The 57,279-nt window shown below is 73.8% G+C and carries 49 protein-coding genes (1 of these 49 only partly in view); 33 read left to right on the forward strand and 16 right to left on the reverse strand.

Features of this window, described 5'->3' with window-relative positions; genetic code table 11:
• Nucleotides 1-91 precede the first annotated feature (91 nt).
• The gene (locus tag ACZ6RT_RS31455; RefSeq protein ID WP_470157499.1) at nt 92-268 is read right to left on the reverse strand and encodes a hypothetical protein; all 177 of its coding nucleotides are present in this window, start codon (nt 266-268) and stop codon (nt 92-94) included.
• A gap of 12 nt (nt 269-280) precedes the next feature.
• Between ACZ6RT_RS31455 and ACZ6RT_RS31460 the strand changes: the two genes are divergently transcribed.
• Nucleotides 281-511 (forward strand): hypothetical protein, encoded by a 231-nt coding sequence (locus ACZ6RT_RS31460; RefSeq protein WP_470157500.1) that lies wholly within the window; start codon nt 281-283, stop codon nt 509-511.
• A 165-nt stretch (nt 512-676) separates the two neighbouring features.
• Here ACZ6RT_RS31460 and ACZ6RT_RS31465 read toward each other — a convergent pair whose 3' ends face one another.
• Together ACZ6RT_RS31465 and ACZ6RT_RS31470 are read right to left on the reverse strand one after the other, a co-directional pair.
• Nucleotides 677-2,284 (reverse strand): MFS transporter, encoded by a 1,608-nt coding sequence (locus ACZ6RT_RS31465; protein ID WP_470157501.1) that lies wholly within the window; start codon nt 2,282-2,284, stop codon nt 677-679.
• 132 nt (nt 2,285-2,416) lie between these two features.
• The gene (locus tag ACZ6RT_RS31470) at nt 2,417-3,454 is read right to left on the reverse strand and encodes an NAD(P)/FAD-dependent oxidoreductase (protein WP_470157502.1); all 1,038 of its coding nucleotides are present in this window, start codon (nt 3,452-3,454) and stop codon (nt 2,417-2,419) included.
• A 252-nt stretch (nt 3,455-3,706) separates the two neighbouring features.
• On the opposite strand from ACZ6RT_RS31470, the gene ACZ6RT_RS31475 reads away from it, so the two are divergent.
• Together ACZ6RT_RS31475 and ACZ6RT_RS31480 are read left to right on the forward strand one after the other, a co-directional pair.
• A complete protein-coding gene (locus ACZ6RT_RS31475) occupies nt 3,707-4,063 on the forward strand; it encodes a VOC family protein (RefSeq protein ID WP_399186739.1) in 357 nt (118 codons plus the stop codon).
• 46 nt (nt 4,064-4,109) lie between these two features.
• Nucleotides 4,110-4,469 carry an aldo/keto reductase gene (locus tag ACZ6RT_RS31480; protein ID WP_470157540.1) on the forward strand — a complete coding sequence of 120 codons (360 nt, stop codon included), beginning with the start codon at nt 4,110-4,112 and terminating at the stop codon, nt 4,467-4,469.
• Between the two features lie 34 nt (nt 4,470-4,503).
• Here the strand turns inward: ACZ6RT_RS31480 and ACZ6RT_RS31485 are convergent, their stop codons facing one another.
• Nucleotides 4,504-4,629 (reverse strand): hypothetical protein, encoded by a 126-nt coding sequence (locus ACZ6RT_RS31485; RefSeq protein WP_399186738.1) that lies wholly within the window; start codon nt 4,627-4,629, stop codon nt 4,504-4,506.
• A 246-nt stretch (nt 4,630-4,875) separates the two neighbouring features.
• Here ACZ6RT_RS31485 and ACZ6RT_RS31490 point away from each other — a divergent pair, with 246 nt between their 5' ends.
• On the forward strand, nt 4,876-7,650 hold the full coding sequence (locus tag ACZ6RT_RS31490; RefSeq protein WP_470157503.1) for a tetratricopeptide repeat protein: 2,775 nt from the start codon (nt 4,876-4,878) through the stop codon (nt 7,648-7,650).
• 72 nt (nt 7,651-7,722) lie between these two features.
• Here ACZ6RT_RS31490 and ACZ6RT_RS31495 read toward each other — a convergent pair whose 3' ends face one another.
• Nucleotides 7,723-8,382 (reverse strand): response regulator transcription factor, encoded by a 660-nt coding sequence (locus tag ACZ6RT_RS31495; protein WP_470157504.1) that lies wholly within the window; start codon nt 8,380-8,382, stop codon nt 7,723-7,725.
• A 13-nt stretch (nt 8,383-8,395) separates the two neighbouring features.
• Nucleotides 8,396-9,637, reverse strand: coding sequence for a sensor histidine kinase (locus tag ACZ6RT_RS31500; RefSeq protein ID WP_470157505.1), 1,242 nt, complete (start codon nt 9,635-9,637; stop codon nt 8,396-8,398).
• Between the two features lie 157 nt (nt 9,638-9,794).
• On the opposite strand from ACZ6RT_RS31500, the gene ACZ6RT_RS31505 reads away from it, so the two are divergent.
• A complete protein-coding gene (locus ACZ6RT_RS31505) occupies nt 9,795-10,034 on the forward strand; it encodes a hypothetical protein (protein WP_399186733.1) in 240 nt (79 codons plus the stop codon).
• Between the two features lie 43 nt (nt 10,035-10,077).
• Here the strand turns inward: ACZ6RT_RS31505 and ACZ6RT_RS31510 are convergent, their stop codons facing one another.
• Entirely contained in the window at nt 10,078-11,115 is a 1,038-nt protein-coding gene (locus ACZ6RT_RS31510; protein WP_470157506.1) for a helix-turn-helix transcriptional regulator, read from the reverse strand.
• Between the two features lie 63 nt (nt 11,116-11,178).
• Here ACZ6RT_RS31510 and ACZ6RT_RS31515 point away from each other — a divergent pair, with 63 nt between their 5' ends.
• Nucleotides 11,179-12,294 (forward strand): epoxide hydrolase family protein, encoded by a 1,116-nt coding sequence (locus tag ACZ6RT_RS31515; RefSeq protein WP_470157507.1) that lies wholly within the window; start codon nt 11,179-11,181, stop codon nt 12,292-12,294.
• Between the two features lie 154 nt (nt 12,295-12,448).
• On the opposite strand, the gene ACZ6RT_RS31520 is transcribed toward ACZ6RT_RS31515, so the two are convergent.
• The 3 genes from ACZ6RT_RS31520 to ACZ6RT_RS31530 form a co-directional block, all read right to left on the reverse strand.
• Complete coding sequence (locus ACZ6RT_RS31520; RefSeq protein ID WP_470157508.1) at nt 12,449-12,883, reverse strand: DNA-binding protein; 435 nt, start codon at nt 12,881-12,883, stop codon at nt 12,449-12,451.
• A 1,003-nt stretch (nt 12,884-13,886) separates the two neighbouring features.
• Entirely contained in the window at nt 13,887-14,711 is an 825-nt protein-coding gene (locus ACZ6RT_RS31525) for a Clp protease N-terminal domain-containing protein (RefSeq protein WP_470157509.1), read from the reverse strand.
• Between the two features lie 103 nt (nt 14,712-14,814).
• Nucleotides 14,815-15,885 carry a glycoside hydrolase family 18 protein gene (locus tag ACZ6RT_RS31530; RefSeq protein ID WP_470157510.1) on the reverse strand — a complete coding sequence of 357 codons (1,071 nt, stop codon included), beginning with the start codon at nt 15,883-15,885 and terminating at the stop codon, nt 14,815-14,817.
• Nucleotides 15,886-16,031: 146 nt separating this feature from the next.
• Here ACZ6RT_RS31530 and ACZ6RT_RS31535 point away from each other — a divergent pair, with 146 nt between their 5' ends.
• From ACZ6RT_RS31535 to ACZ6RT_RS31555, 5 genes are all read left to right on the forward strand, one after another.
• On the forward strand, nt 16,032-16,955 hold the full coding sequence (locus tag ACZ6RT_RS31535; RefSeq protein WP_470157511.1) for an LLM class F420-dependent oxidoreductase: 924 nt from the start codon (nt 16,032-16,034) through the stop codon (nt 16,953-16,955).
• 95 nt (nt 16,956-17,050) lie between these two features.
• Nucleotides 17,051-18,556, forward strand: coding sequence for a 3' terminal RNA ribose 2'-O-methyltransferase Hen1 (locus tag ACZ6RT_RS31540; RefSeq protein ID WP_399186724.1), 1,506 nt, complete (start codon nt 17,051-17,053; stop codon nt 18,554-18,556).
• Nucleotides 18,549-21,062 (forward strand): polynucleotide kinase-phosphatase, encoded by a 2,514-nt coding sequence (locus ACZ6RT_RS31545; protein ID WP_470157512.1) that lies wholly within the window; start codon nt 18,549-18,551, stop codon nt 21,060-21,062. Before ACZ6RT_RS31540 ends, ACZ6RT_RS31545 begins: the two co-directional genes overlap by 8 nt.
• Before the next feature lie 192 nt (nt 21,063-21,254).
• The gene (locus tag ACZ6RT_RS31550) at nt 21,255-22,664 is read left to right on the forward strand and encodes a sugar porter family MFS transporter (RefSeq protein WP_399186722.1); all 1,410 of its coding nucleotides are present in this window, start codon (nt 21,255-21,257) and stop codon (nt 22,662-22,664) included.
• 63 nt (nt 22,665-22,727) lie between these two features.
• Nucleotides 22,728-23,639, forward strand: coding sequence for an SMP-30/gluconolactonase/LRE family protein (locus tag ACZ6RT_RS31555; protein WP_470157513.1), 912 nt, complete (start codon nt 22,728-22,730; stop codon nt 23,637-23,639).
• Nucleotides 23,640-23,751: 112 nt separating this feature from the next.
• Here the strand turns inward: ACZ6RT_RS31555 and ACZ6RT_RS31560 are convergent, their stop codons facing one another.
• From ACZ6RT_RS31560 to ACZ6RT_RS31570, 3 genes are all read right to left on the reverse strand, one after another.
• Nucleotides 23,752-26,967, reverse strand: a complete 3,216-nt coding sequence (locus tag ACZ6RT_RS31560; RefSeq protein WP_470157514.1) for a GH92 family glycosyl hydrolase — start codon at nt 26,965-26,967, stop codon at nt 23,752-23,754.
• A gap of 135 nt (nt 26,968-27,102) precedes the next feature.
• Nucleotides 27,103-29,802 carry an AAA family ATPase gene (locus ACZ6RT_RS31565; RefSeq protein WP_470157515.1) on the reverse strand — a complete coding sequence of 900 codons (2,700 nt, stop codon included), beginning with the start codon at nt 29,800-29,802 and terminating at the stop codon, nt 27,103-27,105.
• A gap of 145 nt (nt 29,803-29,947) precedes the next feature.
• Nucleotides 29,948-31,702, reverse strand: coding sequence for a 2-isopropylmalate synthase (locus tag ACZ6RT_RS31570; protein WP_470157516.1), 1,755 nt, complete (start codon nt 31,700-31,702; stop codon nt 29,948-29,950).
• 282 nt (nt 31,703-31,984) lie between these two features.
• Here ACZ6RT_RS31570 and ACZ6RT_RS31575 point away from each other — a divergent pair, with 282 nt between their 5' ends.
• From ACZ6RT_RS31575 to ACZ6RT_RS31585, 3 genes are all read left to right on the forward strand, one after another.
• Entirely contained in the window at nt 31,985-32,887 is a 903-nt protein-coding gene (locus ACZ6RT_RS31575) for a UbiA family prenyltransferase (protein WP_470157517.1), read from the forward strand.
• Between the two features lie 273 nt (nt 32,888-33,160).
• Nucleotides 33,161-34,057, forward strand: coding sequence for a sensor histidine kinase (locus ACZ6RT_RS31580; protein ID WP_470157518.1), 897 nt, complete (start codon nt 33,161-33,163; stop codon nt 34,055-34,057).
• Nucleotides 34,047-34,724 (forward strand): response regulator transcription factor, encoded by a 678-nt coding sequence (locus ACZ6RT_RS31585; RefSeq protein WP_399186715.1) that lies wholly within the window; start codon nt 34,047-34,049, stop codon nt 34,722-34,724. Before ACZ6RT_RS31580 ends, ACZ6RT_RS31585 begins: the two co-directional genes overlap by 11 nt.
• On the opposite strand, the gene ACZ6RT_RS31590 is transcribed toward ACZ6RT_RS31585, so the two are convergent.
• On the reverse strand, nt 34,700-35,665 hold the full coding sequence (locus ACZ6RT_RS31590; protein ID WP_470157519.1) for an aldo/keto reductase: 966 nt from the start codon (nt 35,663-35,665) through the stop codon (nt 34,700-34,702). The genes ACZ6RT_RS31585 and ACZ6RT_RS31590 overlap by 25 nt on opposite strands.
• Before the next feature lie 412 nt (nt 35,666-36,077).
• On the opposite strand from ACZ6RT_RS31590, the gene ACZ6RT_RS31595 reads away from it, so the two are divergent.
• A complete protein-coding gene (locus tag ACZ6RT_RS31595) occupies nt 36,078-36,206 on the forward strand; it encodes a hypothetical protein (protein WP_470157520.1) in 129 nt (42 codons plus the stop codon).
• Here the strand turns inward: ACZ6RT_RS31595 and ACZ6RT_RS31600 are convergent.
• Nucleotides 36,187-37,719 (reverse strand): NDP-hexose 2,3-dehydratase family protein, encoded by a 1,533-nt coding sequence (locus ACZ6RT_RS31600; RefSeq protein ID WP_470157541.1) that lies wholly within the window; start codon nt 37,717-37,719, stop codon nt 36,187-36,189. The two genes, ACZ6RT_RS31595 and ACZ6RT_RS31600, sit on opposite strands and share 20 nt — an antisense overlap.
• Before the next feature lie 224 nt (nt 37,720-37,943).
• Between ACZ6RT_RS31600 and ACZ6RT_RS31605 the strand changes: the two genes are divergently transcribed.
• The 3 genes from ACZ6RT_RS31605 (at nt 37,944) to ACZ6RT_RS31615 (ending at nt 41,428) form a co-directional block, all read left to right on the forward strand.
• Complete coding sequence (locus ACZ6RT_RS31605) at nt 37,944-38,540, forward strand: dTDP-4-dehydrorhamnose 3,5-epimerase family protein (RefSeq protein WP_399186712.1); 597 nt, start codon at nt 37,944-37,946, stop codon at nt 38,538-38,540.
• A 288-nt stretch (nt 38,541-38,828) separates the two neighbouring features.
• A complete protein-coding gene (locus tag ACZ6RT_RS31610; RefSeq protein ID WP_470157521.1) occupies nt 38,829-39,992 on the forward strand; it encodes a macrolide family glycosyltransferase in 1,164 nt (387 codons plus the stop codon).
• Entirely contained in the window at nt 39,992-41,428 is a 1,437-nt protein-coding gene (locus ACZ6RT_RS31615; protein ID WP_470157522.1) for an AfsR/SARP family transcriptional regulator, read from the forward strand. Before ACZ6RT_RS31610 ends, ACZ6RT_RS31615 begins: the two co-directional genes overlap by 1 nt.
• Nucleotides 41,429-41,503: 75 nt before the next feature.
• On the opposite strand, the gene ACZ6RT_RS31620 is transcribed toward ACZ6RT_RS31615, so the two are convergent.
• Entirely contained in the window at nt 41,504-43,330 is a 1,827-nt protein-coding gene (locus ACZ6RT_RS31620) for an FAD-dependent oxidoreductase (protein WP_470157523.1), read from the reverse strand.
• Nucleotides 43,331-43,464: 134 nt separating this feature from the next.
• Between ACZ6RT_RS31620 and fabG the strand changes: the two genes are divergently transcribed.
• The 15 genes from fabG to ACZ6RT_RS31695 all read left to right on the forward strand — a co-directional run.
• A complete protein-coding gene (gene fabG, locus ACZ6RT_RS31625) occupies nt 43,465-44,217 on the forward strand; it encodes a 3-oxoacyl-ACP reductase FabG (RefSeq protein WP_399186707.1) in 753 nt (250 codons plus the stop codon).
• A 37-nt stretch (nt 44,218-44,254) separates the two neighbouring features.
• The gene (locus tag ACZ6RT_RS31630) at nt 44,255-44,545 is read left to right on the forward strand and encodes an acyl carrier protein (RefSeq protein WP_399186706.1); all 291 of its coding nucleotides are present in this window, start codon (nt 44,255-44,257) and stop codon (nt 44,543-44,545) included.
• Entirely contained in the window at nt 44,542-45,126 is a 585-nt protein-coding gene (gene fabZ, locus ACZ6RT_RS31635; RefSeq protein ID WP_470157524.1) for a 3-hydroxyacyl-ACP dehydratase FabZ, read from the forward strand. The genes ACZ6RT_RS31630 and fabZ overlap by 4 nt, the downstream gene beginning before the upstream one ends.
• A gap of 3 nt (nt 45,127-45,129) precedes the next feature.
• Complete coding sequence (locus tag ACZ6RT_RS31640) at nt 45,130-46,194, forward strand: aminomethyltransferase family protein (protein WP_399186704.1); 1,065 nt, start codon at nt 45,130-45,132, stop codon at nt 46,192-46,194.
• Nucleotides 46,195-46,225: 31 nt separating this feature from the next.
• The gene (locus ACZ6RT_RS31645; RefSeq protein WP_470157525.1) at nt 46,226-48,628 is read left to right on the forward strand and encodes a beta-ketoacyl synthase N-terminal-like domain-containing protein; all 2,403 of its coding nucleotides are present in this window, start codon (nt 46,226-46,228) and stop codon (nt 48,626-48,628) included.
• Nucleotides 48,625-49,401 carry a nitroreductase family protein gene (locus ACZ6RT_RS31650; RefSeq protein ID WP_470157526.1) on the forward strand — a complete coding sequence of 259 codons (777 nt, stop codon included), beginning with the start codon at nt 48,625-48,627 and terminating at the stop codon, nt 49,399-49,401. The genes ACZ6RT_RS31645 and ACZ6RT_RS31650 overlap by 4 nt, the downstream gene beginning before the upstream one ends.
• Nucleotides 49,398-50,642, forward strand: coding sequence for an NAD(P)/FAD-dependent oxidoreductase (locus ACZ6RT_RS31655; RefSeq protein WP_399186701.1), 1,245 nt, complete (start codon nt 49,398-49,400; stop codon nt 50,640-50,642). The genes ACZ6RT_RS31650 and ACZ6RT_RS31655 overlap by 4 nt, the downstream gene beginning before the upstream one ends.
• A gap of 22 nt (nt 50,643-50,664) precedes the next feature.
• A complete protein-coding gene (locus ACZ6RT_RS31660) occupies nt 50,665-51,534 on the forward strand; it encodes an alpha/beta fold hydrolase (protein WP_399186700.1) in 870 nt (289 codons plus the stop codon).
• Nucleotides 51,535-51,555: 21 nt separating this feature from the next.
• Nucleotides 51,556-52,563: an ACP S-malonyltransferase gene (locus ACZ6RT_RS31665; protein WP_470157527.1), complete on the forward strand. Its 1,008-nt coding sequence runs from the start codon at nt 51,556-51,558 to the stop codon at nt 52,561-52,563.
• Nucleotides 52,560-53,117 (forward strand): holo-ACP synthase, encoded by a 558-nt coding sequence (locus tag ACZ6RT_RS31670; RefSeq protein WP_470157528.1) that lies wholly within the window; start codon nt 52,560-52,562, stop codon nt 53,115-53,117. The genes ACZ6RT_RS31665 and ACZ6RT_RS31670 overlap by 4 nt, the downstream gene beginning before the upstream one ends.
• Nucleotides 53,117-53,965, forward strand: a complete 849-nt coding sequence (locus ACZ6RT_RS31675; RefSeq protein ID WP_399186697.1) for an ester cyclase — start codon at nt 53,117-53,119, stop codon at nt 53,963-53,965. The genes ACZ6RT_RS31670 and ACZ6RT_RS31675 overlap by 1 nt, the downstream gene beginning before the upstream one ends.
• A 22-nt stretch (nt 53,966-53,987) precedes the next feature.
• On the forward strand, nt 53,988-54,767 hold the full coding sequence (locus ACZ6RT_RS31680; protein WP_399186696.1) for an alpha/beta fold hydrolase: 780 nt from the start codon (nt 53,988-53,990) through the stop codon (nt 54,765-54,767).
• Nucleotides 54,768-54,829: 62 nt separating this feature from the next.
• Entirely contained in the window at nt 54,830-55,381 is a 552-nt protein-coding gene (locus ACZ6RT_RS31685; RefSeq protein ID WP_399186695.1) for a 4'-phosphopantetheinyl transferase superfamily protein, read from the forward strand.
• Entirely contained in the window at nt 55,381-56,397 is a 1,017-nt protein-coding gene (locus ACZ6RT_RS31690) for a nitrous oxide reductase family maturation protein NosD (protein ID WP_399186694.1), read from the forward strand. The genes ACZ6RT_RS31685 and ACZ6RT_RS31690 overlap by 1 nt, the downstream gene beginning before the upstream one ends.
• Nucleotides 56,394-57,279, forward strand: partial view of an ABC transporter ATP-binding protein gene (locus tag ACZ6RT_RS31695; protein WP_470157529.1) — the 5' portion only. Its footprint extends 77 nt past the window's final position; only the first 886 of its 963 coding nucleotides appear in the window; its start codon is at nt 56,394-56,396; its stop codon lies off the right edge, out of view. The genes ACZ6RT_RS31690 and ACZ6RT_RS31695 overlap by 4 nt, the downstream gene beginning before the upstream one ends.

The following is a 57,279-nucleotide window of genomic DNA, read 5'->3' on the forward strand; positions in this document are numbered from 1 at the left end:
GAAAGCTACCTCGCGGGTCTTCATCTTCGCGGAGCCCTTTTGTGGATCCGAAGCCTTCAACCCCTCTAAAGATCCGAAGTCCGTACAGGCCCTAGTCGCCGGCCAGGTCGGCCAGTATCTCGGCGGCGTGGTCGCTGCCGGCCTCGGCGAGCCTGCGCAGTTCGGCCACGTCGCCGCGCTCACCGGCGATCTCGGCCAGCTCCGCCACGGCGTCGCGGTTCCCTGCTTCGGCGAGACGGCGCAGCCCGTCCAGGTCCTGGGTGAGCACATCGAGGCGTCGTTGCCGGCCCGGACCGCGCGGACGGAGGACAAGCTACGCCGGCTGGTGCGCCGCGGACAGGAGAGCGGCCACTTCCGCGTCGAGGTGGATCCGGAGTGGGTCCTGGCGACGTCGACGTGGCTGATGGTGGCCGCGGCCGACAGCGTGCGGCTGGGACGGCTCACCACGGACGCGGCACGGCGTCATCTGGCGTTCACCGTCATGAGCACCCTCACCCGGCCCGACGCCTGAACAACGGCCGTCCCGGTGGAGGGGGGAAGACGACGCGCCCGGGCGGCGTCGCCGGTTCCCTGCGACGTTCCAAGGCCCGACGATCAGGAGGTGCCGTCCGATCGCATCGACATCAGGTGCCCGTGATCGCGGCGTTTCGGGCGGGTACGGCACCTGAGCGCCGGCTCACGGGAACGGGCGGGCGGCAGGTGCGGGAGCGGCGACCGCCTCGGTGGCCTCGTCCGCGACCGCGGGGGCGGTGTTCGCGGGGCCCCTGAAGGCGACGTGGACGAGCAGGACGCCCATGACGGCGACGCCCGCCCACATGGCCTGCTGCCAGCCGTCGACGAAGGACTGCTGGGCGGCGTGGAGCAGTTCCCGCGCGTACGGGCCGCTGCTCTCCGCCGCTTCCACAGCGTTGGCGACACCCTCCCGGGCGGTGTCGGCGGCCTGTCGCGGGATGCCGTTCAGCCGGCCTTCGATGGCGCCGCGGTAGCCGTCGGCCACTAGCGCGCCGAGCAGGGCGATACCGAGCGCGGTGCCGAATTCGCGGGTGACGTCGTTGAGGGCGGAGGCGACGCCCTGCTTCTCCCGCGGCAGGGACCGGGTGATGGCCTCGGTGGACGGGGTCATCGACAGGCCCATGCCGACGCCCATGGCCAGCATGCCGGGCAGGATGGTCAGGTACCCCCCGCTGACGGAGACCAGCAGCGCCATGAGCGCCAGACCGACACCGGCCAGCGCGATGCCCACGGCCATCGTCGAGCGGGCACCGATCCGTACGACCAGCGTGGGCGCCAGGCCCGAGGCCGCCATCATCATGACGGCCATGGGCATCAGCGCCGCCGTGGACAGCAGTCCCGACCAGCCGAGCACGGCCTGGAGGAACGGGAAGAGGACCACGGCGATACCCGCCTGGACGCCGAAGACCGTCAGCAGCGTGATCGAACCACCGGCCAGGCCGCGCTCACGGAACAGTCGCACGTCCAGCAGCGAGGCGTCGCGTCGGTGCAGTTCCCATGCCACGAAGCCGATGGCGGCGACGAGGCCGACGGTGAGGCCGATCAGGGTCGCGGGGGCGCTCCAGCCGTGTTCGGGACCTTCCTGCAGGACGAAGATGAGGCTGACCACGGCGACGATGGACACCAGCGCGCCGACGGTGTCGAAGCGGTGGGCCGAGGGCTCGCGGGAGTCGGGGATCGATGTCAGCGTCATGGCCAAGGCCACGAGGGTCAGGACCACCGGCAGGACGAACAGCCAGCGCCAGTCGGCGACGTCGACAAGGAGGGCGGAGAGGAACATGCCCAGGACGCCGCCGCCCCCGGCGACACCGGTCCAGACGCCGATCGCCTTGCCGCGCCGCTCCTCGGGGAAGGTGGAGGTGATGACGGCAAGGGTGATGGGCATGATCATCGCGGCGCCGACACCGCTGACGACGCGCGCGGCGAGCATGACCTCGGCCGACCGGGCCAGCCCCGCGACAACGCTCGCGGCGCCGAAGACACCCAGGCCGGCGATGAGCATGGGCTTGCGGCCCAGGCGATCGCCGACGGCTCCGAGCGGCAGAAGCAGCGCGGCCAGGGCGAGGGTGTAGATGTTGATGATCCACAGGACGGTGCTCTGTGAGGCGCCGAATTCCACGGCCAGGTGGGTCTGCGCGACGTTCAGCCCGGACACCGAGGCGATGACGGCCATCAGCGCGATGGAGACGGTGATCAGGATCATGCGCAGCCGACGCGCATCCGGTACGCCGCCGTAGGCTTGAGCGGCGTGCAAGGGCTGGTTCGTGTTCATGGGTTCCTCTCGAAAAGGGCATACCGGGTCGGCGCCGGAGCAGGGGCCGGTCGCCGAGCGAGGCGGGCGGGGGCGGCCACCGCGCGCATCACCGGGTACGGTCGAGCGGCAGGCCGGTGCCGCGCCGGATCGTCAGGGGGCGGGTGCCTCGCTCCGGGCCTCGCTCCGGGCTGAGGCGAGGGCCGCGGCGAGGGCCGCGTCGGTGTCCGCGATGGCCAGCAAGGCGTTGATGTGGGAACCGGCCAGGGCGCCGGCCGCCGCGGAGGCGCCGACCTGGGCGGCGAGGTCGGTGGCGTTGCCGGCCACCCACACGCCGGGCACCCCGGTGGTACCGGCCATGCCGGAGGCGAAGCGGCGGCCCGTGCCGCCGGGCAGGTCCTCCATCGGCAGCCTCAGACCTTTCAGGCCCTCGGCGCGGGCCTGTGTCCGCGTGGCGACCGCGAGGACGCGCCGGGCCACGACCCGACCGTCGGCCAGGCGCACTCCGGCGAGGGCGCCGTCCTCGCCGTTGACGACCTCCCGCACGGGGGTGTCGACGACGCGGACGCCGCGGGCGGCGAAGCGCGCGCGGGTGTCCTCGTCCAGCTGAGTGCCGTGAGCGAAGTAGATCAGGTCCTCGGTCAGCTGGCGGAAGAGGAGCGCGTGATGGACGGAGGCCGGGCCGGTGGCGAGGATGCCGACGGGCTCGTCGCGCACCTCCCAGCCGTGGCAGTACGGGCAGTGCACCACACCGCGCCCCCAGTGCCCGGCGAGCCCGGGAAGGTCGGGCAGCACGTCCCGCAGGCCGGTGGCCACCAGCACGCGGCGCGTGATCACGTGTCGGCCGTCGGCCAGGGTGACGCTGAAGCGCAGGTCCCCGCCGGCCGCCGGGGGGACGGGCTCGGCCGAGGTCACCTCGCCGAAGACGACGCGACCACCGTACCGGCGCACCTGATCGCGGCCCCGCCGAAGGATCTCGGTGGGCGAGGTGCCGTCCAGGACGATGAAGCCGTGCACGGCCTCGGCCGGCATGTTGCGCGGGGTGCCGCTGTCGATCACGACGACCGAGCGGCGGGAGCGGGCGAGCATGAGCGCACCGTTCAGCCCTGCGGCGCCGCCGCCGATCACCACCGTGTCGACGGTCTCACCGGGTAGTGCGTCACTCGCGTACGGAGAGATCGTCACAGCCATGTCCTCATCCCTTTCGTTCCTTTCGTCGAGGTGGCTTCCGACGTCGCGGACCACCTGCGCACGACGCTAACCCCGGCTTGCACCTGAGGCATACGAACTTGCTCTTAACGCAAGAAGATGAAGGGCCGGACGGCCTCGCACGCAAACGCGTCCGCGTCCTGCGAGCGGCGCGGGGCCGGCCCTGGAAGAGCCGTCACATCACCGCGAAAGCCGGACGTGTGGTCGATCGCGACCGTCGATACCCTGGCCGGCATGGCCATCGCTCGCATGCCCCTCCTCGCCGTCGACTGCCCCGATCCCGGTGCGCTCGCCAGGTTCTACGGCGCGATGCTGGATTGGAGGATCGACGTCTCCGCCGACCGGGCCTCGGTGTGCGCCGAGGACGGCCGGTGCATCTCCTTCCATCGGGTGGACGGTTACACGCCGCCGACGTGGCCGACCCAGGAGCGGCCCCAGCAGATGCATCTCGACATGCTCGTCGACGACCTCGATGCCGCCGAGGCGGCAGTGGTCGCACTGGGTGCGACCAGACACCCGGACCAGCCCGGCACGTCCTTCCGGGTCTTCCTGGATCCCGCGGGTCACCCCTTCTGTCTCTGCCTGAACTGATCCGGACGGGAGCTCAGGCGTACGCGCAGGGGTCGCCGGCCGCGAGCTGCGCGAGGCCGGGCTCGTCCGCCACCTGGGCCTGTCCAACGCCACGCCCGCACACCTGGCCGAGGCCCGTTCCATCGCCCCGGTGGTGTGCGTGCAGAACCCTTACGGCATCGGCCTTCGGCCCGACGGGCTCGTCCGGCCGCGTACCTGCGAGGAGGTCACGGCCGTCGCCCGTACGCACCGGGCGACGGCCGCGCAGGTCCGGCTGGCGTGGACGCTGCAGCAGGGACCGAACGTGCTGGCCATCCCCGGCACCGGGAACCCCGACCACCTGGCCGACAACGTCGCCGCCGGTGCGCTGCGGCTCTCACCACAGGAGCCGGCCCGTCTCGACTCCGCCCACCGGACAGGAGCGTGACCGGTCGGCCGAAGCACACCACCGGGCCGGCGTGTCAGCGGTGGGTGATCCACCAGACGGCCAGGGTGATGGGGGCCGCGGCGGTGGCCGCGGCGGCGCTGCGTATCGCGGCGGCCAGGGCGGCGCGGGCCAGACGGCGCAGGAACGGGCGGTCGATCATGGGCGGTTCTCCTTACCGTGAGCCCCGGTGCTCTGCTCGCCCGGGGCGGTGGCCTCATCAGGCCACTTCGGACGGTTTTCCGGATCCGCTCGCACCGGCGCGGCGGGGCGGGCAGTCTGGGAGACCTCGGGGAATGAGGTGATGGACGACTTTTCCGGACGGTTTCGATCCGGATCCGGATGCGCGAGGAGCGGCAGGGTGAGCGGTGCCGGCGATTCGACGGGCGCGGCAGGGGCGCCGGGTGCGGTGGACGCGACCGGTCAGTACGCCGCCGCGCTGCGGGAATTGCATCAGGCCGCCGGGACGCCGACCGGGGCGATGATCCAGCGACAGGCCGCCGCCCAGGTGCCGCCGTTGAAGGTGTCGCTCGCGTCGTGGAGCGATTGGCGCAACGGCCGCAACGTCCCGTCCGACCGGAAGGTCGCCGAGTGGCTGATCGCCTTCCTGCGCGGTCAGGCCCGGCAGAAGTCCCCCGACCATGTCGCGCCGTCTGCCGCGTGGTGGGAGGAGCTGCGCCGGCGGGCGCTGGCCGAGCGCCGCCAGGGCAGCGGGCGTGGTGGACGTCCCCCCACTTCCCACCCGTCGGCCCTCACCCCGCAGAAGCCGGTGGGGCGCTGGGTGGGGGTGGTGCCCCGGGCCGCGGACTGCTTCCAGCCCCGCGAGATCGCCGACCGGCTCACCGAGGCCGCCGCCGACGGTGAGCCGGTGCTGGTCTCGCGGGTGCTGGCCGGGATGGGCGGGAGCGGCAAGACCCAGCTCGCCGCCGCCTATGCCCGGCAGGTGTTGGATCGGCAACGGGTGGATGTGGTGGTGTGGGTGAGCGCGGCCTCCCGTTCGCAGATCCTGGCCGGCTACGCCCAGGCCGCCACCGATCTCGGCCTGCACACCGACCCCGGCGACGTCGAACAGGCGACCAGGCGCTTCCTCACCTGGGCCCGTACCACGCCGACGGCGTGGCTGGTGGTGCTGGACGATGTGCAGGACCCCGCCGACCTGCGGGAGCTGTGGCCCTCGGGTACAGCCGGGCAGGTGATGGTCACCACCCGGCGCCGGGAGGCCGCCCTGGCCGGCCGGGACCGCCGGGTGGTGGAGGTGGGGGTGTTCACGAAGGCCGAGGCACGCGCCTATCTGAGCGCCAAGCTCGCCGTCCACGACCGCACCGACAGCGACACCGAGATCGACGCGCTGGCCGCGGACCTGGGGTACCTGCCGCTGGCGCTGGCACAGGCGGCCGCCTACCTGATCAACGAGGACCTCGATTGTGCCGGTTATCGGGAGCGGCTGGCCGATCGGCTCCATACCCTGGCCGACGTGGTGCCCGAGAACAGCGGCCTGCCCGACGACCACCCCGCGATCGTGGCCGCGACCTGGTCGTTGTCGATCGACCGCGCCGATCACGCCCGGCCCGTCGGGCTGGCCCGGCCCCTGCTGCAGGTGGCGGCGGTACTGGATCCGCACGGCATCCCGCAGGCCGCACTGACCGCCACCCCGATGCTGGCCTACCTCACCACCCGACGCCCTCCTCAGGTCACGAGGGAGGTGTCGGCCGCCGACGCCCGCGACGGGCTGCGGGTGCTGCACCGCTTCAGCCTCATCGACCACGACCCCACCGCCTCCTTCCAGGAGGTACGGGTCCACCGGCTCGTCCAGCGCGCCACCCGCGACACCCTCTCCGGCGCCGAGTCGGCCGCCGTCGCGCACGTGGCCGCCGACGCCCTGCTGGAGGTCTGGCCGGACGTCGAACGCGACCAGGCCGGCGCCGTCCTGCGCGCCAACGCCGCGAGCCTGCACGCCCTCACCGGCACGGCCCTGTGGGAATGGAACGACATGGCACACCCGATCCTGCTCCGCGCCGCGACCAGCCTCGGCGACAGTGGACAGGTTCACGCGGCCGTCACCGAATACACCCGGCTGCATGCCGGCATGACCCGGCTTCTCGGCCCCGACCACCCCGCCACCCTGATCACTCGCAACAACCTGGCGACCTGGCAGGGGACGGCCGGTGATGCGGCGGGTGCGGCCGCGGCGTTCGAGGACCTTCTCGCCGATCGCCTGCGGGTACAGGGTCCCGACCATCCCGACACCCTGACCAACCGCAACAACCTGGCGCACTGGCGGGGGCAGGCCGGTGATGCGGCGGGTGCGGCCGCGGCCTTCGAGGACCTCCTCGCCGATCGCCTGGAAGCGCTCGGCGCCGACCACTCCGACACCCTGATCACGCGACACAACCTGGCGAACTGCCGGGGGACGGCCGGTGATGTGGCAGGTGCGGCCGCGATGTTCGACCACCTTCTCGCCGATCGCCTGCGGTTGCTGGGTCCCGACCATCCCGACACCCTGATGACCCGCAACAACCTGGCGTACTGGCGGGGAGCGGCCGGTGATGCGGCGGGCGCGGCCACCGTGTTCGAGGACCTCCTCACAGACTATGTACGGCTGCTCGGTCCCGGCCATCCCACGACCCTGGCCGTCGGCAACAACCTGGCGTACTGGCGGGGGCTGGCCGGTGACGCCGCGGGTGCGGCCGCGGCGTTCGACGACGTTCTCACCGACTGCCTGCGGGTGCTGGGCCCCGACCACCCCGACACCCTCACCACTCGGAACAATCTGGCGACCTGGCGGGGGTTGGCCGGTGACGCTGCGGGTGCGGCCGCGGCGTTCGAGGACCTTCTCGCCGATCGCCTGCGGGTACAGGGTCCAGACCACCCCGACACCCTGATGACCCGTAACAACCTCGCGAGCTCACGGGGGCCGACCGGTGACGCGGCGGATGCGGTCACCGCGTTCGAGGATCTTCTCACCGACTACCTGCGGGTGTTGGGCCCCGACCACCCGGACACCCTGACCGCCCGCAACAACCTGGCGTACTGGCGGGGGCAGGCCGGGGACCGGGCGGGCGCGGCCGCCGTACTCGACGGCCTTCTCGCCGATCGCCTGCGGGTGCTGGGGCCCGACCACCCCGACACCCTCACCACCCGCGACCACCTGGCGTACTGGCGGGAGCAGGCGGGGCTCGTATAGACGATCGACCGGTGAAGGCGGTCACAGGGCGCCCTCGGAGCACCGCATCGATCACCGGCTCGACGCCGGACCTCAGCGATCTCCCGGCGCGCTCGCGTCGTGGACCAGCAGGGCGATCTGGACGCGGTTGTTGAGATCCAGCCGGGTCAGGATCCGTGACACGTGCGTCTTCACCGTCGGCAGCGCCAGATGCAGCTCCCGCGCGATCTCCGCGTTCGAGAGGCCGCGTCCGACGGCCAGGGCCACCGCCAGCTCCCGCTCGGCCAGCAGCGCCAGCCGGGCACGGGCGGCGGCCCGGTCCTCCTGCCCCGGACCGTCGGTCACCTGCTCGATGAGCCGGCGGGTGACGGCGGGGGAGAGCACCGGGTCCCCGCCGGCCACCGTCCGGATGGCCGTGACGATGTCCTGCGGGGAGGTGTCCTTGAGGAGGAACCCGGCCGCGCCGGCGCGCAGTGCCCGCAGCACGTGCGCGTCGGTGTGGAAGGTGGTCAGGACCAGCACCTCCGGGGCGCCGGGCCGGGCCCGGAGCGCCCTGGTGGCGGTCAGCCCGTCGACGCCCGGCATCCGGATGTCCATCAGCACCAGATCGGGCCGGTGCGCGGACACCAGCGCGGGCACCTCGGCCCCGTCCGCGGCCTCCGCGACGACCTCGACGTCCGGGGCGCCGCCCAGCATCAGGCGCAGCCCGGCCCGCACGATCGCGTCGTCGTCGACCAGCAGGACACGGATCACCCTCGCCCCCTCCTCACCCCTGGCCCGCGACGGCCACGGTGCCGGTCACGGTGCCGGTCGCGGTGCCGGCAGCGGTACCGGTCGCGGTGCCGGCAGCGGGCCAGGGAAGCCAGGCGCGGACCCGGAACCCGCCGTCGGCGGGCCCGGCCGTCAGCTCGCCGCCCGCCAGGCGGGCCCGTTCGGCCAGCCCGATCAGTCCCTGCCCGCCGCTCCCGCTCTCACTCCCGCCCTCGCCCTCGCCCGCGCCGGGGACCGGAGCCGGTCCGGGCGGGGGCGTGTTGCGGACCTCCACCGCCAGCCTGCCCGCGGGCTCCCCGGTCACCTTCACCGCGACCGCCGCGCCGGGCGCGTGCTTGCGCGCGTTGGTCAGCGCCTCCTGCACGATCCGGTACGCCGTACGCCCCACCACGGCGGGTGGCACCGGCCCTTCCGGTGGCCCGGTCAGCTCGATCCGGCCGCCCGTCGCCCTCGCCTCCGCCACCAGCCGGGCCAGGTCCGCCAGTTCCGGCTGTGGCCGCTCACCCTCCTCCGGCCCGGCCCGCAGCACCCCGATCACCTCGCGCAGGTCGCGCAGGGCCAGCTGGGTGCTCTCCCGGATCACCTCGGCGGCCCGTGCGATCTCCTCCCTGGGCGCACCAGGGTTGAACTCCAGCGCCCCCGCGTGCAGGCTCAGCAGTGACAGCCGGTGACCGAGCACGTCGTGCATCTCGCGGGCGATCTCCTCCCGTGTCTCCCGCCGGGCCCGTTCGGCGCGCAACTCCGCACCCGCCTCGGCCAGTTCGGCACGCTCGCGCAGCGAGGCGATCAGCTGCTGCCGGGAGCGCCGGAACAGCCCCCACCCGACGGCCCCGGCGATCAGCGCGAAGTACGTCAGCGCCGAGCTCGCGCGGTCCTCGGGCAGTTCCGCCAGCCCCCACAGGAAGACGGGCAGCGGGGCGAAGGCCAGCGCCGCCACCCAGGCCGTGACCCTCCACGGCCGGGCCGCGGCCACCGTGAACACCGCCACCATCGTCGGGCCGACCAGGTAGTGCGCCCGGGTGCCCGCCAGCAGCACCACCACCGCCAGCGCCACCGGCCAGCGCCGCCGCAGCAGCACCGCCGCGCACCCTAGCGCGCCGACCACCTGGTCGACGTCCCGCCACAGGGGATCGAGGTCCGCGGGGATCGGTACGGACCGCGCGCTGACGGCGGCGAAGCAGGCGGCGAAGAGGAACAGTGCCAGGTCGGCGACCCAGTCGCGGGGGCTGCGGCGCATACTCCGGAATCTACGCGCCCTCCGCTCGCGACCGGCTCCTCGCGCCGCGGCCGGATACTTAAGTACGACCCCCGCGCCCCCACCGGCCGACCTTGGTCACCACCCGGCCATCCTGAGCCCGATCCCGTGCCCTGAGCCGCGCGCCTACCGTCGGGCCATGACCTCCTCCGAACCCACGTCCCCCCTGAGGGCCCTGTCCGGCCTCGTGTGCTTCGTCCTCGTCGTCTGCGGCGCGAGCGGCCTCCTGCACGAGTGGCTCGGCTGGACCCCCTTCATGGGCTTCGTCCGTTTCCTCGCCCCCGACGGCTACGAGATCTACACCTACGTCATCATGATCGTCCTCGGTCTCGCGATCGGCACGGCCGGTGACGTGGTCACCCGGCGAAGGCGCCGATGACCCGCCACGCGGAGTGCGCGGCGCACCCGGCCGCTGAGCCGGTCTAGTCCCCGGCCCGCGAGGACGCGACGGGTGGCCCGTCACCGGCCCCGGGAGCCCCGGGAGCCCCGGCAGGCCCGGCGGAGGCGGTGGAGCGGGCGTAGCGGGCCGTGAGACCGCGGAGGTGCTCGACGAGCTCCGGGGGCTCGGTGACCTCGAAGTCGAGGTCGAGCATGCCGAGGTACACGGCGATCGTGTTCAGGCTGTCCGCGCCGGTGTCCAGCGCGCAGGTGCGCTCGTCCAGCGCCTCCACCACGCCGACGGCCGGGTTGATGCGCTCGGTCACCACCTCGGCGGGCGCGTGGACGACGACCCGGGACCGGTGGCGCCAGGCCGCGGCCGAGACCCCTCGCGCGACGTACGCGGCCGCGCCGCCCTCGGGCGGATCACGCGGCGGGAAGCGCGGGCCGGTGGGCGTGCGCGGCTCGACGCGGTCGACCCGGAAGGTACGCCAGTCCCGGCGCTCGACGTCCCACGCGACGAGGTACCAGCGGCGGCCCCACGACACGATCCGGTGCGGTTCGACGATCCGCACGCCCGCGGACCCGTCGTGGGCGCGGTAGCCGAACCGCAGCCGCTCCCGGTCACGGCAGGCCGCGGCGAGCACGGTCAGCACGCCCGGGTCGACCACCGGGCCGGGACGGTCCGCGGGCACGGGCTCGGTGTACGTCTGCAGCGCGTTGACCCGGTACCGCAGCCGGGAGGGCAGCACCTGCTCCAGCTTGGTGAGCGCGCGCAGCGAGGTCTCCTCGATGCCCGCGACGCCGCCACCGGCGGAGGTGCGCAACCCGACCGCCACGGCCACCGCCTCGTCGTCGTCGAGCAGCAGCGGCGGCATGGCGGTGCCGGCGCCCAGGCGGTAGCCGCCGTCGGTGCCCCGGGTCGAGTCGACCGGGTATCCGAGCTCGCGCAGCCGCTCGACGTCGCGGCGCACGGTCCGCTCGCTCACGCGCAGCCGTTCCGCCAGGTCCGCGCCGGACCAGTCCCGCCTGGACTGCAGCAACGACAGCAGGCGCAGCAGTCGCGCCGAGGTCTCCAACATGGTCCCAAGACTGCCAGGACTTCAGGACAGAAGCTGACCGGAAGGGTCCGTAATGTTCTCCTCATGAGCGAGAACACCGAGGTCAGGCCCTTCCGCATCGACGTCCCGCAGGCCCGGCTGGACGACCTTCACGACCGGCTCGACCGCACCCTGTGGCCCGACGAGCTCCCCGACGCCGGCTGGGACTACGGCGTCCCGGTGTCGTACGTGCGCAAGCTCGCCGCGTACTGGCGCGACGGGTACGACTGGCGCGCCCACGAGGCCGGGATCAACCGGTACCCGCAGTTCACCACCGAGATCGGCGGGCAGAACATCCACTTCCTGCACGTCCGCTCGCGGCACGAGAACGCCCTGCCGCTGATCCTCACCCACGGCTGGCCGGGCTCGATCGTGGAGTACCTGAAGATCATCGATCTTCTCACCGACCCCGAGGACCCGGCCCAGGCGTTCCACCTGGTGATCCCGTCGCTGCCCGGCTTCGGCTTCTCCGGCCCGACCCGGCAGAAGGGGTGGAACCGGTACCGCACCGCAGGGGCGTGGGCGGAGCTGATGCGCAGGCTGGGCTACGACCGCTACGGCGCCGCCGGGAACGACGGAGGCTCGTTCGTCTCGCCCGAGGTCGGGCGGATCGACCCCGAGCACGTCGTCGGGGTGCACGTCACCCAGATCTTCTCGTTCCCCTCCGGGGATCCCGCCGAGTTCGAGAAGATCACCCCGGAGGACCGGAAGGCGCTGGAGTCGCTGCAGTGGTTCTACGACAACAAGATGTCGTTCAACATCCTGCACTCGCAGCAGCCGCAGACGCTGTCGTACGCGATCTTCGATTCGCCGGTCGGGCTGCTGGGCTGGAACGCGCAGCTCTTCGGCGACACCGTCGACGTGGACGCCGACTTCGTGCTGACCAACACGATGCTCTACTGGCTGACCGGCACCGCGACGTCGGCCACCCGCTTCTACTACGAGGACGCGCACGCCGAGCACCCCGCGGAGCCCACCACCGTCCCGATCGGCCTCGCGATGTTCGGCGGGGACTTCGTCTCCATGCGCACGTTCGCCGAGCGCGACCACCGGAACATCGTGCACTGGAGATCGTACGACCACGGAGGCCACTACGCCGCCCACATCGTGCCCGACGTGCTCGCCGACGACCTTCGGACCTTCTACGGCGCCCTGCGCTGACCGGTCGCGCGCCGGGGCGGGCAGGGGCAGAGGAGGCGGGGTGACGCCGGGGAGGGCGGGCCGCGGCGGTGGGCGGGGGATCGGCCCCCGGACCCCCGGGCCCCGGGCTCGGGCGACCCCCGGGCCCCCGGGCGACCGCCGCGGCTCCGCGCGGTCAGGTGGTGGCGGGGGAGTCCTGCTCGGAGCGCGTCTCCAGGCGCTCGTACCGCTGCCGGGCCGCCTGGGGCGTGCTCAGTCCCAGGCTGAAGGCGATGTCCTGCCACGTCATCCCGCGCCCACGCGCGATCTTCATCAGGGCGAGCTCCGTCGCGTCCTGCTCCGCGCGCACCTGCGGCAGGAGGGTCAGGGCGGCCATCAGATCGGTGGCGTCGATCTCCGGCTCTCCCGGTTCGGCGGGGACGGCGCCCCCCGCCATGACGGCGACCAGCCGCACCACCTCGTGCGGCGAGGGCACCGACGGGTGGACGTGCCGGGCTCGGCGCTCGGGAGTGCCAGCGTGCCGGTCGGCGAGACGCATCAGGGCGGTGCAGGTGCGCTCCGAGCGCTGCGCGGCCGGATCGGGACGGGTGAAGGGGTTCGCGTCGGACATGGAAGCATCATGTCGAGAAAACACTTTGTTTTCAACTTTTTGTTCAACTCAGATGGTGCGCACCGGTCGGGAGGGACGGGCGGGGACGGTGGAGGGCCCTCCGGGCCGGTCCCGGTGACGTCACGACGCCGGAACCGGGGGCGTCTCCCGCGGAGGCCGGCATCCCGGTCCGCGGCCCGGTGCCGGCCGGGCCCGGAAGGGGCGGGGGCCGGCTCCGCCGGGCCGGGAGGCGCTCATCGCCCCGTCAGTCCTTGTGCCCCAGGAATCGCGCGCCCCATCGGACGGAATGCCCTTTTCCATTGCACACCCGACATTTCCCGAACGCGCCCTTGAAGGTCGTCGAGTGGGATTCCTTGGATTTGTTGCAGGCCTTGCATTTCATGTACGGATGGAACTTGCAGGAGGCGAGATAGAAGACGATCGCGATGACGGCGACGATCAGAACGGGGTGTACGGCGAGGTCGGAGCCTGCCTCACCTGCCGGGACGGCGACGGGGAGAGGTGGGATCGAAAGCACCCGACCAGATTTGCACGGGAGACGACGGCGCATCAGCCGTTTCCACGCGCCGGTCCTTCGGAACGGGCGTTTCCTGTGCCGATGTACCGGCTGCTCCCCGCGGATTCCTCCCGTCGAGCCGAGGGCGGAACGGAGCCGGGCATTCCTCCGTTCTCACCGCCGTTCCTCGCGGACGGTGGCGGGAGGAGGTGCGGGAGGCGCGCACGATGGCCCCCACGCCGGCGCCCACCGTGACCCCGGCGACCAGCCCCGCGGGCACCCCGGAGCCCATGCCCACCAGCACTCCGGTGACCAGGCCCGCGAGCAGGCGCGCGAGCGCGCCCGCCACGGGCCGCGCCGTCACGCGCACGCCCGAGCCGAGGGGGCGCGCGTCGCGCCCCGGGATCGCGGCCCCTCGCGGGGGCGGGCCGCTCCCGGGGTGCGCGGGTGGGCTCTCCCCGGATCCCGCCCCCCGGGGAGAGCCCGCGGCCCGGGAAGAGGGGCCGCTCACGGCCGCTCCTCCTCCTCTTCCGTCTCCTGCGCGCCGAGGCGCTCCTCCAGCCGTTCGAGCCTCAGCACGATGGGGCGGAGCTCCTCGCGTACGGCCGCCGACAGGGCGCTCGCCGCGCCCGCGGGCAGGGTGAAGGGGGCCGGGGCGGCGGGGGGGGCGACGGGGGTGCCCTGGGTCTGCGCGCGCAGGTGGACGTACCCGACGAGGGCGGCCGAGACCGCGTGGCGGGTCAGCCGGTGCTCGGCGCCCAGCTCCCGGAGCACGCGTCCGGCCGTCCCGTCGGGCTCGGCGATCAGGCCGAGCAGCAGGTGCTCGCAACCGACGTAGTTGTGGCCGAGCGAGGTGGCCTCGGTGACGGTCATCTCCAGCGCCGCCGCCGCCGACGCGCCGAAGGTGAGCCCCGGCGCGGAGGTCCCGGCGTCCCCGGCCGCGGCGGGCGCGTTCCCGGTCGCGGGACCCGACCGGTCGAGCCTGCGCCGCACCTCCTCCAGGCTGATCTCCAGCACGCCGAGGACATGGAGGGCCAGGTTGGTGCCCTCGGCGAGCATTCCGCCCAGCAGGTGCTCGGTGCCGACCTCGGCCGCGTCCAGTGCGCGCGCCTGGTCCACCGCCAGTTTGATCACCTCGCGCGCGCGGGGGGTGAAGTTGGGCAGCCTCGCCAGATCGTCGAGGTCGGAATCGCCGAGCGCCGTCTCGCGGATGGCCGTCACCCGCCGCACCGCCTGCTCCAGGGCCCGCTGGCAGACGGCCGAGACCGGCACGCCCGCCTTCTTCACGGCCTCGGCGAGCTCGTCGGGCAGGTAAACGTTGATCTTGGGCATTGTTCCCCCTTGGGGTTAGAGGAGGGTTATAACCCATTCATAACCCCATAGGGGGGTGCTTGTCCAGTGCGGCGCTCCGGTCGCCGGCGCAGCACCCGGGTCGCTAGCGCAGCGCTCCGGTCAGCAGACGGGTCATCTCGGGGGTGAGGGCGACCCCCCGGGTCGAGAGCCAGGCCAGCCGGTTGCGGCTGGTGAAGGCGGCGAGCCTGCGCGCGTCGAGCCGGGTGAGCCGTCCGGGCCCGGCCAGCACCGGGGTCAGCGCGATCCGGTCCCAGGCGGTGGCCCGGCCGAGGGAACGGGCCACCTGCGGATGCGCGGCGCGCACGGCCGAGGCGACGGGACGCAGGCGGGCCCCGGCCGCGGGCGCGCCGACGGGGGCCAGGAGGTTGACGGTGGAGATCTCGGCTCCCGCCGCCCGGGTGGCGCGGAGCATCTCCTGGTCGTGACGGGCCAGGCCCGCCCCGGTGACCGGCAGGGTGAAGCTCACCGCCAGGGAGCGGCCCTCGCGTGCGGCCTCCCGCTGCAGGACGGTGATCGCCTGGGCGCGCCGCCGCACGGTGGCCGCGGCGGCCGGGCCGTGAAGCTCGAAGTCGATGTACGCGGCGCCGAAGGCGGTGATCGCGCGACGGTAGGCGGCGGCGAGCCGTCCCGGGTCGGTGCAGGCCGAGGCGAGCTCGCGCCCGGACGGCCCGCCGAAGGCGAGACCCGCCTTCCCCCCGGCGGCGCGCAGGCGGCCGAGCCGGTCGGCCACCGGGGCGCCGTCCCGATCCCGGAGCCCGCCCCAGGTGGGGACGCAGCCCTTCTGCCCGGCGGTGAGATGGCCCAGCGTGAACCAGCGCACGCGGTCCCTCCTGACCGCCCTGGGCAGGTCGAAGCGCGGGTCGCTCGCGGCGTCCACGAACGTCACGAACCCCGACGGGCGGGAGACGGCCGCCTCGCGGTCCACCGCGGGCCGCCTCCCGGGCGCGGCCGGGGACGGCGTACCCGAGGGGGTGGCGGCACCGGCGCGGTGGCCGCGCGCGCTCCACTCGCCGGTCGCGCCGGAGGGCAGCAGCCAGATCGCGGTACCGGTGCCCGCGACGAGAGCGATCGAGGCGAGCACCACCAGGGAGCGGGGCGGGGTGCCGGGCTCGCGGGCCCGCAGGGTGTCGGGGCGGTCGGTCGCCACGGGCATGAGTTCCCCTCCTCGACGGCGGGGGCGATCGCCGAGAGTGCCCGGCCCGCTACCCGATGCGTCAGAGGGCAGAACGTTAGCAAGCGTCCACGCCACGGCGCGGGCTTTCTGCGGATGCCGTCCGTAGTGCCCGGATAATGGTCTGCATGAAGTTGAGGATCTTCACTGAACCGCAGCAGGGCGCCACCTACGACGAGCTGCTCGCGGTCGCGCTGACCGCGGAGCGGCTGGGGTTCGACGCGTTCTTCCGCTCCGACCACTACATGCGGATCGGCAAGGGCGACCCCGGCCCCGGCCCCACCGACTCCTGGATCACCCTGGCCGGCCTGGCCCGGGAGACCTCCACGATCCGTCTCGGCACGCTGGTCACCCCGGCGACCTTCCGGCTGCCCGGACCGCTGGCGATCAGCGTCGCCCAGGTGGACCGGATGAGCGGCGGACGGGTGGAGCTGGGGCTGGGAACCGGCTGGTTCGACGCCGAGCACACCGCGTACGGCATCCCCTTCCCGCCGGTCGCCGAGCGCTTCGGCAGGTTCGAGGAGCAGCTGGAGATACTGGTCGGGCTCTGGACCACGCCGGTGGGGGAGACGTTCTCCTTCGAGGGGGCCCACTACCGGCTGGCGGACTCCCCGGCGCTGCCCAAGCCCGCGCAGAGCCCCAAGCCGCCGATCATCATCGGCGGTACCGGCGCCACCCGGACCCCGCGCCTGGTCGCGCGGTTCGCCGACGAGTACAACGTGCCGTTCCGCACCGTGGAGGACACCGCCGAGGCCTTCGACCGGGTCAGGAAGGCGTGCGAGGCCGAGGGCAGGGAACCGGTCGCGCTCTCCGTCGCGCAGACCGTCTGCGTCGGCTCCAACGACGCCGAGCTCGCGCGACGGGTCGAGGCGGCCGGGCAGGACCTCGCCGCGCTGCGGGCGGCCGGGCTGGCCGGGACCCCCGCCGAGGTGACCGAGAAGATCGGCCGCTTCGCCGAGCTGGGCGTCGAGCGGGTCTACCTGCAGATCCTGGACCTGGTCGACCTCGACCACCTGGAGCTCATCGCCGAGGAGATCATGACCGACGTGTAGGCCGGGGCGGTCCCGGCCGTGGCCCGGGGAGGTCCCGGCACCGGCGGGCCGGTTAACCCGTGGCCGTCCCGCCGGTCGTGCGGCACACTGAGCCGGTGCTGCTGACGATATCCACCACCGCACGGCCGGCCACGGACCTCGGATTCCTGCTGCACAAGCATCCGGACCGGGTCCAGGAGTTCGACCGCTCCTACGGCGTGGCCCGCGTGCTGTACCCGGAGGCGAGCGAGGAGCGCTGCACGGCCGCGCTGATGCTCGAGGTCGACCCGGTCCGGCTGGTGCGCTCGCGCGACCGCTCCACCGCGGACCACGCGCTGGGCCAGTACGTCAACGACCGGCCGTACGTGGCGTCGTCGCTGCTGGCCGTGACGCTGGCCGACGTGTTCCGCACGGCGCGCACCGGCCGCTGCGACGCCCGCCCCGACCTGGCCGCCCGTCCGATCCCGCTGGAGCTCACGCTGCCGGTGCTGCCCTGCCGCGGCGGGCCCGAGCTCGCGCACCGGCTCTTCGAGCCGCTGGGCTGGGGGGTCGAGGCGCGGGCCCTGCCGCTGGACGAGGGATTCCCCGAGTGGGGCGACTCCCGCTACGTCCGGCTGGTGCTGCGCGGGCAGGCCCGCCTGGCCGACGCGCTCAACCAGCTCTACGTCCTGCTTCCGGTGCTCGACGACGCCAAGCACTACTGGGTGGCCCCCGACGAGGTGGACAAGCTGATCAGGGCGGGCGAGTCGTGGCTGGGCACCCACCCCGAGCGTGGCCTGATCACCCGCCGCTACCTGGGCCGCCGCCTGGCGCTGACCCGCGCGGCCTTCGCCAGGCTCGCCGAGATCGGCGACGACGTCGAGGACGAGCTCGACCCGCCGATCGAGCAGGAGCTCACCGTCCCGCCCGCGCCGCCCGACGCCCCGTCTCCCGAGCCGCCGGCCCGGCGGCCGTTGAACGTCCTGCGGCTGGAGGCCGTGCTCGCGGCGCTGGAGCGGGTGGGCGCGAGCAGCGTCATCGACCTCGGCTGCGGTTCCGGCCGCCTGGTCGGGGCGCTGCTGGAGCGGCCCCGCTTCACCAGGGTGACCGGTACCGACGTGTCCTCGCAGGCCCTGGCGATCGCCGCCCGGCGCCTGCGGCTCGACCGGATGCCCGAACGGCGGCGGGAGCGGCTGGAGCTGTTCCAGGGCGCGCTGACCTACACCGACGACCGCTTCGCCGGGTACGACGCCGCCGTGCTGATGGAGGTCGTCGAGCACGTCGACCCGGCGCGCCTGGAGGCGCTGGAGCGGGTGGTCTTCGGCACCGCCCGGCCGGGCCACGTGATCGTCACGACCCCCAACGTCGAGTACAACGTCCACTACGCCTCCCTCGTGGGCCCGCGCCACTCCGACCACCGCTTCGAGTGGACCCGCGCCGAGTTCCGGGCGTGGGCGGCGAAGGTGTGCGGCGAGTACGGCTACCGCGTCGGGTTCGTCCCGGTGGGGGACGACGACCCGCTGGTGGGACCGCCCACCCAGATGGCCGTGTTCGGCCCGGTGGACGCCGGCGACACGGGCCCGGACGGTGGCGGAGCGGACGGTGGCGGCGTGGACGGTGGCGCGGGAGGTGGAGATGACTGAGATCGTCGTACCGGAGATGTCGCTGGTCGTGCTCGTGGGGGTGTCGGGGAGCGGGAAGTCGACCTTCGCGCGCCGGCACTTCGGGCCGACCCAGGTGATCTCCTCCGACTTCTGCCGCGGGCTGGTCTCCGACGACGAGAACGACCAGACCGCCACGGCCGACGCCTTCGACGTGCTGAACTACATCGTCGGCACCCGCCTGCGGCGCGGGCTGCTGACGGTCATGGACGCCACCAACGTCCAGTGGGAGGCCCGCAAGAAGCTCGTCGAGCTGGCCAGGTCGCACGACGTGCTGGTGGACGCGATCGTCCTGGAGGTGCCCGAGGAGCTGGCGGCCGAGCGTAACCGGAGCCGGCCCGATCGGGACTTCGGCGCGCACGTGATCACCCGCCAGCGCAAGGACCTGCGCCGTTCCATGGCCAGGATCTCCCGCGAGGGGTTCCGCCGGGTCCACGTGCTGCGCGGCCCCGAGGAGATCGAGGCCGCCACGGTCGCCACGGAGAGGGCGTGGAACGACCGGCGCGAGCTGACCGGCCCGTTCGACATCGTCGGCGACGTGCACGGCTGCCGCTCCGAGCTGGAGACGCTGCTGCGCGCCCTGGGCTGGGAGATCGAGCCCGGCGGCACCGGCGCGGTCCACCCGGAGGGCAGGACCGCGGTGTTCGTCGGTGACCTGGTGGACCGCGGGCCCGACTCGCCGGGCGTGCTGCGGCTGGTCATGGGCATGGTCGCGGCCGGGACCGCGCTGTGCGTGTCGGGCAACCACGAGCAGAAGCTGGCCCGCGCGCTGGGCGGGCGCAAGGTCAGGGTGGCCCACGGCCTGCAGGAGTCGCTGGACCAGCTCGCCGCCGAGCCCGAGGAGTTCCGGCGGGACGCGCTGGCCTTCATGGACGGGCTGGTCAGTCACTACCGGCTCGACGGCGGCCGGCTCGTCGTCGCCCACGCCGGGCTCAAGGAGGCCTACCACGGCCGCGCGTCCGGCCGGGTGCGCGCCTTCGCGCTGTACGGCGACACCACCGGCGAGACCGACGAGTACGGCCTGCCGGTGCGCTACCCGTGGGCGCGGGAGTACCGGGGCCGGGCCATGGTCGTCTACGGCCACACCCCGGTCCCGCGGGCCGAGTGGGTCAACAACACGATCTGCCTGGACACCGGCGCCGTCTTCGGCGGGGAGCTCACCGCGCTGCGCTACCCCGAGAAGGAGATCGTCTCGGTCCCGGCCGAGCGCGTCTGGTACGAGCCGGTACGGCCGCTCACCGCCCCCGGCCACCGCGACCACGCCCACCGCGAACCCGGCGTGCTCTCGGTCGAGGACGTCCGGGGCACCCGGCACGTCGAGGTGCGGTACGGCGGCGGCGCCGTCAAGGTCCGCGAGGAGAACGCGGCCGCCGCCCTGGAGATCATGAGCCGGTTCGCGGTCGACCCGCGCTGGCTGGTCTACCTGCCGCCGACGATGGCGCCCGCGCAGACCTCGCGCCTGGAGGGCCATCTGGAGCACCCCGCGGAGGCGTTCGCCGAGTTCGCCGCCGCCGGGGTGGACCGGGTGGTGTGCGAGGAGAAGCACATGGGCTCGCGGGCGGTCGTGGTGCTGGCGGCCGGCCCGGACGTGGCGGCGGCGCGGTTCGGCGTCACCGACGGCACCGCGGGGGCGGTCTACACCCGTACCGGCAGGCCGTTCTTCGCCGACACCGGCGCGCTGGTCGACCGGCTCAGGAAGGCGTGCGCGCCGCTGATGCGGGAGCTGGGGTCGGACTGGCTGGTCCTCGACTGCGAGCTGCTGCCCTGGTCGGTCAAGGCCGAGGGGCTGATCCGCGAGCAGTACGCGTCGGTGGGCGCCGCGGCCCGCGCGGCGCTGCCGGAGGCGATCGCCGTGCTGGAGGCGGCGGCCGGGCGCGGGTTGGATGTGAGCGATCTGCTGGACCGCACCCGCCGCCGCTCCGTCAACGCTGCCCGTTTCAGCCAGGCATATGCACGTTACTGCTGGCCTGTCGCGGACCTGGACGGGGTCCGGCTGGCCCCGTTCCAGATCCTTGCCTGCGAGGGCCGGGCGACCGCCGCCACCGAACCGCGGACCTGGCACCTGGAGATGCTGGCGCGGCTCGACGACCCGCTGATCGCGCCGACCCGGCACGTGTTCGCCGACACCTCCTCGCCGGAGTCGGTCGAGGCGGCCACCGCCTGGTGGGAGGCGCTGACGGCCGAGGGCGGCGAGGGCATGGTGGTCAAGCCGGTCCAGGTGCCGGAGGGACGGAGCCGGGTGCAGCCGGGCGTCAAGGTGCGCGGCCGGGAGTACCTGCGGATCGTCTACGGACCCGACTACACCGAGAGCCTGGACGTGCTGCGCAACAGGTTCCTGGGACGCAAGCGCTCGCTGGCTCTGCGCGAGCACGCCCTGGGGTTGGAGGCGCTCTTCCGGCTGGCCGGGGGCGAGCCGCTGTGGAGGGTGCACGAGGCGGTCTTCGCCGTCCTGGCGCTGGAGTCCGAGCCGGTCGACCCCCGTCTGTGATTTTTCGACAAAGCCGGATGAAGAAGGAGACATCTCCCGCGCTGTGACGATAGCCGTATCCGCCCTGGTCCCTAGGCTCTGAGCACGCCGGCGGGGCGAGGGCGGGCCACCGACGGGCGGGCGGCGGCGCGCGGCCGCCACGGGAGCCGGAGGTTCGATGTCTCAAGCCCTTTTTCGGGGGAAAGGACTCTCATGGCCGGCACTGCCCCCTCGGGGACCTCCAGTGAGAACATCGGGCACGTCATCTTCATCACCGCCGCCGCGGCGATCGGCGGCTTCCTCTTCGGGTACGACAGCGCCGTCATCAACGGCGCCGTCACCGGGATCGAGAAGTACTTCAGGGTCGACGCGGTGCAGACCGGCTTCGTCGTGGCGATCGCGCTGCTGGGATCGGCCCTGGGCGCGTGGATCGCCGGAGGGCTGGCCGACCGCTGGGGCCGCACCAGGACCATGCAGGTGGCCGCGATCCTGTTCGCGGTCAGCTCCGTCGGCCAGGCGCTGCCCTTCACCGTGTGGGACCTGGCCTTCTGGCGGGTGCTCGCCGGCGTGGGCATCGGAATGGCCTCGGTGATCGGCCCCGCCTACATCGCGGAGGTCGCCCCGCCCGCCTACCGGGGACGCCTGGGCTCCTTCCAGCAGCTGGCCATCGTGCTGGGCATCGCCGTCTCCCAGCTGGTCAACTACGCGATCGCGGAACGGGCCGGGGGCGACGTCAACAACGAGCTGCTCGGTCTGCAGGCCTGGCAGTGGATGCTCGGCGCCTGCCTGGTCCCCGCCGTGCTCTACCTGATCTTCGCGACGATCATCCCGGAGTCGCCGCGCTTCCTGGTCGCGGTCGGCAGGTCGGCCGAGGCGCGCAAGGTGCTCGGCGAGGTCGAGGGCGAGAGCACCGACCTGGACGCCCGGATCACCGAGATCGAGAACTCGCTGCGCAGCGAGCACCGGCCCCGGCTGCGCGACCTGCGCGGCTCCCGGCTGGGCCTGCTGCCGATCGTCTGGATCGGCATCCTGCTCTCGGTGTTCCAGCAGTTCGTCGGCATCAACGTCATCTTCTACTACTCGGCGTCGCTGTGGCAGTCGGTCGGCATCAACCAGTCGGACTCGCTGCTGATCAGCTTCTCCACCTCGATCATCAACATCGTCGGCACGTTCATCGCCATCGCGCTGGTCGACAGGATCGGCCGCAGGCCGCTGCTGCTGATCGGATCGGTGGGCATGGCGGTGTCGCTCGCCGTGGCCGCGTGGGCGTTCAGCGCCGGTGTCCCGAACGGTGAGACGGTCAGGCTGCCCGAGACGCAGGGCACGGTCGCGCTGGTCGCCGCGCACGTCTTCGTGCTGTTCTTCGCCCTGTCGTGGGGCGTGGTCGTCTGGGTGCTGCTGGGCGAGATGTTCCCCAACCGGATCAGGGCCGCCGCGCTCTCGGTGGCGGCGTCCGCCCAGTGGGTGGCCAACTGGCTCATCACCGTCTCCTTCCCGTCGCTGTCGGAGTGGAGCCTGGCGGGCGCCTACGTGGGGTACACGGCCTTCGCCGTGCTGTCGTTCATCTTCGTGATGTTCAAGGTGAAGGAGACGAAGGGCCGGAAACTGGAGGACATGGGATAGCGCCCCGCCCTTGGCCCGGCGGGGTGGATCCTGGTAGAAGGTGGGGCACCGAGGAGGTGCCCGGTGGATATCGTTCCCCTGGAGTTCGAAGCGTTCGACCGCCGCATCGCGGGGGTCTCCGGCGACCGTAACGTCGAGCGGCTGCACCGGGGCACGCGCTGGGCCGAGGGGCCCGTGTACGTCCCCGCGGGCCGCTACCTGGTCTGGAGCGACATCCCGAACGACCGCATGCTGCGGTGGGACGAGATGACCGGCCGGGTGGGGCCGTTCCGGGAGCCCGCCGGGTACGTCAACGGCAACACCCTCGACCGCGAGGGCAGGCTCGTCTCGTGCGAGCACGGCGCGCGCCGGGTGACCCGGACCGAGCACGACGGCTCGGTCACCGTGCTCGCCGACCGGTGGCGCGGCATGCGGCTCAACAGCCCCAACGACGTGGTGGTGCGCTCCGACGGGTCGGTCTGGTTCACCGACCCGCCGTACGGCATCCTCAGCGACTACGAGGGGCACCGGGCCGAGCAGGAGATCGACGGCTGCCACGTCTACCGCGTCGACCCCGGCACCGGCGAGGTGAGCGTGGTGGCGGACGACTTCGCCCGCCCCAACGGCCTGGCCTTCTCCCTCGACGAGCGCCTGCTGTACGTCGCCGACACCGAGCGCCGCCACGTGCGGGTCTTCGAGGTCAGCGATGACGGCGCCCTCACGGGCGGCGAGGTGTTCGCCGAGCACGACGGCGAGGGGAGCTACGACGGCATGCGCCTGGACGAGACCGGCCGCCTCTGGGCCGCCGTCGGCCCGGCGATCCACGCCTATCATCCGGACGGGACGCTGCTGGGCAGGCTGCTCCTGCCCGAGAGCGCCTCGAACCTCGTCTTCGGCGGCCTGAAGCGCAACCGCGTCTTCGTCACCGCCACGACGTCCCTGTACTCGGTCATGGTGAGCGTCCGGGGCGCCGAGCCGGTGTGGGCGCGCCGATGACGCGCCCGGCCGCGCCCGGCCGCGCCCGGGTGGGGCCGGAAGGGCTCCCGGGTGAGGCCGGGAGCCCTTCCGGGGACCGGGAGAACTAGGAGAACCAGGAGAACCGGGAGAACTAGGAGAACGCCCAGGTGAACAGGTGCAGCTGCCCGTCCTCGGGAGTGGAGAACGTCAGGCTCCGCACCTTCCTGGCCGGGTCCAGGGCGACGGGCCGCGACGCGTAGACGTGGGCCGGCACGGGCTGGAGCGCCCACGAGCCCCAGAACAGCCGGTGCGGGGTGCGGGCCACGACCTCGTTGCCGAACCGGGGCTCGTCCGAGCCGAAGTCCAGGATCCAGTCGCTGAGGCCGAGCCGTCCCGTGCCGGTCGTGCCGTCGGTGTAGGTGACGGTGACGTCCGCCTCGGGCCAGCCGTTCACGCCCGTTCCCAGGAAGGAGACGCCGGTGGCGCCGTCCGGTGCGGCCACCTCCAGCGGCTCCGTTCCGGGGCGGACGTTGTCCCACTCGCCGCGCTTCCTGTCCGGCCAGGTGAAGGTGACGTCGCGCGACGTCACCCGCCCGCCCGGGGTGAGACCGGCCTCGGCCAGGGCCTGCGCCGAGAGGCTGAAGCCGGGCCCGTCGATGTTGGCCTCGCCGGGAGCGCCCATGTGGCCGATGCCGGCGTTGTTGTGGTGCCACTCCGGGGTGCCGCGACCGGCCACGTTGAGCCGTACCGAGGCGGTGAGGTCGCCCACGACGACCGGCACCGTCAGCATGCCGTGCGGCACGGTGCCGGACACCGAGATCCGCAGGGCCTGGCGGGCCTGCCCGCCCGCGGTCAGGGCGAGCGTGCCGCGCGCGGGCGACACGGTGACGCCGGCCGGGGGCCTGGCCTCCCAGGTGAGCGTGGCGGCCCGGCCCAGCGACCGGACCGCGAGGTCCGTGGTGAGCGTGCCACCGGGCTCGACCGGGCCGCTGCCGCGGCTGAACCCGGCCAGGTACGGCCTGGTCCCGGTGCCGAACGACGGCGGCGCGTCCTCGGGGTCGGTGCCGAAGTCCCGGTTCGGGGACGTACCGCGGACGAAGCTCAGCCGTCCGCCGCCGGTCGCGAACGACTCCGGCAGCCACGCCCGGTCCGTCGCCGCGCCGTTCACGCTGAGCGAGCGGATGTACGGCCCGGAGCCGCGGGCGTCCACCACGATGTCGTCGGCGTCGCCGCCCGGCCGGTCGATCGTGACCCGCTCGAACAGCGGGGTGTTCACCAGCAGCTCGGCGCGGCCGGGGATCGCGGGGAAGAGCCCCATGGCCGACCACACGTACCACGACCCCATCGCGCCCAGGTCGTCGTTGCCGACCAGCCCGTCCGGGCCCGGCCTGAACAGCTCCTGCTGCACCCGCCGCACCAGCTCCTGCGTCCTGTACGGACGGCCGGCCCACGCGTACAGCCACGGCGACGTCATCGCCACCTCGTTGCCCAGGTAGGCGTACGGCTCGGCGGGCCCGGCGTTGAGCTTGGTGAAGTAGGTGTCGAGCCGGGGCACGACCTCGCCGGGGCCGCCCATCGCGGTGAACAGCCCGGTCGGGTTGTGCGGCACCAGCCAGTGGTACTGGGCGCCGTTGCCCTCCATGTAGACGTCCGGGTGGGCCGGGTCGAACGGTGAGGTGAACGCGCCGTCGCCCTGGCGCGGCTGGATCCAGCCGGTGCCCGGGTTGTAGATGTGCTGCCAGGCCTGCGCGCGTCCCATGAACTCCGTGGCCGTGGCCCGGTCACCGAGCCGGGAGGCGAGCTGGGCGATCCCGAAGTCGGCCACGCCGTACTCCAGCGTCGCCGACGGGTCGTTCGGGACGTGCCCCTGGCGCATGTACGCGGCGTTGCCCGGCCGCTCGTCGTACTGCAGCAGCGGGTGCCCGATGTCGCGGGGGCCGGTCCGCCTGGCGGCCTCGGTCATCGCCCGCAGCGCCGCCCGCGCGTCGAAGTCGCGCGCGCCGAACGCGTACACGCTGGACAGGATCGAGTGGTACGGGTCGCCGACCATGACGCCGGTGACCGCGGTCTGGTGCGACCAGCGGTCCCACACGTTGCCGAGGGCCTGGGCGTTGTCGTACATCGACTGCGCGATGTCGGCGGCCACGTCCGGCGCCAGCAGCGCGAGGAGCTGCACCTGGCTGCGGTAGATGTCCCATCCGGAGAAGGTCGCGTAGTGGTGGCGGCCCGGCCGCACCCGGTGCGGCTCGTGGTCGCTGCCGGTGTAGGTGCCGTCCACGTCGTCGGAGACGTGCGGCTGCAGCAGCGTGTGGTAGAGGTTGCTGTAGAAGGTGCGCTGCTGGTCCTCGCTGCCGCCGCCGACCCGGACCCGGCCCAGGCGCTCGCGCCACACGCCGGCCGCCTCGCGGGCCACCTGGTCCACGCCCTTGCCGGCGATCTCGGCCTGGAGGTTGCGCCGGGCGCCGTCGAGGCCGACGTAGGACAGCCCGACCCGCATCTGCACCGGCCGCTCCGGGTCGAACTGCAGGTACGCCCCCGAGCCCGGCCCGTTGACGGTCACGTCCTCGCGGGTGACCAGGTCGCCCCTGACCCTGGCGGGTCCGGCGTTGGCGACGCTGCTCCCGCCGGGACGCACCTCGCCGTCCTTCCAGGTGCCGAACGCGGTGACCGGCCGGTCGAACGTGGCGTGGAAGTAGATCTTGTAGCGGGTCGGCGGGCCGCAGAACCCGCCGGTCTGCACCCAGCCCTCGACGGTGTTCCCGTTGATCCTGGTCTCACCGTCGTCGACGCCGTTGACCGAGCCGCTGGTGTTCAGCAGCACCGTGCCGGGCCTGCCCTTGGGGAAGGTGAAGCGGGCCACGCCCGTCCGCATGCCGGTGCTGAGCTCGGCCTCGACCCCGCTGTCGAGCGTGGTGCCGTAGAAGCCGGGGGAGCCCCGCTCGTTGTCGTGCGAGAACGTCTGCACGTAGTCCTCGCCGTGGGTGGCGGGCGAGCGGCCGATCGTCCCCGAGACGGGGATCACCGGGAAGTCCTGTGCGCCGGTGCAGCCGGGCCCGGAGATGTGCGTCATGGAGAAGCCGCGCAGCCGGTCGTCCTCCCACCGGTAGCCGCCGCCGGCGTCGGAGACCGTGTCGGGGCTCCACTGCATCATCCCGAACGGCAGGACGGCGCCGGGGAAGGTCATGCCCCCGCCCCCGCCGTGGTCGAAGTCGGGCGCCGCCTCCTTGGTGCCGTGGAAGACGTTGACCAGGGACACGGGGTCGCGCTCGGCCGGCACGGGCTGCGGGGCGCCGAGCGGCAGGGCGGTGGCCGCGAGCAGGGCGGTGACGACCGGCACGGACCAGTGAGGCAGGGACCAGAAAGACACGGCAGTCCTCCGAAGGTGGGGTCGCCGTATCGAACCCCGGCCCCGCGCGGCCGGTCAACGGACGGCAACGACGGCCACAACCGGCCACCGGCCCCGCCCGCGAACAGGGGTTGACGTCCCCGCGTCCGGGTGCGGTCAGAGCTGTTCCCCGGTCAGGGGCTCGGGCAGGTCGGCGCGGCGCGCCACGCTGAGCTTGCGGTAGACGCGCGTCAGGTGCTGCTCCACCGTGCTCACCGTGATGAACAGCTGGGCGGCGACCTCCCGGTTGGAGTAGCCGTCGGCCACCAGCGTCGCCACCCGCCGCTCGGCGTCGCTGAGCGGCGGCCGCGCGCCGGGCAGCTCACCGGCCCACGCGCCGTCGGAGTCGTCGGGCAGCATCCGGCTCAGGGCTCCGGCCTGGCACTCCTCGGCCAGGGCACGGGCCCGGCGGCCCAGCACCGCGGCCCGGCGGAACTCGCCGACCGCGTGGTAGGCCCTGGTGAGGCCGGTCAGCGACCTGGCGAGCTCGTACCTGTCGCCCCCCTGCTGCAGCAGCTCGGCCGACTGGCGCAGCAGCATCACCCGGTGGCGCCTGTCGGCGGTGGCGGCCAGCACGCGCAGCGCCATCCCCTGGACCCGCCCGGAGCCGCCGGAGCGCGCGAGCTGCTCCTCCACCAGCAGACGGGCCTCCCGCACCTCGTCGAGGGCGATCAGGGCCTGCGCCGCGTCCAGCCGCCAGGCGATGAACTCGGCGCTGTCGAGCCGCCACTCGACCATGAGCTCGCCGCACAGCCGCAGGTCGCGCAGCGCCTGTCGGGCCTGGCCGGCCGCCAGGTGGAAGCGGCCCTTGCCGTGCAGGTACTGCAGCCCGAACCGGGTCTCCAGCATGGCCTCGGGCACCGGCCGGGTGACGGGCGGCAGGAACTCCTCCTGACGGCCCATCGCCACACCGGCCAGCAGCAGGCTGCCCAGCGGTCCGCCGACGGCGACCCCCCAGCTGTCCGGCGGGATGAGCTCCAGGGCGCGCTGCGCGTCGGCCGCGGCCCCGGCCGGGTCGCCCCGGCGCAGGCCGATCTCGGCGCGGATGGCCGACAGGCGGGCCTGCCGGCTCGGGGCCCGGCGCGAGACCGCCTCGGTGATGAAGGAGTCGCACCAGGGCGCGGCGAGATCGGCCCGGCCGGTGTAGGTCAGTGCCAGCAGCGCGCTCTCCACCGTGTCCATCGACATCTCGTCCAGCCGCGAGCCGCGCAGGATGCGCTCGGCCGCCGCCGCCGTCTCCGGCAGCGGGCCTCCCGTCAGCGCGCGCACCAGCGCGTCCGCCGACTCGGTCCGGCGGTCCGCGCTGAGGGAGTGGGCGGCTCCCCCCGCCTGCTCGTCGGTCAGCTCGGGCAGGTGCGGCAGGAACGACGGGCAGCTGCTGCGGAACCAGGCGTGCGCCACGGCCAGCTCCGCCACCGCGTCCCGGTCCAGCTCCTGGAGCCTCCTCAGGTGCGCCAGGACGTCCCTGGCGTCGTCGGCGTGGCCGTGCCACAGCAGCGCCTTGGCCAGCACCACGGCGTCGCCGCCGGTCAGGTGGCCCCGGCGCAGCGCCTCGGTCAGCTCGGCCAGGTGCCCGGCGAGCGTGCCGGGGTCGATCCGCCACTTGGCCCGCACCAGGACGGTGGCGATCCTGGCGCGCCGGCGCTCGTCCCGGCAGGACCGCAGGGCCAGCATGAGGTACTCGATCGCGGACTCCACGCCGTCCTGGCGCAGCGCCCGCGCCGCGGCCTCCTCCAGGACCGGCAGCGCCCACGGCTCGCCGGCCTGACCGGCCCGCAGCAGATGCCCGGCCACCACCGGGACCGGCGCGCCGTCGCGGTAGGCCAGCTCGGCGGCCCGGCCGTACAGGTCGACGCGCTCGTGCTCGTCCAGCCCGGCCAGCACGGCGGACCTGGCGGCCTCGTCGCGGAACCGGCCGCCGTCCAGCAGCCCGGCACGGGTCAGGTCCTGGACCGCCCTGACGACGACCGTGCCGTTCTCGCCGAGCAGCCGGGGGACGAGCCCGGCCTCGCCGAGCACGGCCAGTGCCCGCGCCACCCGGGGGGTGTCGCCCCCGGCGCGGTGCAGGCAGGCGAGCACGGCCTCGGCGTACCGCTCGCCCCGGCCGTCCCCGGTGCGGTGGTCCTCCAGCAGGGCGTCCACCAGCAGCCGGTTGCCGCCGGTCAGCGCGTGCCAGCGCTCCGGCGTGGCGCCGGCGTCCCCGGACGCGAGCCGCGTCACCTCCTCGGGGGACAGGTGCCCGAGGCGGATCGCGCGGTAGTGCGGCCGCCGCTGCATCTCCGCGTGCAGGCCGCCGAGGGTGTGCGCGTCCGGCACGCTGAAGGCCAGCATGACCCTGGCGTAGGCGATCCTGCGGGCCAGGTGCGACAGGCAGAGCTGCGAGACGCGGTCGGCGTGGTGCAGGTCGTCCACGACGACGAGCAGCGGGCGCCGCTCCGACAGCTCCAGCAGCACGGCGCAGAGCGCGTCCACGACCAGCAGGTCCGCCCGCTCGCCGGCCGGCGAGCCCTCCGGGTGCGCGCGGGCGCCCTCGCGGAGCAGGCCGGTGGCGGTGGCGCGGTCCGGCTCGGTCATGGACGCGCCGTGCACGAGCTGCGAGAGCACGCCGAGCGGGAGCGCGCTCTCGGCGGGCGAGCCCGTGGCGGTGAGCAGGAGGGCGTCGTGGCCGAACGCGTGCTCGCCGAGGCCGTACAGGAGTGCGCTCTTGCCGGTGGCGATCGCGCCGGTCACCATCGCGACGCGGCCCCTGCCGGCCACCGCCTCGTCCAGGAGCTCCCTCAGCGTGGTCATCTCGTGCCGCTGGACGTCCTCACCCATGGCGGTCCTCCGTTCGGTGGTCAAGCGGTCGGTCCGACGGAGCGCGCGGGCCGGGACGGCGGTCGGGACGGGGCCGGGACGGGGGCCGGGACGGCCCGGCCCCCGCCCCGCGACGAGGCGGGTCACGCCGGTCTTCTCTCGCACGTCAGCCGGCGTTCGCCAGGCGGCGCGGCTCGTGCAGGAGACGGACAGGCCGCGCGCGGCCCGCGAGGCGGGCACCGGCCACGCGCACGGCGGAGAACGCGGCCGTGGCCACGTCGGCGCCGATGCCCGCACCCCACGCCACCTTCGCCGCCCCGGTCCCGCCGGGGGCGCCGGCTGGGGTGCACTCCGCGTAGACCACGACGTCGCGCGGGGAGCGGCGGGCGAGGGCGGGGCGCTCCGGGGCCGTCTCGCGCTCGTCCAGCGCCGGGGCGGTCGCGTGCACGGCCCGCACGTCGATGCCCCACGGGCCGAGTACGGCGCGCAGGTCGCACGCTCCGCCGGGGACGCGGGCGCCGTCGATCCAGAGCGTGACGCCGACCGGCTCGTCCTCGAGCGTGCGGGGCCCGCCGCGCGCGTCGTGGTCCAGGTACTCCGCGCGGAACAGCTCGCCGATCCGGCTCGGGGACAGCTCGCCGCCCTCGGCGTCGGCCTGCGCCTGCACCCGGGCCGCCAGGTCGACCTGGAGGCCGCGGGGCAGGTCGAGCCCGTGCCAGGCGCTCATCACGTACGCGACGCCGCCCTTGCCGGACTGGCTGTTGACCCGCACGACCGCCTCGTAGGTGCGCCCCACGTCCCTGGGGTCCACCGGCAGGTACGGTGTCCGCCACGGGAGCTCGCCGGCCGGCACCCCGGTACGGGCCGCGAGCCGCTCGTGCTCGTCGAAGCCCTTCTTGATGGCGTCCTGGTGCGATCCCGAGAACGCGGTGTACACCAGCTCGCCCGCGTAGGGGTGGCGCGGGTGGACGGGCATCTGGTTGCACTCCTCCACGGTGCGCCGGACGGCGTCGATGTCGGACAGGTCGACGCCCGGGTCGATGCCGTGCACGAACAGGTTCATGCAGAGCGTCACCAGGCAGACGTTGCCGGCCCGCTCGCCGTTGCCGAACAGGCAGCCCTCGATCCGCTCGGCCCCGGCCAGCAGGGCCAGCTCGGCCGCGGCGACCCCGGTGCCGCGGTCGTTGTGCGGGTGCACGGACAGGCACACGTGCTCGCGGCGCGACAGGTTGCGGTCGAGCCACTCGATCTGGTCGGCGAAGACGTTGGGCAGCGAGCGCTCCACGGTGGTCGGGAAGTTGAGGACGATCCCCCGGCCCGCCTCCGGCCCCCAGGCGTCCATGACCGCCTCGCACACCTCCAGGGCGAAGTCCGGCTCGGTCTCGTTGAACAGCTCGGGGGAGTACTGGTAGGACAGGTCGCAGTCGCCGAGCACGCGTTCGGCCTGGTCCATCATGACCCGGGTGGCCCGTACCGCCATGTCGCGGCACCCGGCCCGGTCGACGCCGAGCACCAGGTCCCTGAACTGCGGCGACGTGGCGTTGTAGATGTGGACCATCGCGCGGGGCGCGCCCCGCAGGCAGTCCACGGTGGCCCTGACGAGTTCCTCGCGGGCCTGGGTGAGCACGGTGACGCGCACGTCGTCGGGGATGAGGTCGCCCTCGATGAGCAGCCGCACGAAGTCGTGGTCGTCCCGGCTGGCGACGGGGAAGCCGACCTCGATCTCGGTGAAACCCAGGTTCACCAGGAGGTCGAACATCATGAGCTTGCGCTCGGGGGACATCGGGCGGGCCAGCGACTGGTTGCCGTCCCGCAGGTCGGTGGAGAGCCACCGGGGGGCCGAGCGGATGCGCCTGCCCGGCCAGGTGCGGTCGGTCAGATCGAGGGGCATGAATCCGGTGTAACGTCCGGCACCCTGCATGATGGTCTTCCTTTCGTGGGTGACCCTCGTTCTTCGGGAAGCTGGAAATAGGGGTTGGAAATCCGTGGCGTCGTTTTCTAGGGTGAGGATCATCCGCCCCGCGTTCATTCACCGGTGTTATGGCCGGACGCTATAGGGGCTCCGGCGGCCGGGCAACAGGGGGATCGGGAGTTCGCCGGGAATGACCCAGGGAAACGCACCCGGTATCGAAAGGAGTACCGTCCGCTACACCTTTCGGATCACCCCCTACCGGTGGCGCCGCCCCCGCTCACAATGCGAGTCATGGCAGCAATCTCCCCGCACGCCCTCGCCCTCTGCGTCATCGAGGCCCGCCCTTCGGTACTCGCCGTCTCGGCCATGCGTTACCTGACCGGTGTCGCGCTCGCGCTGCCGGCCGCCACGGTCGCCGTCCCCCTCCCGCGGGTCGCGCAGGGGACGGCCGCCTGGGTGCTGTCGATCCTCGCGGTCTACCTCTACAACGGTGTCACCGACGTTACGGAGGACCGGATAAACGCTTCCGGCCGCCCCATCGCCAGGGGGGACCTGGAGACGCGGACGGCCGCCGCCGTCGCCGCCGGCGCGGCCTGCCTGGCGCTCCTGGCGACGTGGGGCCTGCCGGGTCCGATGTTCGGGATCGTCGCCGCCAACCTGGCGCTGGGGTACCTGTACTCGGGGCCGCCGTCTCCGCTGAAGGACAGCTCGGGCGGTACGGTCGCGGTGCTGTGCCTGTCGGGCCTGCTGTCCTACCTGGCGGGATTCACCGTCGCGACGGGCGGCGGCGGCGTGGCCCTGCCGGCCGCGCTCGTGCTGTTCGCGGGCGTCGCCATCGGCTGGATGGTGCTCGTCGGCATGCCCGCCAAGGACCTGTCCGACATCACGGGGGACACGGCGGCGGGCCGGCGCACCCTCGGCGTCCTGCTCGGCGACCGGGTCTCACGGCAGGTCATGGTGGGGGCCGCGGTCGCGCTCCTGGCGGGGTTCGCCATGGCGGTCTCGGTGACGCACGTGCCGCTCGCGGGCGTCGTGCTCGCCCTGGCGGCCGGGGTGGTCGCGGTGGCGGTCGCGGCCCTGCCCGCGGCGCGGCGGCCCGGCGACGGCGACCGCCGCCGCACCCGCCGTCCGTACGGGGCGTTCATGGGGACGCAACACCTTCTTCATCTCACCGTAATTTTGTCCCCGATCTGACTGAAACATTGCATGTGACTCTTGCTCGCGCCATAGTTTTGGGGAGCGCTCGGCGGCGGAGAGGGGACACCGGAGGTGACTCACGGGGCCGCGGGGGACCCGGCGGAATTAGTCGAATCGTGTCGTGAAGAAATACTCGGCGAGTTCGAATCGGCTCTGCGTTCCACCGGAAACGCCGTCTTCTCAGACCGGGGCGCCCGTGAGCAGGCACTGCGCACCGCCCATCACATACTCGACGACGTCACGGCCACGCTGCGCGCCGGGAAGATACAGGTGGGGGAGCTGTACCGGTTCCAGGCGCGGGAGCTGGGGAACGTGCGCGCGGCCGGGGGAGTGCATCCCAAGGCCTCGCTCGAGGCGGGCTCGCTGTTCTTCCGCGCGGCGCTGCGCCACCTGACCCGCCGGATCGCGGAGGCGTACGAGTCCCCGGCCGACGTCATCGTGCTGGTCATCGGCGGCATGGAGGAGAGCCTGTCCCAGCGCATCCGGGAGTCCGCCGACAGCTACCACAGCTTCCTGCTCAACCAGGTCCAGGAGAAGCAGGAGGACGAGCGCCGCCGCATCGCCCGCGAGCTGCACGACCACATCGGGCACGGCGTCAGCGTCGCCCACCAGCAGCTCGCGCTGTCCGAGGTCTACCGCCCCGTCGACGCCGCCCGCGCCGGTGCCAAGATCGGCATCGCCCAGCAGGCCATCAGGGAGACCATGGAGAACCTCCGGCAGATCACCTCAGAGCTGCACCCGCAGATCCCGGTCCGGAGCCTGGAGAAGTCCCTGCTGGGCTTCCTGGAGACCGTCGAGGACGAGGCGGTCTCCGTCAGGCTGGACGTGAACGGCGACGAGTCGTGGGCCTGGCCGCGGGTGCTCGACGAGGCGTTCCTCATCATCCGCGAGGCCGTGCGCAACGCGCTCGCCCACGGCCGGCCGAAGACCGTCCTCGTCCGGGTGAACATCGCGCCGCACGAGCTGTCGGCGTCCGTCCAGGACAACGGGTGCGGCTTCACCCCCGCCCGGGCGCGCGAGCGCGGCGGGGTGGGCCTCACGTCCATGCGTGAGCGGGCCGGGCTGCTCGGCGGGCGGTTGCTCATCTCCAGCGACCCGGGGAACGGCTGCCTGGTCGAGCTCTTCCTGCCCCTCCAGGGGCGGGCCGGCGGCGGCCGTGACGCCTGAGGCCGGCGAGGCCGGCGGGGCCGGCATCTCCGTGGTCCTGGTCGACGACCACGCCCTGTTCAGGGAGGGCCTGCGGGAGATCCTGGAGATGGCGGGCGGCATCGTCGTGGCGGGCGAGGCCGGCGACTCCGCCACCGCGGTGCAGGTGGTGGCGAGGACCCGGCCGGACGTGGTGCTGCTCGACGTGGAGATCCCCGGCGACGAGGTGACCGAGACCGTCGGCCGCATCCGCGAACTCTCCCCGGAGAGCGGCATCATCATCCTCAGCATGTACGACGGGCCCCACCTGCTCGCCCGGCTGCTGTCCGCCGGCATCCGCGGCTACCTGCTGAAAAGCGTGCACCGGCACGAGCTGATCTCGGCGGTGCGCAGCGTCCACGAGGAGCCCTCCCGCCTGGTGCTCGCCGTCTCCCGCAGCAGCCTGGCCCGGGTGGAGGCGCCCTCGGCCGGAGTGCTGTCGGGCAAGGAGCTGGAGGTGCTGCAGCTCGCGGCGCAGGCGCTGAGCAACGGCCAGATCGCCCGCCGCCTCGGGCTGGCGGAGGCGACGGTCAAGCGCCACATGCGCAACATCTTCGTCAAGCTCAACGCCGCCTCCCGCATCGACGCCGTCAACAAGGCCCTGGCCGCCTCGCTGATCCCGCCTCAGAGCAGGGGCGGCGAGGAGTGACCCGCGGCCCGGGGCGGGAAGAGCACGGACAGCGCCTCGCGGGTCTCGACCGGCAGCTCGACCGACGAGGCCGAGAGGTTCATCTCCAGGTGGACCGGGTCACGCGTGCTCGGGACGGGCACGACGTGGTCGTCCTGGGCCAGGAGCCAGCTCAGCGCGAGCCTTCCCGCGCCCACGTCGAGCCGCGCGGCCATGGCCTCCAGCGTCCTGAGACGGGTGGCGTCCGACCGCCGCGCCGCCGGGTCGAAACGGGGGTCGGCGCGCCGCCAGTCACCGGGCTCGAAGTCCGCGTGCGGCCCCACCCGGCCGGTGAGGAAGCCCCGGCCCAGCGGGCGGGCGGCGACCACGGCGATGCCCAGCTCGCGCACGGTGGCCAGCAGGCCGGGCGCGGGCCGGCGGCCCCACAGGGAGTACTCCACGGCCAGCGCCGTGATCGGGTGCACGGCGTGCGCCCGGCGCACCTGCTGGGGGGTGCCGCCGGTCAGTCCCAGGTGGCCGATCTTCCCGGCCGCCACCAGCTCCGACAGCCGCGACACGCTCGCCTCGACGGTCGCGTGCTCGTCCTGGCAGTCCAGGTAGAACAGGTCGATGCGGCCGGTGCGCAGGCGCCGCAGTGAGGCGTCGCAGTCCCGGTCCAGCGAGGCGGGGCGCCCGTCGAACCCCTCCGTCCCCCGGGGGCCGTGGCGGCGCACCCCGCCGCGGGTGGTCACCACCACCTCGTCGCGCCGCCCGGTGACGGCCCTGCCGATCAGGCTCTCCACCCGGCCCCCGGCGTAGAAGCCGGCCGTGTCGAACAGGGTCACACCGGCGTCGAGCGCCGACCGGATCAGCCGGTCCGCACCTGCGGTCCCGGAACGCCCGTAGACGCCGGTGAGGGCGAGCGAGCCGAGCCCGACACTGGAGATGACCGGCCCCGTCGGGCCGAGTCTCGTGTACCGCACGAGTCACCTTTCGTTCCACCGATCGCCGGTGCGTCTCTCCGGTTAAAGGCAGGGGAAATACAGAACAACCCCATACTCCGCAAATAACGGGATTCGATCGTCAGTCCCGGTGGATCTTTTCGCATGATAGGCGACCGCCCGCGCGCGCGGCCGTTCCGGGACCCCTAGGCGAACCCCTGAAATCGCTTCGAACGCATAAAAGATGATTAAGGCTCATTTAAAGAGTGTGGACGGTGGCCAATGTGTGACTTATTGCGATCAGAGAGGTTCAGGTGGTCGAGCGGATTCCGCCCGTGACGGGTCAGGGCCCCGGCGCCTTTACCGCCCCGTCCTCCGGAAGGGGACCGGAGACGACCGGATTCGGGGTCGTGCTCATCGCCGAGGACTGCTCCAGGAACGAGTGGGCCGCCAGGTGCCGGCCCTCTTCACCGGTCCCCCCGCGCAGATCGCCGGGCGGATCCGCGGCGGCGGGTTCACCTACGTCACCGTGGTGGACCCCGCCATGGAGGACTTCGCGAGGGTCATCGGACACCTCCGGTGACGGGCCGCCGGTGTGCGCCCACCGCCACCGCCGTGGCCGCCGTGCCTGTCGTCCCCGCCGTCCCCGCCGCCACCGTCGTGCCCGCTCTGCTCGCCGCCACCGTCGTGCCCGTCGTGCCCGTCAGGCCGTGCAGGCAGGCGATCAGGGTACGGGCCTGGACGTTCAGGTAGTAGCTGTGCCGCAGCAGCCCGTCGAGCTGGTGCAGGGCGAGCCAGCGGAACGACGGATGGCCGGGCAGCGGATCCTCGTCCGTCTCGACGACCAGGTAGCGGTTGCGCGCGTGGTAGAAGCGGCCGCCCTCCTCCGACAGGACGGTGTCGAAGCGCACCCGCCCGGGCAGGGCCCTCACCGTCTCCAGCACCTGGTCCAGCAGCACCGGCCGGGCCCGCGCGGGCAGGTGGTCGTAGTCGCCCGGCGCGCACTGCACGGTGGGGGCCAGCTCCACCACGTCGGTGCAGCCGGGCTCGGCGCGGGCGTGCACCAGCGCGTGCAGCACCCCGCGGACCGGCCTGACCAGGAAGGCGACGAGCCCCGTGCCCACCGGCTCGATCATCGGCTGCGTCCACCGGCCCACCTCGCGGCCGTGCGCCTCCACGCGCACGCCGACGACGTCGAAGAACCCGCCGCTCTCGTGCGAGATGCGGCCACCGGAGCGGTGCCAGCCGCGCAGCCGGTTGAGCGGCAGCGGCCTGACCTGGACGTCCACCGTGGAACGGACACCGCTGAGCCAGCTCAGGATCTCCGGCGTGCCGTGTGCGGCGCCCGCGCCCGGGTCGCGCGAGCGCTCCAGCAGGGCGCCGAACCCGCCACCGGACCCACCACCGGACCCACCGGCGAGCCCGTCGCCGAACCTGTCGCCGAGCCCACCGCCGGACCCGCCGTCCGCCCGGCCGTCCCGCGCCGGCAGGCACGCCAGCACCGTCCGGACGTCCATGTTGACCAGATCGGGCACCGACAACAGGTCCCGCACCCGCCGCAGCGGCAGCCACCGGAACCCCTCGGCCACGGCCACCTCCTCGCCGACCTCCACGACCATGTTGCGGTTGCGCTTGCGGTAGAACCAGGCGCCCTGCTCCGACTGGCGCACGTCGGCCAGCACCCGCCCGCGCGGCTCCCGGAAGAGGTCCAGGTACGGCACCGGCCGCCCCCCGTGCACCCCGGTGTAGTTGCTCCTGGTCGCCTGCACCGTGGGCGAGAGCTGCGGCCCGTCGATGTTGCCCGGCTCGTTCTTGGCCTGCATCAGCAGGTGCGGCACCCCGCCCACGCGCTTGAGCAGGATGCCGAGGATGCCCGTCTCGGGCTGGTTGATGATCGGCTGGGTCCAGGCCGGCACCGCCCACCCGGGCCGGCGCACGTCGAGGCCCTCGACCGTGAAGAACCGGCCGCTGCGATGGCGGATGTCGCCCGTCTCCCGGTCCTCGTACCAGCCGGCCAGCTCCTCCAGGGGCAGCCGGGTCACGCTCATGAACGTGTGCCCGGCCGTCTCGCGCAGCCACTCCTGTACGTCGGTGATGACAAGCTCCTCACAGCGCCGTCCGCCGCCCGCCGGCCGTCCGCTCGTCGGCGGTCCGCCGGTGGCGACGCTGCCACGGGCCGCCGGGACCGCTCAACCCCTGCTCACGTGCGGTCCCCTGCCCCGCGAGGGGGCGAATCATAGGGGTTCTGCTCCCGGCCGCGGCGTTCCTACGCTTTCGGGGTGAACGCCATGACCGATCACCGGGGAACGCGGGCCGGCGGGTGAGACACCGCGAACTGGCCGTGGCCGGCGCCTTCGTGTTCGACCCCGAGGTCCGATCCGACCCGCGCGGCAGCTTCGCCTCGCCGTACCAGGAGAGCGCGTTCGCCGCCGCGACGGGCCGCCCGCTCTTCCCGGTCGCGCAGACCGGCCGGAACGTCTCCCGGCGCGGGGTGGTGCGCGGCCTGCACTACACGCTGACCCCGCCCGGCACCGCCAAGTACGTCTTCTGCGCCGGCGGTCGCGCCCTGGACATGGTCGTCGACCTGCGGGTGGGCTCTCCGACGTTCGGCCGCTGGGAGGCGGTGGAGCTGACCGCCGGCAACGGCCGCGCCGTCTACCTGCCGCCGGGCGCCGGTCACGCGTTCGCCGCGCTGGAGGACGACACCGTGATGTGCTCCCTGCTGTCCGCCGAGTACCGCGAGGAGGACGACCTCACCCTGTCGGTCCTCGACGAGGACCTCGCGCTGCCGCTGCCGGGCGGGCGGCCACCGGCGCTGTCGGAGCGCGACGCCGCCGCGCCCACCCTGGCCGAGGCGGCGGCGCACGGGCTGCTCCCGGACTACAGGCCCGCCCCGGCGCCGTACGCGGTGCGGTGACGACCCTCCCGCGTGTCCCGCGTGTCCCGCGCGCCGCGGTGAGCCGCCGTACGCGGCGGCCGCGGGCCGACCCCTACCCTGCCCCGGGGTGGACGTCGCGGGCGCGCGGCTCCCGGGGTCCGGCGGCCCCGGATCACCACCCCTTCCCGGAGCGGGGGAACCCCTAGAAAAGGCGCGAACATAAGGGGCACGGTAGGGGAGACCGGCCCTTCCACCCCCCCTAGATTGGGCACCGCACGTAAAGCGCAAAGCCCTCGGGAGGATCCAATGACGGGGCGTTTTCTTTTCATGTGCCAACCCGACCACGGACACGTCATTCCCAGCCTCGCCGTGGTCGCCGAACTGGTCCGCCGGGGGAACCAGGTCACCTATCTCACCTCGCCCGCGATGGCCGGGCCGGTGACGCAGGCCGGAGCCACCGTGCTCCCGTACGACTCGATCTACCAGGACGTGGAGCTGCGGAAGCTGGAGGACGATCCGCTCGGCCTGCTCTCGCTCTTCCTCGACGAGAGCACGGAGATGCTCGCCGCCATCGGCCCCGAGCACAGACCGGACGTGATCGTCTACGACCTCTCCGTCCTGCACGCCGGGCGCGTCCTGGCCAGGAAGTGGGGGGTGCCCGCCACGCAGCTCATCCCCGTCTTCGCCTCCAACGCCCACTTCTCCTTCCTGTCCGCCATCTACGCGGAGGAGGACGGCGGGGCCGTCCCCGAGCTCCCGGGCTGGGTGGACGGCATGCTCGCCAGGACCCGCGACCTCGCCGAGGCCCACGGCGTGAAGGCCGACCCCGCCGAACTGTGGTGGGAGGTGCAGGACTCCACCCTGGTCGCCGTGCCGCGCGCCTTCCAGTTCGCCGGCGACACCTTCGACGAGCGGTTCACCTTCGTCGGCCCCTGCCTGGGCGAGCGCCGCTTCCTGAGCGGATGGGAGCCACCGGGGGACGGGCTGCCGATCGCGCTGCTGTCCTTCGGCACCGTGCTCAGCAGCCGCCCGGAGGTGTTCCGCACCTGCGTGCGGGCCTTCGCCGAGCTGCCCTGGCGGGCCGTGATCACGCTGGGCGACGGCATGGACCCGGCCGACCTCGGCGCGCTGCCGCCCAACGTCGAGGTCCACCGGTGGGTGTCGCACCTGGACGTGCTGCGCCACGCGTCGGTGGCGGTCACCCACGCCGGCATGGGAACCGTCATGGAGACGCTCTACCTGGGACGTCCCTCGGTCCTGCTCCCCGCCACCGCCATCGACCGGCTCGGTGCCCGCCGCGTCGAGGAGCTCGGGCTCGGCCGGGTGCTCGACTCCGCCGTCCTCACCCCCGACCGCCTGGTGGAGACGGTGCTCTCCGTCGCCTCGGACGAGGGCGTGCGGCGGGCCGCGGACGGGATGCGGCGGGAGATCGAGGCGGCGGGCGGCACGGCCCGCGCCGCCGACGTGCTCGAACGCCGTCTGGCCGCCTGATGGAGCGGTCCGCGCCCGGCCGGGCGCCCGCGTTCGAGTTCCACGTGCTGGGCCCGCTCACCGTGTTCAAGGACGGTACCGAGCTGTCCATGAGCGCCAACAGGGAACTGGTCATCCTGGCCAGCCTGCTGCTCAACGCCAACCGCGTGATGAGCGTGGAACGGCTCGTCGAGGCCGTGTGGGCGGGCTCGGCGCCCCCGAGCGCCTGGCGGCAGGTGGCCATCTGCGTCTCGCGGCTGCGCCGCACGCTCGGCGCGGGCCTGATCGAGACCTCCAGCCCCGGCTACCTGCTGCGCGCCGCCCCGGCCAGCATCGACTGGCTCCGGTTCCGGGAGCTGGTGGCGCGCTCGCGCGGCCAGGCGGCCGCCGGTGAGCGCGAGGACGCCGTCCTGCTGCTGCGCGACGCGCTCGCGCTCTGGCGCGGCCAGCCGTTCGAGGACATCCGCGGGCTGCGCTACGACGCGGCGCGGATGGCCGAGTCGCGGCTGGAGGCCCTGGAGACCTGCCTGGTGCTGGAGATCGAGCTCGGCCGCCACCACCAGGTGATCCCCGAGCTGCTCGCCCTCGTGGCCGAGTCGCCCTTCCGGGAGCGGGTACGGGCGCAGCTCATGCTGGCGCAGTACCGGGCGGGCCGGCGCGCCGACGCGCTGCGGACCTACCAGGAGACCCGCCGCTACCTGCTGAAGCAGATCGGCCTCGAACCCGGCCCGGCCCTGCGGCGGCTGCACGAGCAGATCCTGCGGGACGAGTCGGCCCTCATGCGCCCGCCCCCGTCGCGGCCCTCCGCGGGCCGGCCGATGCCCTCGCAGCTCCCGCCGCAGGTCCTGCCGTTCGTGGGCCGCGACGAGGAGCTGGCCACGCTGGACGCGATCCTGGGTTCCGCCCGCGCGCCGGGTGCCATGGTGCTGTGCGGGGCCGCGGGCGTCGGCACGACCACGCTGGCGGTGCACTGGGCGCACCGCCGGGCCGACCGCTTCCCCGACGGGCAGCTGTACGCCGACATGGGCGGCACCGGGCCCGTACCGGTGATGGACCGGTTCCTGCGGGCGCTCGGGGTGCAGGACATGCCGGCCGACCCCGCCGAGAAGCTCGCCCTCTACCGGAGCTGCACGGCGCGCAGGCGGCTGCTGGTCGTGCTGGACGGCGCCGAGCACGGCGACCAGGTGCTGCCGCTGCTGCCGAGCGGGCCGGACTGCCGCGTCATCGTCACCAGCTCCGACCCGCTCGACGACCTGGTGGCCCGGCAGGGGGCCGACCGGGCGTTCCTGCGGCCCCTGACCGACGACGCGGCCAGGCACCTGGCGGACCTGCTGGTCGGCGGGGCGTTCGACCCCCAGGCGGTGTCGGATCTCGTGGTCACCTCGGGAGGCAACCCGCTGTCGCTGCGGCTCGGCGCCGCCCGCCTGCGCTCCCGCGCGGGACAGCCCGCCGCCTGAGGCCGCCGCGCCGGACCGGGCGCCGGTCCCGTACCCGCCCCGTGGACCCCCGGCCACCCGCCGGGGGTCCACGCGTCAGTGCCTGGACAGGATCCGGCCGAGGGCCTCGGTGAGCGTCCGCGCCGAGGCCGGGCCGTCGGGGGAGCGCCAGGCGACGTGACCGTCCGGGCGGACGAGGACGGCGCCGGTGGGACCGAGCTCGTACTCCTTGGCCCAGGTGGGGGAGGTGAGCGGGCCCGGCGCGGCGGCCGGGGGACGGGAGGCGCCGGCCCCCGCGACGTCGGTGTCCGCGACCTCGGTGTCCGCGACCTCGGTGTCCGGGACGTCGGTTCCCGCGACGTCGGTGTCCGGGGCGTCGGCGTCCGAGATCTCCGTGACGGTGAGCGGGACACCGGTGAGGCGGGCCGTCTCCGCGGCCGCCGCGGGCCAGCCCGCGCCCGTGGCGGCGAGCAGCGTGAAGTGCGGGCCGAGCAGGTCCAGCGTCGAGACCCGCCCGTGCGGACCGTGCAGCCACACGTGCGGGGCCCGGTGCCCGGGCCGGGCGACGGGGACGTAGGTCCGGTACGGGTCGGCGGGGGCGGGGGGCGCGGTGCCGTCGGGCAGCACGGCGCCGGAGTCGTAGCCGAACCCCAGCACCAGCCCCTCGCAGCTCCGCCGCCCGGCCTGCCGCTCGATCGCCTCCCGCATGGACAGCCGGCCCTCCATCATCGCGAAGGTGATCAGCGCGTTGTTCAGGCTCTCGTCCACCGTGCGGACCGCGACGGGCCGGCGTTCGGCCTCGTAGGTGTCCAGCAGCTCCTCGCCCGCCGTGCCGCGCAGCACCGCGGCCAGCTTCCAGGCCAGGTTGTGCGCGTCCTGGATGCCGCAGTTCATGCCGAACCCGCCCTGCGGCGTCGCCACGTGCGCGGCGTCGCCCGCCAGGAAGACCGGCCCGGACCGGAAGGCGGTGGCGACCTTGGCCTGCTGCAGCCACGGCATCACGCCGAGGACGGTGACGGGCAGGCCGGGCACGCCGACGGCGGCGCGCACGGCCGCCAGGCAGACCTCCTCGGTGAAGTCCGCCGGGCTGCCGCCCAGCTCGGGTTCGTAGCCGGTCTGCACCATCCAGCGCCGCTCGTGGTCCACCGCCTCCACGGCGCAGGGCGGGTCGCTCAGGAACGACAGCGCGGCCCGCCGGTCGGGGGGCAGGAAGCCGAGGTCCGCCTCGAACATGATGCTGATCATGTGGCCGAGCGGCGGAGGCCCCTCGACGGCGATGCCGAGGTCCTCGCGCACGCCGCTGCGGCTGCCGTCGGCGGCCACCAGGTAGCGGCAGCGCACGACCGTCTCGCCGCCGGCGGTGGCGTTCATGCCGGTCGTCGTCCCGTCGCCGGTGCGTCTCACGGTCGCCGTCTCGCCGTCGGCGGTGGTGCTCATGCCGGTCGTCGTCCCGTCGCCGGTGCGTCTCACGGTCGCCGTCACGCCGTCGGCGGTCGCGCTCATGCAGGTCATCGTGGCGCCGAACCACACGTCGGCCTCCGGACGGGACTCGGCCAGCCGCCGGAGGATCACCTCCAGGCGGTCCTGCGCGCACAGGAAGGTGTAGGTGGGGCTCTGCGGGGCGTCCCGTTCCAGCTCGGCGGCCGACCGGACGAAGTCGTCGGCGGTCAGGGAGCTGCCGACGCCCACCGCGAGGTAGTCCTCCCGGGGCATGCCGGTGCGCTCCACCTCGTCGTGGACGCCCCAGCCGCGCAGGATCTCCATCGTCCTGGTGGTGATCAGGCGGGCCTTCGGGAAAGCCGACGTGTCCGGGCGCCTCTCCACCAGCAGCACGGATGTTCCGTGACGGGCGAGTTCAATGGCGGCGCTGAGCCCGACGGGCCCGCCTCCGACGACCAGAACGTCGACATCAACCTCATTCATGCGCCCAGACTCATATATAGAGAATATTCAGGTCAATTGCCAGATATCTGGATGATGTAGGCGTGATATCAGCTCTTAGTAGCTTATGCCTAAAGATCTATTAATCCTGCGGCGATTATCGAATTCCTGGAGAGATGATGCTCTTTGCCCCCGGCTCTGTGGCCGTGGTGACGGGCGGGTCCCGCGGGATCGGCCGGGCCGTCGCGCTCGACCTGGCCCGGGAGGGCGCCCACGTCGTCGTCAACTACGCCCGGTCCGAGAGTGACGCCAAGGAGGTGGCCGACCAGATCGCCCGGGAGGGCGGCAGCGCGAGCGCCGTACAGGCCGACGTCACCGACGAGGACGCCGTCAAGCGCCTCTTCCGCACCGTGCGGGCCGACCACGGACGGCTCGACGTGCTGGTGACCAGCGCCGGCGTCACCCGGGACCGCTACCTCATCGCGATGAGCCTGGAGCAGTTCCGCGCCCCCCTGGACACCAACCTCGTCGGCACCTTCCTCGCCTGCCGCGAGGCGCTCAAGCTGATGCAGCACCAGCGGAGCGGGTCCATCGTCACCATCTCCTCCTCCAGCGGGCTCGACGGCGGCTTTCCCGGCCAGACCAACTACGTGGCGTCCAAGGGCGCGATCATCGCCTTCACCCACGCGCTGTCCAACGAGGCGGCCCCGCACGGGGTGCGCGCCAACGTGGTCGCCCCGGGCTTCGTCTCCACCGACATGACCCGCACGGTACCCGCCGACATCAGGAAGCGCTACGAGTCGCGCATCCGCCTGGGCCGGATGGGCCGGCCGGAGGAGATCGCCTCCATCGTCAGCTTCCTCGCCTCGGACAAGGCCTCGTACATGTCCGGCTCGGTGGTCGTCGCGCACGGCGGCGGCCTCCAGTGACCCGCCCGCCCTTCAGCACGGCGCACAAGGAGAACCCATGACCATCGACGAACTGCGGGCGAAGGCCGCCCACCGGCGGCAGACCTGCAGCCAGATCAAGAAGATGATCGTGTCGCGGCTCGACCTGGAGATCGAGCCCGACTGGATCACCGACGACCAGCCGCTGTTCGGACGCGGCCTCGAACTGGACAGCCTCGACGTGCTGGAGCTCTACGTCGCCATCGAGGCCGAGTTCGGCGTAGCGCTCTACGACAGCGACATGGCGGTGTTCGGCTCGGTGTCGCGGCTCGCCGACGAGGTCGATCCCGCGCTGAGGGCCCCGGCATGACGGTGACCCAGGCGGCGACCCCGGCGGAGACGCAGACGGCGACCCCGGCGGAGACGCAGACGGCGGCGACGGCTTCCCCCGCGGCGACGGTGACCCGGGCGGCGACCCGGGCGGCGCAGCAGGCGCCGGCCGTCTCCGGCCTGACCCACGACCAGATCCGCGCCGTACTGCCGCACCGCTGGCCGATGCTGCTGCTCGACCGGGTCGTCAAGGTGGTCCCGGGCGTCAAGGGGACGGCGACCAAGAACGTCACCGGCACCGAGCCGTGGTTCCAAGGCCACTTCCCCGGCCAGGCGGTCCTGCCCGGCGTCGTGGTCGTCGAGGCCATGGCCCAGCTCGCCGGCGTGGTCTTCGCCCTGGCGGGCGCCAGCGAGATCGGCTACCTGGCGGGCGTCAGGTCGATGCGCTTCCGCCGCCCGGTCGTGCCCGGCGACCAGCTCGTGCTCACGGCCGAGCAGACCGGCGGCGGCGCGGGATTCGCCGAGTACCGGGTCTCGGCCCGGGTGGACGGCCGGGTCGCCGCCGAAGGAAACCTCACGATCGCCGATCCGGCGAACCAACGTCCCGCGCGAAAGGTGTGAACCATGGTCAACGTCCTCGCGACCCGGCATCCGGAGGGGACCGTCCACGGTGACGTGGGCGACTCCACCGTCCCGCTGCGCTTCTCCTCCCTCTCACAGGAGTACCGGGTGCTCAGGGAGCGCGCGGCCGTGCTCGACCTCGGCGGGCACGGGCTCGTCGAGATCACCGGCCCCGGCGCCGTGGACCTCGCCCAGCGGCTGCTGGCCCGCGACGTGGAGTACCTCACCTCCGACCGCTGCATGATGAGCCTCGTCCTGGACGAGTCCGGCCGGGTCGTGGACCAGGTCATCGCCTTCGGCCGGGAGGACGGGCTGCTCCTGGAGAGCTCCTGCGGCGCCGGCGCCCGCCTGCTGGACCACGTGCTGGCGCACGCCGAGGACGGCGTCGAGGTCGTCGACCGCTCCGCGGAGCTGACGGTCATCGGCCTGGAGGGCCCCTACGCGTGGGGCGTGGTCGGCCGCCTGATCGACGGCGAGCTCGCCTCACTGCCGTTCGAGTCCGTCGTGGACACCGTCTGGGACGGCGTGGACATGATCTTCGCCAGGACCGGCTACACCGGCGAGTACGGCTACCAGATGATCGTCCCGCGCGAGGCCGCGCCCGGCCTGTGGGCGGGCGCGCTGGAGCACGCCCAGCCCGCCGGGCAGGAGGCGCTGGAGCTGGCGATGCTGGAGGTGCGCCAGCCGATCCCGCGCCACGAGGTCACCCCGGGCGCCTCGGTGATCGAGATCGGCGCCAACTGGCTGGTCGACATCACCAAGGCCGACTTCGTCGGCCGCGACGCCGTGGTGGAGGCGTTCGAGTCCGGAGGCGGGCGGCGCACGGTCGGGTTCACCGGCGGCGACGGCGTCCCGGCACCGGGCACCCGCGTGCTCGCCGGCGGCCAGGACGTGGGCGAGGTCGTCCACGCCGTGCACAGCACCGGCCTCGGCGCCACCCTCGGCCTGGCCCGGGTGGACCCCGAACTGGCGGCGGCCGGCCTCGACCTCACCGTCGACGGTCTCGGCGTCACCACACTGACCAGCCCGTACATCGTGCCCAAGAGCTGGAGCATCCCGATCATCTGATCGGCCGGACACGCTGAGAAGGAGGTAGAGCATGGCGCTGCGGCCCGTCGTCGTCACCGGACTGGGCATCATCTGCGCGGCCGGCAGAGACCCCGCGGAGTTCTGGACGCGGCTCACCACGGCCAGGGGCGGGCTCACCCCGATCGAGGACGAGGCGTTCGCCGTGTTCACCGCCAGGTACGCCGGACAGGTGCCCGACGCGTGGATCGACGAGCAGCTCCCCGCGGACGAGGCGGCCGGGGACCGCACCGCGCGGCTCGCGCTCGTCGCCGCCCGCCAGGCGGTCGAACAGGCCGGTCAGTTCGGGCAGTTCGGGCAGTCCGGACTGTCCGGTCAGGGCGGTCAGGGCGGCCGGACCGGGCGGACCGGGCGGCCGGGGCAGGCCGATCCGGTACGGACGGCACCCGACCCCGGCCGGTTCGGCGTCATCCTCGGCAAGTGCCAGGCCACCCCCGGCCCCGGGGGGAGCTACCAGCCCATGCACCACACCGCCGACGTGATCGCCGAGCGGCTCGGCCTGGGCGGGCCGCGCATTCTCGTCTCGACCGCCTGCGCCGCCGGCGGCAACGCGGTCGGCCTGGCCAGGGACAAGATCCTCACCGGTGAGGCCGACGCGGTCCTGGCCGGTGGCGTCGACCCGCTGCTGTTCGGCACCTACGCGGGCTTCGCCGGGCTGCAGGCGCTCAGCACCGGCCCGTGCCGGCCCTACAGCCACTCCGACGGGCTCAACCTCGGCGAGGGCGCCGCGTTCCTGCTGCTGGAGCCGCTGGACCTGGCGCTCGCCCGGGGGGCCACGCCGCTGGCGGAGGTCGCCGGCTACGGGCTCTCCGCCGACGCCTACCACGCCACCGCCCCCGACCCCACCGGGCGCGGCGGGGCCGGCGCCATGCGCCGCGCGCTGGCCGAGGCCGGGCTCACCCCCGACGACGTCCACTACGTCAGCGGGCACGGCACCGGCACCCCGGCCAACGACACCATGGAGGCCAAGGTGATGCGCCTGGTCTTCGGCGACCGCGCCCCGCAGGTGCCCACCAGCAGCATCAAGTCCTTCGTCGGCCACACCCTCGGCGCGGCCGGCGCGGTCGAGGCCGTGGCGAGCGTGCTGGCGCTGCGCCACGGCGTGGCACCGCCCACGATCGGCTTCGACGACGATGCGCGCAACGATGCGCGGGCCGACCTGGACTACGTGCCGAACCGGGCCAGGAAGATGGCCGTCGACACGGTGGTCTCCAACAACTACGCCTTCGGCGGCAACAACGTCTCGCTCGTGCTGACCCGCCCCCGGGACCCGGCCCCGTACGGGCCCACGCCCCGCCGGGAGGCGGTGATCACCGGGCTGGGGCCGGTCACCGGCGCGGGCACCGGCATCGCCGAGACGGCCGCGGCGATCACCGCGGGCCGCCGCGCCGACGGGCGGGACCCGTCCCTGGAAGGCCGCACGTTCGCGCCGCGGTCGCTGTGGCGGCACATGAACCGCCTGTCACGCCTGGCCATCGCCGCCTCCCGCCTGGCCTGGGAGGACGCCGGCCTCAAACTGCCGCGCAAGGAACTGGACGACGTCGCACTGGTCTTCGCCACCGGCGCAGGGTCGGCCGAGAGCACCGGCGGCTTCGACGACAGCATCGCCCTCAACCCCAACAAGCCGGCCGTGCTGAGCTTCTCCAACGTGGTGCTGAACGCCACCGGCGGCGCGGTCTGCCAGACGCTCGGGCTGCGCGGCCCCACCACGACCCTCTGCAACGGCGCGGCCTCGGCGTCCATCGCCCTGGACTGCGCCCTGGAGATGATCGACGCGGGCAAGGCCGAGGTGGTCCTGGTCGTCGCCGCCGACGAGACCGCCGCCCGGCACGCCCCCGAACCCCCCGGCACCCCCGGCGCTTCCGACGTCCTCGACGCCGCAGGGCCGGTGCCCTACGGGGCGCAGGCGGCAGCGGCGGCACCGGTGACGGCCGGATCGGCGGCCGTGGCCTTCGTCGTCGAGTCGGCCGAGCACTGCGCCGGGCGCGGCGGCAGGCCGTACGCCCGCGTGGCCGGCACCCGGCACGCGGCCGGACGGGGAGCCGAACCGGTGACGCGCAGCCTCGCGCTGCCCGGGACGGCGCCCGGCCTGGTCGTCGGCGCCGCCACCGGCCTGCCCCGCGACGCCGAGGAGGCGGCGGCGGTCCTGGCCCGCATGCCGGACGCGCTCCTCACCGCCTCGGCGGCCCTGATCGGCGACTGCCAGGCCGCCACCGGCGCGATGAACATCGCCCTGGCCGCGCTCGCCGTCCGCGACGGCCTCGCGCCGGCGCTGACCGGGCTCGCCGCGCCGCTCACCGGCGACCGGGGCTCGTACGTGACCCGTCCCGAACTCGCCGCGCCGGTGGCGAGCGCGCTGGCGCTGACCGCGGCGCACGACTCGGTCCGCGGCGCCGTCCTGCTGGAGGCGCCGTGAACGCCATCCCCTCCGGCACGCCCCTCGCCGCTTCCTCCGACACCGCTTCCGCCACCCCCTTCGACGTGGCCGAGACCGACCGGTTGCTGACCACCACCCGCTCCGTGCGCCGCAGGCTGGACCTGGACCGGCCCGTGGCCCGGGAGGTCGTGGAGCAGGCCCTGGAGGTCGCCGTCCAGGCGCCCACCGCCAACAACCACCAGAACTGGCGTTGGCTGGTGATCACCGAGGCGGACGTCAAGGAGAGGCTCGCCGAGATGATCCGCTCGTCGTGGACCTTCCACCGCAACGACATGTGGACCAACGCCGGGCGGCGGCGCAACGACGCGCAGGCGCGCCGCAACTACGACTCCGCCCGGGCGCTCACCGAGACGATCGCGAGGGTGCCGGCGCTGGTCATCCCCTGCGTGCTCGGCCGGCCTCCGGACATCGCCGCCATCAACGCCCACTGGCGCGCGCGGATGGCCGACAAGGCCGACGAGGACCCGGGCCACCTCGTCCAGCACGGCGAGACGCGGGCCAGCATCTTCTACGGCTCCATCTTCCCGGCCATCTGGTCCTTCCAGCTGGCCCTGCGCAGCCGGGGACTCGGCAGCACGATCACGTGCCTGCACGTGCCGCACGAACGCGAGACCGGGCGGCTGCTCGGCATCCCCACCGGGGTCACGCAGGTCTGCATGATCCCGGTCGCCTACACGCTGGGGACCGGCTTCCGCCCGGCCGACCGCTACCGCGCCAAGGAACGGACCTACTGGGAGAGGTGGGGTCAGTGACCCGATCCGAGCGGCCCGACGTCGTCATCGTCGGCGGCGGCATCGCCGGCGCGTCCGCCGCCTGCAAGCTGTCCGCCGGTGGGCTCTCCGTGGTGGTGCTGGAGAAGCAGGACGCCTACCGGGACCTGGTCCGCGGCGAGTGGCTGGCGCCCTGGGGGATCAGGGAGGCGCAGCGCCTGGGCGTCGACGACTGCTTCTCGGCCGGCGGCGCCTGGGAGATCCGCGAGTGGATGACCTGGGACGAGGCCGTCGCCGACGACGAGGTCGAGGCGGTGGACATGACCAGGTTCATCCCCGGCATCGGCGGCCCCATGTCGTTCCCGCACCACGCCGTGTGCGAGCTGATGGCCGAGCAGGCCACGGCCGGGGGCGCCCACCTGGTGATGAACGCCTCGAAGATCACCGTCGTCCCCGGGGAACGGCCCGTCGTCACCTACCGGACGCCCGAGGGCCCGGCCGAGCTGCGGCCCCGCCTCGTGATCGGCGCCACCGGCCGGGGCTGCACGATCGGCCGCCAGGTCGGCATCACCATGCGCAACTCCATGCACCACTGGGGCGGTGGCATGATGGTCGAGGACATGGCCGGCTGGCCGCCCGACGTGCAGGCCATGGGCACCGAGGGCGACGTCATGTTCATGGTCTTCCCCCAGGGGTACGGCCGGGCCCGCCTCTACCTGAACTTCCCCACCGTCAACAAGCACCGCTACCGGGGGCCGGGCGCGGTCGAGCGCTTCCTGGCCGCGTTCGAGCTCCAGTGCCTGCCCGACCGGGGCAAGGCGGTCACCGAGTCGACGCCCGCGGGCCCGCTGTCGGTGTGGCCGTCGGTGTCCAGCGTCCCCGAGGGGCCCCCGCTGACCGAGGGCGTCGTCCTGATCGGCGACGAGGCGGGCAACGCCGACACCGTGCTCGGTACCGGCCTGTCGTGCGCCATGCGCGACTCCCGCACGGTCTGCGACATCCTGCTGGACTCCTCCGACTGGTCGCCCGCGGCGTTCGCGCCGTACGTGAGCGAGCGGGAGTCCCGCCTGGAGCGCCTGGCCTTCGGCGCCTCCATCATCAGCAGGCTGCACGTGGAGTTCGGCCCCGCCGCCGTCGAGCGCAGGCGCCGGGTGCGACGGCTCATGGCGCGCAACTTCGCCGCGCAGGTGACCGGGCTGCTGAACATGGTCGCCCCGGAGGACGTACCGGAGTTCGGGTTCAGCGAGTTCTTCGCCGAGCGGTTGTTCAGGGAGACGGCATGACCGAGATGCCCAGGGAGACGGCGTGACCGAGAAGAGAACCGTACGCGTCAACGACGTGGACCTCGCCTACGTGGACGAGGGCGAGGGCGACCCCGTGATCCTGCTGCACGGCTTCCCCGACTCCTCCTACCTGTGGCGCCACCAGATCCCGGCGCTCGTCGAGGGCGGGTTCCGGGTCATCGCGCCCGACCTGCGCGGCTTCGGCGACTCCGGCAAGCCGCAGGAGGCCTCGGCGTACGGGATGCAGACCATCGTCAACGACATCGTGGCCCTGACGCTGCACCTGGGCGTCAAGCGCCCGCACCTGGTCGGCCACGACTGGGGGGCGGCGATCGCCTGGATGTACGCGTTCCTGATGCCGCGCAGGCTCGACCACCTGGCGGTCCTGTCGGTCGGCCACCCCGGCGTCTTCGCGACGCCCTCGCTGGAGCAGCGCGCGGCCTCCTGGTACATGCTCTTCTACCAGTTCCCCGGGGTGAGCGAGGAGCTGCTGCGGCGCAACGGCTGGCGGCTGTTCAAGGAGATCATGGGCCGCGAGGGCGACCACGACCGCTACCTGCGCGACCTGGCCAGGCCCGGCGCGCTCACCGCCGGGCTCAACTGGTACCGGGCCAACCGCTCGCCCGAGGCCGAGCTGCGCCCGGCCCGGCCGTTCCCGCCGGTGTACGCGCCGACGCTCGGCATCTGGGGCGCGGGCGACAAGGCGCTCCTGGAGGAGGGCATGTCCGCCTCCGGCAAGTACGTCAAGGGCCCGTGGCGCTACGAGCGCATCGACGACGCCGGCCACTGGCTCCCGCTGGACGCACCCGACGAGGTCAACAAGCTGCTGCTCGGCTTCCTCGGCACGGAACGGCCCGCGCACCAGGAGCGGCGCCCCAGGCGCCGGCTGTAGTCGGCGAAGGGAGACGACGACATGCTGGGCTATCTCTTTCCCGGACAGGGAACGGTCCGCGTCGGCATGGGCGCCTGGCTGCACCGCAGCCCGGTGGCCCGGCGGCGCCTCGACCAGGTCGACGCGTTGCTGGCCCGGCCGATCTCACCGCTGTGCGCCCGGGGGCCGCTGGAGCGCCTGGTCGCCACCGAGCACGCCCAGATCGCGGTCACGGCCTGCAACCTGGCGGCGCTGGCCGTGCTCGACGAGGCGGGGTACGAGCCCACCGTCGTGGCCGGGCACAGCGTGGGCGAGCTGAGCGCGCTGCACGCGGCCGGGGTGCTGGACCTGGCGGGCACGGTCCGGCTGGTGGAGCTGCGCGCCCGGCTCATGGCCGGGGTCGCCGCCCGCGGCGGGATGCTAGCGGTGATGGGCCTGCCGGTGGAGCGGGTCGAGGAGCTGGCCGCGGCGGCCTCCGCGCCCGGGGAGCCGGTCGTGGTGGGGCTGGAGAACGCGCCCGGCCACGTGGTGGTGTCGGGCTCGCAGGCCGGGCTCGACCGGCTCGCGGAACTCGCCGCCGACGCCGACAAGATCGTTCCATTGAAGGTGGGCGACGCCTTCCACTCGCCGCTGATGGCCGGGGCCGAGCGCGCCTGGGCCGAGGCGGTGGCGGCGGCCCCCATGCGCGCACCCCGCGTCGCCGTCGTCCCCAACGTCACCGGTGAGCCGACCGCCGACCTCGGCGTCCTGCGCCACGCGCTGGTCGCCCAGCTCACCGGCCGTGTCCGCTGGACCCGCACGATGGAGGCGATCACGTCCGCGCCACCTGACACCGCGCCGGGCATCGCGTCTGACACCGCGCCGGGCATGGCGCCGGACGGGGTGCCGGTCTCCGGGCCGATCCCCCCGTCGGTCCCCGCGCCGGTGTCCGTGGTCGAGGTGGGGGACAGCAAGGTGCTCACCGGGCTGGCCCGCCGCACCGGGGTGCGCTGCCTGAGCATGGCCGACCCCGCCACCCTCAGGCGGCTGGCGAAGGCGGTGGCGGCATGAGGCGGTGGGGCAGCGCGATCGTCGGCCACGCCGGGCTCACCGGCCCCCGCGAGCTCGTCGGCGACATGCCGCTGGAGGTCGTCTACACGCGCGCCGAGCGCGTCAGGTCGTCGGGCGGGCGCACCCTGCAGCACTGGGCGGGACGGCTGGCCGCCAAGCACGCCGTCCTGCGCCTGCTCGGCCTGCCGCCGACCCCCGAGCGCCTCGGCCAGGTGGAGATCCTGCCGCTCCCCACCGCGGCCTGCCGGGCGGACCGGGCCTGCCTCGGCGGGCACCCGCCCGCCGTACGCCTGCACGGCGACCTGGCGGCGCTCCCGCCGGCCACCGGTCCCGGCACTCCCGTGAACACCGGCGCTCTCGCGGACGTCGCCGGTCCCGCGAACGCCGACGCTCTCGCGAACGACGCCGATTCCGCGGACGACCCCGGTCCTGCGGCGTCCGGCGACGCCGGGTGGATCCGGGTGTCGATCAGCCACACCGACGTCCGGGCGGTCGCCCTGGCGGTGCGCAGCGGGCGGCTGCCGGAAGACGGGCCGCACGAGGGGGAGACCTGATGGACGCCAGGAAGACGGCCGAGACGCACCTGGAGGCGTGGCGGGCCGGCGACGCCACGGCGGTCGCGGCCAGCACCGACACCTACACCGACCCCGACTGCCCCGCCCCGCTGGCCGGCGAGGCGCTGGCCGCGCACGCCGCCGCCACCCTGGCCCGCTTCAGGAACCTGACCTTCGAGGTCGGCCACGTCACCGGGGACGAGGACGCCGCCGCCGTGTCCTGGAGCCTCGAGGCCGACCACCGCGAGGCGTACCTGGGCATGCCCGCGGCAGGCGGCACGGTCACCGTGTCCGGCCTCGACATGGTCACCGCCGGAGTCGGCGGCGTGCACGTGCGGCGCGTGTTCGACCGGCTCGCGATCGCCGGGGCACTCGGCTACACGGCGCGCTTCGTGCCCGCCGCCGACGGGAGCCGCGAGTTCGGCGTGAGCGCCAGGGCCGCCACCGGCCGCACCGAGCGGCCCGGCGCGCTCGTCCTGACCTGGCTGGAGATCCGCGACGACGCCGAGTCCGCCGACGTGGACCTGCTCAGCGTGGAGATCGTCAAGTCGCTGCGCGCCTCGCGCGGCTTCCTCGGCGTGACCACGTTCGACGTCGGCGGGCGCAAGTTCACGCTCAGCGCCTTCGACCGGCCCGAGTCGCTGCGCGCGGTCCACGCCCGGCCGCACCAGCGGGCCATGCGCCGCTTCTTCAAGGGCGGGCTGTGCACGCGCGTCCACACCAGCGTCTGGTACCCCGCCACCGCGCGGGACCACGCCCGCTGCCCCGAGTGCGAGCAGGTCGTGACGGCGGGCACGGGCGCGGCCTGCGACTGCGGATGGACCCCCGACGACGCCTCGACGCTGTGACCGAGTGACTGGAGCCTTGACGATGAGGGAATTCACCACCGAGCACCGGCCCGGTGACCGAGCACCGGCCGTGGTGTTCATGTCCGCCCTGTTCGCCGGCGGCTGGATCTGGGACCACCCGTACGAGAGCCTGGCGCGGGCGGGCCGCACGGTGCTGCGCACGAACGAGGCGATCTGCGCCATGGACCGCCAGGTGGCCGGGTCCATCGAGCGGCTCGGCGACACGCTGCTGGACGCCTGCGACGCCGCCGGTCTGGACGACATCGTCGTCTGCGCCAACTCCCTCGGCGGCCTGGTCGCCATCGACCTGGCGGGCCGCCGTCCCGACCGGGTACGCGGCATCGTGGTGAGCGGCGCGCCCGGTCTCACCGCCGACCCGGACGTCGGGCTGAGCTTCGACCGGCGCGGCAGCATCCGGCCGACCGGCGAGGACTTCGGCCGGCGCATGGTGGCGGCGCTCTTCCACCGGGGATGCCACTTCTCGGCCGAGCGCATGGCCGAGGCGGGCGAGCTGATCAACCGCCCCGACTCGATGGTGTCCATGGCCCGCAGCCTCAAGGCCACCCGCGCCTACCGCGTCGGCCCCGCCCTGGACAAGGTGACCTGCCCCGCCCTGTACGTCTGGGGAAGGCACGACCGGATGACGCCCGTGGCCCCCTGGCTGGAGATCCTCGCCGGGCGGGAGGGGCACGAGACGCTCGTCGTCGAGGAGAGCGGCCACATCCCGATGGTGGAGCGCGCCGAGGAGTACACCGCGGCGCTCGCGCCGTTCGTCACCCGATGCGCCGGGGCCCTCGCGTGAGCCCCGCCGTCCGCGCCGGAGCCCCGCGTGAGGCCGCCCGTCTCCCGTACCGGAGCGCCCGCGTGAGCGCGCCCGCCGTCCTGGTGGGCGTGGACATCGTGGAGGCCGACCGGCTGGCCAGGGCCGTGGGCCGGGGCGGGGAGACCCTCGCCCGCCACGTCGCCACCGCGGCCGAGCGGAGCCTGGGAGCCGGCCGCGTCGCCTTCTCGGTCAAGGAGAGTCTCGTCAAGGCCGTCGGCGGGCGCCCGCCCGGCTTCACCTGGCACGACTTCGAGGCCGTGACCGCGCCCGCGGCGCCGTGGGCCGAGCCGCTGCTGGACGAGGCCGCCGGCGAGCTGGCCGCCTCCACCGGGCTGCCGCTGACCGCCGGGGCGGCGTACGCGATCCGCGGCGCCAGCGCCCGCGCGGCGCTGGCGCGGCTGAGTCCCGGCACGCCGGCGACGGTCGCGGCCGCCGCCCGCTGGGGCGAGGGCCGCGGGGTGTTCGTGTCGGTGGCCGTCGTCTACGCCGCCCCGCCGGCCACGCGGGAGAACGCGCAGGGAGATCCGCGGGGGAACGCGCGGAGGAACACGCAGGGAGATCCGCGGGGGAACGCGCAGGGGGAGGAGAGCTGATGTCCGAGACGAGAACGGTCCATCCGGGGGAGTCGATCCAGCGGGCGCTGGACGAGAGCGGCCCCGGCGCCCGGATCCTGCTGGGGGAGGGGACGTACGCGCAGAGCGTGTGGATCAGGCATCCCGGCGTGACGCTGACCGGCGCCGGGGCCGGGCGCACGGTGCTGGTGCCCGGCGACGGCGGGCCGCCCGACGTCCCCCGGCTGCACGACGCCGCCGAGGACGTGGTCAGCGGCCTCACCGTGCACGGCGACGCCGTGGGCGACGTGCGCGTGGAGGCGCTGACGGTACGCGGCTTCTCCGGCGCCGGCGTCTACGCCCACTCGGCCGCCGGCGTGGGCGTGCACGAGGTGGAGGCGCGCGACAACGCCGTCTGGGGGATCTACCTGCGCGAGTCCACCGGCTGCCGGGTGACGCGCTGCCGCGCCTCGGGCAGCCAGTACGGCGGCGTCGCCCTGAGCTTCTGCCCCCGCTCCGACGCCGAGATCACCGGCAACGAGTCCTTCGCCAACGCGTTCGGCATCTTCGTGGACAACTCCTCCGGGGCCGCGCTGCGGGGCAACGCCTGCCACGGCAACGCGATCGGCGTCCTGCTGCTCAACCAGGTCTACGAGGGCGAGCCCGAGGGCGGCGTGCGCGACTGCCTGGTTTCCGGCAACGACCTGTACGGCAACGTGCTGGCCGCCGGAGCCGAACCGGACGGCCTGGGCGCGGCCGGCCCGCCGATCTCCGGCGTCGGCCTCGCCCTGATCGGCACCCACCGGGTGGTCGTGGTGGACAACCACATCCACGACAACCACCCCGGCGGCGAGTCGATCATGGGTGCCGGGTTCGTCATGGGCTCCTCCGCCGACTTCGGCGGCGACGACGTCCTCGACTGCCACGTGCTGTGGAACCGCGTCACCGGCAACACCCCGCTGGACTACCAGCTCGGCGCCGACCCCGCCCGGCAGGTGTTCGCCGCCAACACCGCGGCCAAGGGCGACCCGCCGCAGGCACCGGGGTGGCGACGATGACCGCCACGACGACCGCCGCGACGACCGCCGCCCTGTCCTGCCTGGACCTCGGCAAGCGCTACGGCGACCTGGTCGCCGTGCACGACGTCGGCTTCTCCATCGCCCCCGGCCAGGCGTACGGCCTGCTCGGCCCCAACGGCGCGGGGAAGACCACCACGATCTCCATGCTGGTGGGGCTGCTGCGGCCGGACGCGGGCACCGTGACGGTCGGCGGCGTCGACCTGGCCCGCGAGCCGCTGCGCGCCAAGTCCAGGATCGGCTACGTACCGCAGGAGATCGCCCTCTACCCCGAGCTGACCGGCCGGGAGAACCTGCGCTTCTTCGGCCGGATCTTCGGCCTGCGCCGCCGCGCCCTCGCCGCGCGCATCTCCGAGGTGCTCGACCTGGTCGGCCTCGCCGACCGGGCCGACACCAGGCTCGACACCTACTCGGGCGGCATGAAGCGGCGCATCAACATCGGGGCCGCCCTGCTGCACCGCCCCGAGGTGCTCATCCTCGACGAACCCACCGTGGGCGTGGACCCGCAGAGCCGCAAGGCCATCCTCGACGGCCTGGAACACCTGGTCGGCGACGGCATGGCGCTGCTGTACACCTCCCACTACATGGAGGAGGTCGAGCGGGTCTGCGACCGGGTCGCGATCATCGACCACGGCCGCATCGTCGCCGACGGCACCCGCCGCGAGCTGGTCGCCCTGGTCGGCAGTGCCGACACCGTCGACCTCACGCTCGACGGCGACGTCGAGTCCGCCTTCGCCGAGCTGCGCGCCGTGAAGGGCGTGACCGAGGCCGCCAGGACCGGGACCGCGTCCGTGCGCCTGATGGCGGACGGCGGCAGGTACCTGCTGCCCGCGCTCATCACCGCCGTGCAGGGGCGCGCCGTCG

The sequence above is a fragment of the Streptosporangium sp. NPDC050148 genome, assembly GCF_055586505.1.

Bases quoted from the DNA above. Each gene is read 5' to 3' on its own strand.
- ACZ6RT_RS31530 (WP_470157510.1), bottom strand. From the start codon at position 15,885: ATGCCCGTGGCGACCGACCGCCCCGACACCCTGCGGGCCCGCGAGCCC.
- ACZ6RT_RS31535 (WP_470157511.1), top strand. From the start codon at position 16,032: ATGAAGTTGAGGATCTTCACTGAACCGCAGCAGGGCGCCACCTACGAC.
- ACZ6RT_RS31475 (WP_399186739.1), top strand. From the start codon at position 3,707: ATGGCCATCGCTCGCATGCCCCTCCTCGCCGTCGACTGCCCCGATCCC.
- ACZ6RT_RS31525 (WP_470157509.1), bottom strand. From the start codon at position 14,711: ATGCCCAAGATCAACGTTTACCTGCCCGACGAGCTCGCCGAGGCCGTG.
- ACZ6RT_RS31615 (WP_470157522.1), top strand. From the start codon at position 39,992: ATGGAGCGGTCCGCGCCCGGCCGGGCGCCCGCGTTCGAGTTCCACGTG.
- ACZ6RT_RS31515 (WP_470157507.1), top strand. From the start codon at position 11,179: ATGAGCGAGAACACCGAGGTCAGGCCCTTCCGCATCGACGTCCCGCAG.
- ACZ6RT_RS31545 (WP_470157512.1), top strand. From the start codon at position 18,549: ATGACTGAGATCGTCGTACCGGAGATGTCGCTGGTCGTGCTCGTGGGG.
- ACZ6RT_RS31470 (WP_470157502.1), bottom strand. From the start codon at position 3,454: ATGGCTGTGACGATCTCTCCGTACGCGAGTGACGCACTACCCGGTGAG.
- ACZ6RT_RS31465 (WP_470157501.1), bottom strand. From the start codon at position 2,284: ATGAACACGAACCAGCCCTTGCACGCCGCTCAAGCCTACGGCGGCGTA.
- ACZ6RT_RS31485 (WP_399186738.1), bottom strand. From the start codon at position 4,629: ATGATCGACCGCCCGTTCCTGCGCCGTCTGGCCCGCGCCGCCCTGGCC.
- ACZ6RT_RS31630 (WP_399186706.1), top strand. From the start codon at position 44,255: ATGACCATCGACGAACTGCGGGCGAAGGCCGCCCACCGGCGGCAGACC.
- ACZ6RT_RS31575 (WP_470157517.1), top strand. From the start codon at position 31,985: ATGGCAGCAATCTCCCCGCACGCCCTCGCCCTCTGCGTCATCGAGGCC.
- ACZ6RT_RS31550 (WP_399186722.1), top strand. From the start codon at position 21,255: ATGGCCGGCACTGCCCCCTCGGGGACCTCCAGTGAGAACATCGGGCAC.
- fabG (WP_399186707.1), top strand. From the start codon at position 43,465: ATGATGCTCTTTGCCCCCGGCTCTGTGGCCGTGGTGACGGGCGGGTCC.
- ACZ6RT_RS31620 (WP_470157523.1), bottom strand. From the start codon at position 43,330: ATGAATGAGGTTGATGTCGACGTTCTGGTCGTCGGAGGCGGGCCCGTC.
- ACZ6RT_RS31645 (WP_470157525.1), top strand. From the start codon at position 46,226: ATGGCGCTGCGGCCCGTCGTCGTCACCGGACTGGGCATCATCTGCGCG.
- fabZ (WP_470157524.1), top strand. From the start codon at position 44,542: ATGACGGTGACCCAGGCGGCGACCCCGGCGGAGACGCAGACGGCGACC.
- ACZ6RT_RS31520 (WP_470157508.1), bottom strand. From the start codon at position 12,883: ATGTCCGACGCGAACCCCTTCACCCGTCCCGATCCGGCCGCGCAGCGC.
- ACZ6RT_RS31610 (WP_470157521.1), top strand. From the start codon at position 38,829: ATGTGCCAACCCGACCACGGACACGTCATTCCCAGCCTCGCCGTGGTC.
- ACZ6RT_RS31665 (WP_470157527.1), top strand. From the start codon at position 51,556: ATGCTGGGCTATCTCTTTCCCGGACAGGGAACGGTCCGCGTCGGCATG.
- ACZ6RT_RS31690 (WP_399186694.1), top strand. From the start codon at position 55,381: ATGTCCGAGACGAGAACGGTCCATCCGGGGGAGTCGATCCAGCGGGCG.
- ACZ6RT_RS31510 (WP_470157506.1), bottom strand. From the start codon at position 11,115: ATGTTGGAGACCTCGGCGCGACTGCTGCGCCTGCTGTCGTTGCTGCAG.
- ACZ6RT_RS31640 (WP_399186704.1), top strand. From the start codon at position 45,130: ATGGTCAACGTCCTCGCGACCCGGCATCCGGAGGGGACCGTCCACGGT.
- ACZ6RT_RS31670 (WP_470157528.1), top strand. From the start codon at position 52,560: ATGAGGCGGTGGGGCAGCGCGATCGTCGGCCACGCCGGGCTCACCGGC.
- ACZ6RT_RS31565 (WP_470157515.1), bottom strand. From the start codon at position 29,802: ATGGGTGAGGACGTCCAGCGGCACGAGATGACCACGCTGAGGGAGCTC.
- ACZ6RT_RS31505 (WP_399186733.1), top strand. From the start codon at position 9,795: ATGACCTCCTCCGAACCCACGTCCCCCCTGAGGGCCCTGTCCGGCCTC.
- ACZ6RT_RS31570 (WP_470157516.1), bottom strand. From the start codon at position 31,702: ATGCAGGGTGCCGGACGTTACACCGGATTCATGCCCCTCGATCTGACC.
- ACZ6RT_RS31680 (WP_399186696.1), top strand. From the start codon at position 53,988: ATGAGGGAATTCACCACCGAGCACCGGCCCGGTGACCGAGCACCGGCC.
- ACZ6RT_RS31675 (WP_399186697.1), top strand. From the start codon at position 53,117: ATGGACGCCAGGAAGACGGCCGAGACGCACCTGGAGGCGTGGCGGGCC.
- ACZ6RT_RS31500 (WP_470157505.1), bottom strand. From the start codon at position 9,637: ATGCGCCGCAGCCCCCGCGACTGGGTCGCCGACCTGGCACTGTTCCTC.